Raw genomic sequence first — 57,671 nt, 5'->3', positions numbered from 1 at the left:
ACGCCTCGCCGGCGTCCCGGAGATCGAGGCCTGCCACAGCGTCGCGGGCGACGAGAACTACATCCTGAAGGTCCGCGTCGCCACCCCGCTCGAACTGGAGGACCTGCTCAGCCGCGTCCGCTCCCTCGCCGGGGTGTCCACCCGTACGACCGTGGTCCTCTCCACGCCGTACGAGGCACGGCCGCCGCGTATCTGAGGAGGGGGCTCGGCGGAGCCGCGCTCTCAGGGGCGCGGGGCCGTGACATGTGCGGCTTCGCCGCGGGGCGCGCCCAGCCACAGCGGACCGGCAGGCGAGACACGGCCCGGGGGTCCGGAGGTGAAGCCCCGAGGCTGTCCGCGGACCTTGACCCGCACCCCCTGCGCCCGCCCCCGCGAGGCAAGCGCGAGACTGGACCCCATGAGTGAGCGCACCACCCCCTCCACGGCCGCCGACGACGACGGCCACCGCACCGTTCTGCTGCGCGGCGGCGACATCCACAGCCCCGCCGACCCCTTCGCCACCGCGATGGTCGTCGAGCGCGGCCACATCGCCTGGGTCGGCTCCGAAGGCGCCGCCGACGCCTTCGCGAACGGCGTCCAGGAAGTCGTCGACCTCGAAGGCGCCCTGGTCACCCCGGCGTTCACCGACGCCCACGTGCACACCACCGCGACCGGCCTCGCGCTGACCGGACTCGACCTCTCCGGCGCCCGCGGCCTCGACGAGGCCCTCACCCTCGTCCACGCCCACGCCGCCGCCCACCCCGACGACCCGGTCCTGCTGGGCCACGGCTGGGACGCGGCGCGCTGGTCCGAGCGCCGCCCGCCGTCCCGCGCCGAACTCGACGCGGCCACCGGCGGACGCCCGCTCTACCTCTCCCGGATCGACGTCCACTCCGCCGTGGTCACCACCGCGCTCCTCGACCTCGTCCCCGGCGTCACCGAACGCCCCGGGTACGAGCCCGACGCCCCGCTCACCCAGGACGCCCACCACGCCGTACGCGCCGCCGCCCAGGCCGCCATCGGGGACGAGCAGCGCACCGCCGCCCAGAGCGCCGCCCTGCGGCACGCCGCGTCCCTCGGCATCGGCACCCTGCACGAGTGCGCGGGCCCCACCATCTCCTCCGAGAGCGACTTCATCGGGCTCCTCGGCCTCGCCGCCGCCGAACCCGGCCCGCGGGTCTTCGGCTACTGGGCCGAGCAGGTCGCCTCGCCCGCCGACGCCGACCGGATCCGGGCACTCGGCGCGATCGGCGCGGCCGGCGACCTCTTCGTCGACGGCGCCCTCGGCTCGCACACCGCCTGCCTGCACGAGCCGTACGCCGACGCCCCGCACACCGGCGCCGCCTACCTCGACGCGGCCGCGGTCGCCGCCCACGTCACGGCCTGCACCGAGGCGGGAATCCAGGCCGGCTTCCACGCCATCGGCGACGCCGCCCTCACCGCCGTGGTCGACGGCATGCGCGCCGCCGCCGAGAAGTTCGGCGTGGAACGGGTACGCGCCGCCCGGCACCGCGTCGAGCACGCCGAGATGCTCACCCCCGAAACCGTCGCCGCCTTCGCCGAGTTCGGCCTCACCGCCTCCGTACAGCCGGGCTTCGACGCGCTCTGGGGCGGCGAGCACGGCATGTACGCGGACCGCCTCGGCGCCGACCGGGCCCGCACCCTCAACCCGTATGCGGCGCTGCTGCGTTCGGGCGTGCCGCTCGCCTTCGGCTCCGACGCGCCCGTCACCCCGCTCGACCCGTGGGGCACCGTGCGCGCCGCCGCCTTCCACCGGACCCCCGAGCACCGGGTCTCCGTACGCGCCGCCTTCACCGCCCACACGCGCGGCGGTTGGCGTGCCATGGGCCGGGACGACGCGGGCGTGCTCGTGCCCGGCGCGCCCGCGGACTACGCGGTGTGGCGCGCCGCCGACCTGGTGGTCCAGGCCCCCGACGACCGCGTCGCCCGCTGGTCCACCGACCCCCGCTCCGGCACGCCGGGACTGCCCGATCTGAGCCCCGGAGCCGAACTCCCGCTCTGCCTGCGGACGGTGGTCGGCGGGCGGACCGTGTTCGTACGGCCGGGCGGGTGATGTCCCGGAGCGGCACGGCGCCGCACGGGGCCCTCCGGGCGGTCGCGCGACCTGCGTATCCTCCGCACTGAACAGGGGACTTGGGCGAACGGTGCAGGTCAGGCGGCTATTGACAGACGGCGGACCGAGGCGGGTAGGTTCGGCCGGGTCCACCACTGGACGTTCGACCGGGATACCTCCGCGCAGTCGTCGACGCCGCTGGGCCATGGGGTGGTGTGCCGCACCGGAACACCACCACTGGGAGCCAGGTCCAGCGCCCGCGCCTCGGGGGCGCAGGCAGGTCCCGTCCGGTCGGCAGGTGTGACCCGGGTGGGGCCCGGTCGCTCAGTAGACAACGGCTTTCGGTCGATCCGCAGCCAGCGGGTCCCAGGTCGGCCCGAAGGGCGCCGGGCCCCGATCCGCAGCCGCCGTGGTGGCTCTCCGCCGACACCCGCCCCCTGTGCCTACGGCCGAGTAGGGCCCGCCCACTATGGTGGAGCATCTGCGTACGGACTTAAGGGGCAACAGTGAAGGACGGCGGTCAGCGGCAGTACGGCCCGCTCGGCACAGCGTTGGTGATCATTCCGACGTTCAACGAGGCCGAGAACATCAAGCCGATCGTGAGCCGGGTGCGAGCCGCTGTGCCCGAGGCCCATGTGCTCGTCGCCGACGACAACAGCCCCGACGGCACCGGGAAGTTCGCCGACGAGCTCTCCGCCGAGGACGACCAGGTCCACGTCCTGCACCGCAAGGGAAAGGAAGGCCTCGGCGCCGCGTATCTCGCCGGCTTCCGCTGGGGCATCGAGAACGGCTACGGCGTACTGGTCGAGATGGACGCCGACGGCTCGCACAAGCCGGAGGAGCTGCCGCGCCTGCTCACCGCGCTCAAGGGCGCCGACCTGGTGCTCGGCTCGCGCTGGGTGCCGGGCGGACGCATCGTCAACTGGCCCAAGTCGCGCGAGTTCATCTCCCGCGGCGGCAGCCTGTACTCGCGGCTCCTCCTGGACGTGCCGCTGCGCGACGTCACCGGCGGCTACCGGGCCTTCCGCAAGGAGACCCTGGAGGGCCTCGGGCTCGACGAGGTCGCCTCGCAGGGCTACTGCTTCCAGATCGACCTGGCCCGCCGCGCCCTCAAGGCGGGCTACCACGTCATCGAAGTGCCCATCACCTTCGTGGAGCGCGAGTACGGCGACTCCAAGATGAGCCGGGACATCGCCCTGGAGGCGCTGTGGCGGGTCGCCGCGTGGGGCGTGGAGGAGCGGGCGGGCAAGATCGGCAGAATCCTCGGCCGGAAGTCCTGAAGCTCGGCATCAGAGACATTCGGAGACATTCGGAGACACCAGGGGGCGCCGAAATGGGCGCCCCCACTTATGTGCCTCGCACAGCGCATTCGGCACACTGGGACCATGACGACCGGCACTCCGTCTCCGCCCCTCCGACCGGCCCCGCGTTCCAAGCTGCGCAGGTACGTGCCTCTCGGCATCGCCGCCTGGATGGTGCTGGAGATCTGGCTGCTCACCCAGGTGTCCGCCGCGTGGGGCGGGCTCACTGTCTTTCTGCTGCTCCTGGCCGGGCTCGTGCTCGGCGGAGTGGTGATCAAGCGCGCGGGCCGCCGTGCCTTCAAGGGCTGGTCCGAACAGCTCCAGCAGGTGCAGCGCGGCGAGATGCCGGAGCGCAACCCCCGCGCGGGCGGCAACGCCCTGACGATGGTCGCCGGTCTGCTCCTGATGATGCCGGGCCTGGTGTCGGACGGCGTGGGCCTGGTGCTCCTGCTGCCGCCGGTGCGCAGCGTCCTGACCAAGCGCGTCGAGCGCAGCATGGAGCGCCGGATGAGCAAGGCCGGCCCGGGCACGTTCGAGAACGCCTTCCAGCAGGCCCGTATGCACCGCCCCGGCGGCAAGGTCGTCCAGGGCGAGGTCGTCCGCGACGACGCACCCTCGGCGCCCTCCGCTTCCGACGAGGCGCGCGACCAGGGCCCGCGCCCGCCGCTGACCGGCTGAGCCGAGCCGCGTCACCCGTACGCACGACGGCCCGGAGGGGCGCGGACTGACCGCGTCCCTCCGGGCCGTCGGCTGTCGCGCGTCCGGCGCCGGGTACGTCAAAGAGCGGTGGGCGCGGGCACATTCCTGTGCTCGCGCCCACCGCTCTGTGCAGTAGTCGCTTTACGTACGCGGAGTTACGCGGACTTGCGGCTGCTGTCGCGCGGATGCACCGCGATGTTCATGGCGCCGGAGCGCAGGACGGCCAGGCGCTCGGCCAGGACCTCCTCCAGCTCCTCGCGGGTGCGGCGCTCCATGAGCATGTCCCAGTGCGTACGCGCGGGCTTGCCCTTCTTCTCCTCGGGACCGTCGCCGTCCACCAGAAGTGCTTGGGCCCCACAGACCTTGCACTCCCACTCCGGCGGGATCTCCGCCTCCACCGAGAACGGCATCTCAAAGCGATGGCCGTTGTCGCATGCGTACTCCACGGCCTGGCGCGGGGCCAGGTCGATGCCGCGGTCGGTCTCGTAGCTGGTCACCACGAGGCGCGTGCCGCGAAGAGCTCGCTCACTCATGAATCGTGCCTCCCGGGCTTGTCGCCCACAGGACAGGTGTCGCTGTCGTCGTCATCCGGTCAACGTCCGGTCGGCGGTAAAGATTCCCGTTCCGGGTCATGCGTCGCCGTCGTAGCCGCCCCTTGTTGTACCCACCAGCGCCCGGTTTGTCACATCTGCAAGGAGATGTCACCCAGCGTTGTTCCTTCTTTACCGCGCAGGAACGGTCCGTCCGGCAGGCCAAAGGCGTACACTACCGGCCTTTGGCCTCCGGGGCTAAATCCGGTCCGGTACGGGATTCCCCGCGGCCGCCACCGCGCGCCGCACCGGCACCCGTGCGAGCAGCACGAAGCCGAGTGCGAAGAAGGCCACGAGCGAGACGATCGCGTCCCGGTAGCTGCCCGTGAGCTGGTAGGTCAGACCGAAGACCAGCGGCCCGAGCCAGCTCATCCCGCGGTCGCTCATCTCGTACGCGGAGAAGTACTCGGCCTCCTTGCCGGGCGGCACCAGGTGCGAGAAGAGCGAGCGGGAGAGGGCCTGGGTGCCGCCGAGGACCAGGCCGATGCCGGCGGCGAGCACGAAGAACCAGACCGGCGCCTCGGCGGGCAGGAAGTACCCGGCGCCGATCGTCACCGTCCAGGCCACGAGCGAGCCGAGGATGGTCCGCTTGGCGCCGTGGACCCGGGCGAGGCGGCCCATGCCGAGGGCTCCGGCGACGGCGAGCAGCTGGACCAGGAGGACGGCCACGATGAGCGTCGTCTGGTCCAGGCCCAGCTCCTTGGAGCCGTAGATCGAGGCCTGCGAGATCACTGTCTGGACGCCGTCGTTGTAGACGAGGTACGCGAGCAGGAAGGCGAGGGTGAGCGGGTGGCGGCGCATGTCCCGCAGCGTCGACATCAGCTGGCGCCAGCCGCCGAGCCCCTCGGCCGTACCCGCACCGGCGGTCCTGCGGTCGCGCAGGCGGCGCAGCGGGACGAGCGTGAAGGCGCCCCACCAGAGCCCCGCCGAGGCGAGGCAGATCCGCACCGCCGCCCCCTCCGTCAGGCCGAAGGAGTCGTGCGCGCTGTAGAGGACCAGGTTCAGGATCAGGACGAGGGCGCCCGAGGCGTAGCCGAAGGCCCAGCCGCGTGAGGAGACCGCGTCGCGTTCGTCGGGCTCTGCGATCTGCGGCAGGTAGGCGTTGTAGAGCGCCATGGACACGGCGAGCGAGGCGTTCGCGACGACCAGGAGCAGGCCGCCGAGCAGGTAGCGGTCGCCGTCGAGGAAGAACATCCCGGCCGTCGCCGCCGCGCCCAGGTAGGCGGAGACCGCGAGGAGGGGCTTCTTGCGGCCGGTGCGGTCCGCGGCCGCGCCCGCAAGCGGCATCACGAGGACGGCCACGATGATCGACAGGGAGACCGAGTACGCGAAGAACGAGCCGGCCCTGACCGGGATGCCGAGCGGGTGCACGAACCCGTCCGCGTCCGCCGCCGACTCGGCGACCGAGGTCAGATAAGGGCCGAGGAACACGGTCAGGACGCTCGTCGAGTAGACCGAGCAGGCCCAGTCGTAGAAGTACCAGCCGCGCTGCTCGCGCCGCCGTTCCGCGTCGTCGCCGGTGTCCTTCGGCCGCACGGTGTCCGCGCCCACCCGAGTCCCCTCGCCGTCCCCGTAGACCGTCGCGGGTCCCCCGGACTGTCACTCCCAGGCGCCGCGCTCCTTCAGGACCTCCACCAGCGTCCCGAGATGATCGGTCATGATGCCATCGACCCCGAGATCCAGGAGCGCCGCCATCCGTTCCCGGTCGTTGACGGTCCACACGTGCACCTGGAGTCCGAGCGCGTGCGCGGTCCGTACGAAGCGGTGGTCCACCACGCGTACGCCGGACTGCGCCTCCGGCACCTGCGCGCACACCGCCGACCGGCGCAGCGCGGCCCGGATCCCGTACGAGCGCAGGCGCAGGGCCGCCACGCCGCGGGTGCCGAGGGAGGTCGCGAGGCGCGGTCCCGCGAGGCGCTGGGCACGGGCCACGCGGGACTCGGAGAAGGAGCCGACGCAGACCCGGTCCCACGCGCGCGTGCGGCGGATCAGGTCGACCAGGGGGAGCAGCGCGGGCTCCGCCTTGATGTCGACGTTCCACCGGGCCTCGGGGAACTCCTCGAGCAGGTCCTCGAAGAGGGGGACGGGCTCCTTGCCCGCCACGCGCGCGTGCTGCACGTCCGCCCACTTGTAGGCGCTTATTCGGCCGCCGCTGTCGGTGACCCGGTCCAGGGTCGCGTCGTGGAAGGCGACGAGTCTCCCGTCGGCCGTCGCGTGGACGTCGGTCTCCAGATAGCGGTAGCCGGAGTCGATCGCGCGGCGGAAGGCGGCCGCGGTGTTCTCCAGGCCGTCCGCCGTACCGCCGCGGTGGGCGAAGGCGATCGGGGCCGGGGCGTCGAGGTAGGGGTGCCGGGGGCGCTGCGGGACGGTGCTCACCGTCGCAGTATCGCGCCCTTCGGTTGCGCGCCGGCGACCACCGTGCTGCCGCCGTCCGCCGCGGGGATGGCGAAGACCCGCAGGAACAGCTGGGCGAGGGGGCCGATGCTCAGGGCGTACAGGACAGTGCCGATGCCGACCGTGCCGCCGAGCAGGAAGCCGACGGCCACCACGGCGACCTCGACCGCGGTCCGCATCAGCCTGATCGAGCGGCCCGTGACCTGGTGAAGCCCGGTCATCAGGCCGTCGCGCGGCCCTGGCCCGAAGCGCGCCGAGATGTAGAGCCCGGTGGCCGCCCCGTTCAGGACGATGCCGCCCACGAGGAGGGGGATGCGTACGGCCAGGGCGTGCGCGTCCGGGACCAGGGCAAGCGTGCCGTCCATGGCGAGGCCGACCACGAACACGTTGGAGACCGTGCCGAGGCCGGGCCGCTGCCGGAGCGGGATCCACATCAGGAGCACCGCGGCTCCCACGACGATCGAGACGACACCGATGGTCAGGCCGGTCAGCTCGGCCAGGCCCTGATGGAGGACGTTCCAGGGTTCGAGCCCGAGGCCGGCGCGCACGAGCAGCGCGGAGCTCGCGCCGTACAGCGCGAGCCCTACGTACAACTGCACGATGCGGCGCGGCAGTCGGCCGCTGCGTGCGCTCGGTTTCTCGGACAAGGTCTGCTCCTGTGGGGCTCTTCGCCGGGTTGCTGTGGTGCCAGTTGCCTGACCCATGACACTCTGTGGCCTGTACGGCAGAGCCAACCATGGCCAATTCGAGGAAGGTGGACTGGTCGAGATGGCGCAGTGGACTTCGGCGGTGGGCTCCGGGCAGCTGGCCCGGCTGATCGCCTCGCAGCAGGACCGCCCGTCGGGCACGGGCCGCAGGCCGGCCGCCTACCGCGCGCTCGCCGACGGCATCAGACTGCTCGTCCTGGAGGGCCGCGTTCCGGTCGCCGCCCGGCTGCCCGCCGAACGCGAGCTGGCCCTCGCCCTGAACGTCAGCCGCACCACCGTCGCCGCCGCCTACGAGGCGCTGCGCAGCGAGGGCTTCCTGGAGTCGCGCCGGGGTGCCGGCAGCTGGACCGCCGTACCGGCCGGAAATCCGCTGCCCGCGCGGGGCCTGGAACCGCTGCCGCCCGAGGCGCTCGGCTCCATGATCGACCTGGGCTGCGCAGCCCTGCCCGCCCCCGAACCGTGGCTCACGCGCGCGGTGCAGGGCGCCCTGGAGGAACTGCCCCCGTACGCGCACACCCACGGCGACTACCCGGCCGGGCTGCCCGCCCTTCGCGAGATGATCGCCGACCGGTACACCGCGCGCGGTATCCCGACCATGCCCGAGCAGATCATGGTCACCACCGGCGCGATGGGCGCGATCGACGCGATCTGCCATCTGTTCGCCGGCCGCGGCGAGCGCATCGCCGTCGAGTCGCCGTCGTACGCGAACATCCTGCAGCTGATGCGGGAGGCGGGCGCGCGGCTCGTGCCCGTCGCCATGGCCGAGGGGCTGAGCGGCTGGGACATGGACCGCTGGCGGCAGGTCCTTCGCGACTCCGCGCCCCGGCTCGCGTACGTCGTCGCCGACTTCCACAACCCAACCGGCGCGCTGCCCGACGACACCCAGCGGCGTTCCCTTGTCGAGGCGGCCCGCTCGGCGGGCACGGTGCTCGTCGCCGACGAGACGATGTCCGAGCTCTGGCTCGACGACGACCTCGAACTCCCGCGCCCCGTCTGCTCCTTCGACCCGGGCGGCGCCACCGTCATCACCGTCGGCTCGGCCAGCAAGGCGTTCTGGGCGGGCATGCGGATCGGCTGGGTGCGGGCCGCCCCCGACGTCATCCGCAGCCTGGTCTCGGCCCGCGCGTACGCCGACCTCGGCACCCCCGTCCTGGAGCAGCTCGCCGTCAACTGGCTGATGAGCACGGGCGGTTGGCAGGAGGCGGTGGGCATCCGACGCGGGCAGGCCCGGGAGAACCGGGACGCCCTGGTCGCCGCCGTCCGCCGCGAGCTGCCCGACTGGGAGTTCGAGGTGCCGAGCGGCGGCCTCACGCTGTGGGTCAGGGCCGGCGGCCTCTCCGGCTCACGCCTGGCCGAGCTGGGCGAACGGGTCGGCGTCCGGGTCCCCTCGGGGCCGCGCTTCGGCGTCGACGGCGCCTTCGAGGGGTACGTACGGCTGCCGTTCACCGTCGGCGGAGCCGTGGCCGACGAAGCCGCGGCACGCCTGGCGGCCGCGGCCCGCCTGGTGGCCTCGGGAGCGGGCACGGGAGCGGAGGCGCCGCGGACGTTCGTGGCGTGAGCCTTCTGAAAATCAGCCCCTCCGGCGTTTGAGGAGCGGGGGTCCGGGGGCTGGCCCCCGTGACGGCGCCACCGTGCTTTCGGGAAAGGGTGCGGAGGGGTTACCCCTCAGCCACCACCACCGGCTCCGGCTCATTCGCCGTCGACCGCTCCGGCAACAACTCAAGTACCGCCCTGCGATGCCCCTCGCTCGTCGCGTCGTCGTACGGGTCCGGCGTGGCCGGGACCTGGAGGCGGTGCACCGGGCCCGAGCCGAGGCGGGCGTAGCCGCGGCCCGGCGGGACGTCGGGGGTGGGTGTGGTGCCCGGCTCGGCGCCGAGCACCTCGGTCAGTTGGGCGGGCGTCGCCGGGCCGAGGGCGACACGGGCGCGGGTGTGCTGGCGCACCGGGTCGATGAGGGCGTCCAGGCTGTCGAACTGCTCGGCCACGACGACCGTGACGGCCGCCGCGCGCCCGTGCCGCAGCGGCACCTGGAGCAGCGTCTGCGGGTCGCGGACCCCGTCCGCCGCGGCGAGGTGGCCGAGCGCGCTGGGCCGGTCGAGGAGGATCCACAGCGGGCGCTTGCTGTCCTCGGGCGTGGGGAGGCCGGACTGCCGCGCGTGGTTGGCGGCGATCAGCCGGCGCTCGGTCTCGTTCGCGGCCCACTCCAGCGTGGCGAGCGCCTGGGAGAGGCCGCACTCCACGGCGAGCACGCCGTCCCGGCCGACCAGGCACGCGTACTCGCCGGTGCCGCTGCCCTCCACGATCACCACGTCGCCGTGGAGCAGCGCCTGCACGGCGATCGAGCGGAGCAGGGAGGTGGTGCCGCTGCCGGGCTGGCCGACGGCGAGCAGGTGCGGCTCGGTGGAGCGGATGCCGGTGCGCCACACCACGGGCGGCACGTCGCGCTGCTTGTCGGCCGCGTCCGTCACAGGCAGCGTGCGCTGGACGGAGGTGCCGTCGGTGAAGCCGAGGACGGTCTCGCCGGGCGAGGTGACGAAGCGCTGCGCGGCGACGTCGGTGGGCAGCGGGTCGAGGACGGTCAGGGTGAGCTGGTTGCCCTCCTCTTCCCAGCCGAAGTGGTATTCGCGGCCGCGGCCGGACTTGGCGTGCAGCAGGTGCTCGATCCGGGCGCGGGCATCGGCCTCACCGTCGGTGAAGTAGGCCGGGTAGCGCAGGACGAGCCGGGTGATCCGGTTGTCGTCGTCGAAGTCGTACGAGCCGAAGGCCTTCTCCCACTCGCCGCCGTGTGCGTACAGCGGGCTCGGGTCCTCGGCCACGGAGAAGTACGGGACGAGCGCCTCGTACAGCGAGCGCAGCCGTTCGACGTGGGCCTCGTCGGGGCCGGTCCGGACGGGGGTGCGGTCGCGGCCCTGCCACGCGGAGGCCGCCATCAGCGTGACCAGGGCGAGCAGCGGCCCGTACGGGATGAGGGCCACCACGAGGATCACCGAGGCCACGAGGAACAGCAGCGGTCCGCGGCGGTCCTTGGGGGTCTCGGTCCATTTGCGCCGCCCGGCCGCAGCGAGGCGGCGCAGTCCCCTGGTGATCGTGATCAGGGGGTGGAGGACGTCGGTGGCGCTGTCGGCGGCCGTCCTGGCGAGCTCTCTGCTCCGGGCGAGGGAAGCTGTGCCGCTGGTGAGGATGCGGGGGAGTGGTCGCCTGGCCACGTCGGTCTCCTGGAGTTGTCGCGCGGGTCGGTGAGGGTCAGAACTTGATCCCGCCGAGCAGGCTGGCCAGGCTCTGGCCGCCGGCCTTGATGCTCGGGGCGATGGCGGTGCCCGCGAGGTAGAAGCCGAACAGGGCGCAGACCATGGCGTGGGACGCCTTGAGTCCGTCCTTGCGGAAGAACAGGAAGACGATGATGCCGAGCAGCACGACGCCTGAGATGGACAGGATCATGACGGTTTCTCCTGGTTGATGGGGACAGTCACCATGAGTTGTTCCAGGCTCACAGCATGTATCCATACGACAAAAGGTGCAAGCGAGTGAAATTCCGCAGAATTCGCTGATTTGGCCCCTGCTCGAGGCTGCCCGGGCGCCCGCGTTCCTGTACCGACAGGGGCAGTACGCTGGCGATTCACTCGTACGGCCCACTCGCTGGCCCGCACGCCGGCCCACTCACTGCGAAAGGCGGTCCTGCCGATGACTGATGCCCCCGATCCGGAGGTCGTGGAGCTCGCCACGAAGATCTTCGATCTGGCGCGGCAGGGCGAGACGGAGGCGCTCGCCGCCTACGTCGACGCCGGCGTCCCGGTGAACCTCACCAACGACCGCGGCGACTCCCTCGTGATGCTCGCCGCCTACCACGGGCACGCCGACGCCGTGCGCGCCCTCCTCGCCCGCGGCGCCGACGCCGGCCGGGTCAACGACCGCGGCCAGACCCCGCTCGCCGGGGCGGTCTTCAAGGGCGAGAACGACGTGATCAAGGCCCTCCTCGAAGGCGGCGCCGACCCGGCCGCCGGGACCCCGTCCGCCGTGGACACGGCGCGGATGTTCGGCAAGACGGAGCTGCTGGAGCTGTTCGACGCGCAGTGACGGAGCGCTTCACCGCGAGGTGACCCGGGGCGGTCCGCGGGCAGCCGGAAATCTGGTCGCGGCCGCCGAAGCCGCTGGTCCATCATGACGTCGTGGTTCACGGACACGACTGCTGGGCAGACGCTGCAGCACGCGGGCCGTGACGGCCCGTTCCGGGCCACGACGAGAGGCAGAGGAAAATGGTCTACGACAAGCACAGGACGACGGGCGGCCACACGTGTTGTTGCGCCGGCAGGTAGTGCGCGAACCCCTGTTGCGTCGACAGCTTGATGTGAGGCTTTTTCCATGTTCGACACGGTCATAGCGCCCAGCGGCACGCTGCTCGGCCTGCTTCAGCGGGGCCGCGGCGACGGCACCCTGCACGCGCTCACGGCACCCCGTTCCGAGGCCATCGAGGCCCTCGACCAGTGCGTCCTGAGCGACCCCCGGCACGACTGGCAGGTCGAGAACCGCTCCCTCTACTACGCCCGCCTCTACCTCGACCTGCACGGCGAGCTGGACGGCATCGAGCGGCACCTCTTCTGCGCGGCGGACGTCCTCGACACCGACGAGAGCCGCACGGGCCTCGCCCTCGCGGTCCTCGGCCACCTCGCCTCGTACGGCAGGCGGGACGCGCTGCTGCTCCTGCGGCGGTACGCGGCCTCCGGCAGCAACTGGACCTGGGCCCTGGACGAGCTGGCCGTGCGCGACGACGACGACGCGCTGCGCGACCTCGCCGAGCCGGTGCTCGCCCGCTTCCCGCGCACCCCCGAGGGCGGCGCCGAACTCGCCGCCGCCGTGCGCGACGCCTTCGAGCCCCGGCCGTGGCGCCTGTGGACCGAGGACGGCGTGCGCGCCGACCTCGCCGAACGGGTGCGTGCCGCCCGCGAACAGGGCTCCTTCGACCAGTGGCAACGGCAGCTCGACTCCTCGGGCCCACGGCCCGGCTGGAGCGTAAGTGCCGTCTTCGACTGGGCCGACGAGGCCATCGGCCGCGGCGCCGGACTGCACGTGTCCGCCGCCCGCTGCCTCACCGCCGTCGCCGGACCCGAGGACCGGGACGAGATCCTGCTCGCCGCCCGGGCCGGAAGCGACGGCGCCCGCAGTACCTCCCTGCGCTATCTCGCCGACGCCCAGGACCCCCGCGTACTCGACCTGATCGCCGCCGCCGTGGGCGACGGCTCGCGGACCGTCGTGGAAGCCGCCGTCGACGCCTTCGAGCGGATGCGCGGGGACGACGCCCTGCGCCAGGCCCGCGCCTGGGCCGGAAGGGCCGACGAACTCGGCGCCGCCGCGGGCCGCGTGCTCGCCTGCAGAGGCGGCACCGAGGACGCCGAGCTCGTGCTCGGCGCGCTCCGCGATGCCGTGCGCTCCGAGGGGCCCGACGCCTGCACGCTCTGGACCCTCGTCGACGGCGCCGGACGGCTCGGCATCGCCTGCGCCGCGCCCGTCCTTCGCCATGTCTACCGCGAGACCGCCTCCTCCCATCTGCGCGGCCGCGCCGCCCGCGCCCTCGCCGCCACCGACCCCTCGTTCGCCGCCGGGTTCGCCGTCGAGTGCCTCTGGGACTGCGAGGAGTCCACCCGCGAGGTCGCCGCCCGCAACGCCGAGACCGGTGACTCCCGCGTCGTCGACCAGCTCCGCAGACTCGCCGCCGACCCGGCCGAGGAGGACGAGGTCCAGACGGCCGTACGCAGCCGGATCGGGCCCGACGCCTCCGCCGTCTAACCGGAGTTCAGGGACCGGACCCCCGGGCGACGACTGCCGGGCCCTGTGAGGGCCCGGAACGCTCATGGGACGTTCCGCGGGCGGAAAGATCGACGTTGACGTGACCACGCCGCCGACGGCGACAACACCCGTATGCGTGTCGTCATCGTCACCGAATCCTTCCCGCCCGACGTCAACGGCGTGTCCCACTGCGCCACGCAGACCGTCGACCACCTGCTACGACGCGGCCACGAGCCGCTCGTCGTCGCCCCCGCCGCACCCGGCGCACCGCCCGGCTCGCCCTTCGGCGCCGACGCGCCCTGCCCGGTGCTCCGCATCCGCTCGCTCCCGCTGCCCGGCTACCCGCAGGTGCGGGTGGCGCTGCCGAGCCGCCGGGTGGCCGCCGCGCTCAGCGCGTACGGGGCCGAACTCGTCCATCTGGCCAGCCCGTTCGTGCTCGGCGCGCGCGGCATGGCGGCCGCCGCCCGGCTCGGCATCCCCGCCGTCGCCGTCTACCAGACCGACCTCGCCGGCTACGCCCGGATGTACGTCGGCGCCGGCGAGGCCACGGCCTGGCGGCGCATCCGTACGGTCCACTCCGCCGCCGACCGCACCCTCGCCCCGTCCACCGCGGCCCGCGAGGAGCTGACCCGGAACGGCGTCCCGCGCGTGCACCTGTGGCCGCGCGGCGTGGACACCGTGCGCTTCCGGCCCGAGCACACCGACCCCGCCCTGCGCCGCCGGCTCGCCCCGAACGGTGAACTCCTCGTCGGCTACGTGGGGCGGCTCGCGCCCGAGAAGCGGGTGGACCTGCTCGCGGGGGTCTGCGGCCTCGACGGAGTCCGCGTGGTCGTCGTCGGCGACGGGCCCAGCGAGCCCTCACTGCGGGCGGCGCTGCCCGGCGCCGTGTTCCTCGGGCGCCGCACCGGCGCCGAACTCGCCCGCGTTTTCGCCTCGTTGGACCTCTTCGTGCACACCGGTCCGTACGAAACGTTCTGCCAGACCGTCCAGGAAGCCATGGCCAGCGGCGTGCCCGTGGTGGCTCCGGCAGCGGGCGGGCCGCTCGACCTGGTGCGGCACGGCCGCACCGGCCTTCTCGTACCACCGGACGGCGCGGCCGCCGTGCGCGACGCCGTCTGGGCCCTGATATCCGACCCGGCCCTGCGGCAGGCGTACGGAAGGGCCGGGCGCGCCGCTGTCGAGGGGCGCACCTGGGCGGCGGTCGGCGACCAGCTCATCGAGCACTACGGCGCCGTGCTCGACGGGCGTACGGCGGTGGCGGCATGAGCGTCGACATCGGGTCCCGGCGCGGTGTTTCCGTCCGGCGCGGTGTTTCCGTCCGGCGAGGAGAAGGGGGCGCGGCATGAGTCTGCGCATGGTGCGGCTTGCGAACTTCGTGACGCCCGGATCCGGTGGACTGCGCACCGCGCTGCGGGAGTTGGGCGCGGGGTATCTCGGGACGGGGCACGAGCCCGTGCTCGTCGTGCCGGGGGAGCGGCACGAGGACCGGAAGACTCCGCAGGGGCGGGTCGTCACCCTGCCGGGGCCGGTCCTCCCGGGCAGCGGCGGCTATCGGGTCCTCGCCGACCGGGCCCGGCTCAGGCGGCTCCTGGAGGACCTCGCGCCGGACCGCCTGGAGGTCTCCGACCGGACCACACTGCGCTGGACCGGCGAGTGGGCGCGGCGGGCGCGGGTGCCCGCCGTGATGGTCTCCCACGAGACCGCCGACGGCGTCCTGCGCACCTGGGGCGTGCCCGCGGCACCGGCACGGCACCTCGCCGACGCCCTCAACTCCCGTACGGCGCACGCCTACGCGCGCGTGGTGTGCACGACCGCGTGGGCCGAGCGGGAGTTCCGGCGCATCGGCGCGCGCAACGTGGTCCGCGCGCCGCTCGGCGTCGACCTCGCGCGGTGCCGTCCGCAGCTGTGGGACGCGGACGTACGGGAGCGGCACACGCGCGTGCAGGAGGTTCTGCTGGTGCTGTGCTCGCGGCTCTCGGTCGAGAAGCGGCCCGGCGTCGCACTCGACTGCCTGGAGGCGCTGGCGGAGCGCGGTGTACGGGCACGGCTCGTGGTGGCCGGGGACGGGCCGCTGCGCGGGCGCCTCGAACGCCGGGCACGCGCGCGTGCCTTGCCCGTCACCTTCCTCGGGCATGTCGCCGACCGCGCGGAGCTGGCCGCGTTGCAGGCGACAGCCGACGTGTGCCTCGCGCCCGGGCCCGCGGAAACCTTTGGTCTGGCGGCACTTGAGGCGCTGGCGTGCGGGACGCCGGTGGTGGTGAGCGCGGCGTCGGCGCTGCCGGAGATCGTCGGGGTGGACGGTGCGGGCGGGGCGCCGACTTCCGCTGCGGGCGGGGCCGGGGCCGCGGCGCTCGGGGGTGCCGGTTTCGCGGAGGCCGTCCAGGCGCTGCTCGACCGGCCCGAGCGGGAGCGCCGTCGGGCCGCACGCGCGCGTGCGGAGCGTTTTGGCTGGGAGCGTTCGGTCGCGGCGTTCCTCGCGGCGCACGACGCTCCTTCCGCGGACGGTGTGCGGGGCGGTCCGGAGCGGTCGGCGTCGGCCGAGGCGTTCGCGGACGTCCCGGTCGGAGCGAGGGGTGCGGTGTGAGCGCGCGGAGGGAGATACGGTTCGCGGCGCTCGGGGACTCACTCACCGAAGGTGTGGGGGATCCGGTCGCGGCCGGTCAGTGCTGGAGAGGCTGGGCGGCGCTGCTCGCGGAGGGGCTCGCACCGCCCGAAGTGCCCGTGGAATTCCGCAACTTCGCGGTCAGCGGGGCCCAGACCCGGGACGTGTGGGAGCGGCAGACCCCGCAGGCGCTCGCCTTCGGCGCCGATGTCGTCTCCGTCATAGTGGGCGTCAACGACACCCTGCGGTGCACCTTCGACATCCATCGCGTCGCCGGCCGCCTCGACCAGGTCTACGGGGCGATCGCGGAGCGTGGCGCCGTCCTGCTCACCGCCTGCCTGCCGGACCCGGGCGCGCTGCTCGGCCTGCCCGGCGCCCTGGCCCGCCCACTCGCCCGCCGGCAGCGCGCCGTCAACACCGTCGTACACGCCCTGTCCGAGCGGTACGGCGCGGTCCATCTGCACGCGGCCGACGGGGCGTGGGTCGCGGACCGGTCGATGTGGAGCGCCGACCGGCTGCACCCCGGCGAGGCCGGCCACCGCGCGCTCGCCGTACGCTTCCACGCCCGACTGCGGGCCTCGGGGCGGTTGGTTGGGCCCGCCCCGTCGGCGGAGGCGGAACGGCCGCCACCGTCGCGTACGGCCTCCCTGACGTGGCTGGCCACGGCCGGTACGGGCTGGTTCCTGCGCCGCTGCACCGACCTGCTCCCGCAACTGGCCGCCCTCGCCGCCGAGGAGGTACGGCACGGGCTGCGCGGCACGGCGGCACGGCTGGACGTGCGGGCCACGGCGACGGCTGCGGCTGCGCTGGCCGCCGTGGGGGTGGGCGCGGCCGAATGCGCCTCGGTGGTGCGGTCGGGGGCGGTGAGTTCGGCGGTCGGGGGCGCGGCTTCTCCGGGGTGTGAGCCGGCGTCCCCCAAGGGTGCGGACGGGGACGTATCGGGGCAGTCCCCGATGCGGGTCCGGGGCCGGGGCGGAACGCTTGAAGCATGCTGATGCCCACACTCTCCGTGACCCTGATCGGCCTGCTCGTCGCCGTGGTCCTCACGTGGGGCGGGTGGCCCGGTGCGCGGCCCCTGCTCGGTGCCCTCGTCGGCGCCTGGGCCGGGTTCGCCCTCGGTGCGCTCGCCGGCCTTGCCGTGGATGTGATCAGCGGCCAGGGCTTCTTCCTCGCACTGGCCGGCCACGCGGCCGCGCTCCCGGGTGCGATACTCGGCCTCCACCGCGCCGTCCCCACCGCGAGAGCCTGAACTCCGGCCGCAGCGGCCCCACTTGAGCGCCGGGCTGCCGGAGCGGGCCACCTACGCCCGCGGGCCGTCCAGCTCGACCGGGGCGCGTCCGACGGCCCTCACTACCGCACGAACCACCGACCGGGGGCGCGCGCCGGACAGGCCCTCGCTGCCGCACGGACCACGGGCCGGGGGCGCGCGCCGGACAGGCCCTCGCTGCCGCACGGACCACGGGCCGGGGGCGCGCGCCGGACAGGCCCTCGCTGCCGCACGGACCACGGGCCGGGGGCGTGCCTGACAGGCCAGCCTTACCGCACGAACCGCAGCGGCGTCCCAGGTACCGCCTGCGCGGCCGCCCACAGGTCCGCCTCCCGGACGACGGCCACGACCGGGTAGCCGCCGGTCGTCGGGTGGTCCGCGAGGAACACCACGGGGCGGCCGTCCGGCGGGACCTGGACGGCGCCCAGGACCAGGCCCTCGCTGGGGAGTTCACCGGTGATCGCCCGCTCCAGGGCGGGTCCCTCGGTGCGCAGGCCGATCCGGTTGCTCGCGGGGGAGACCCGGTACGCGCGCGTGGTGAGGGTTTTCAGAGAGCGCGGGGTGCACCAGTCGGCGCGCGGGCCGAGGGTGACTCTCAGGACGAGTTCCGTGGGCGGCGCCGGCTGCGGGGCCGAGTCCACGCGCGCGTGCGGAGGGTGTTCCTGGCCGAGCGGCAGCACCGCACCGTCGGTGAGGTGGGCGGGGCCGAGCCCGGACAGCAGGTCGGTCGAGCGGCTGCCGAGCACGGGGTCCACCGCCACGCCCCCGCCGAGCGCGACGTACGACCGCACGCCCGCGACCGCCGCCCCCACGTCGAGCAGCGCGCCCGCGGGGACCCGCACCGGCCCTCCCCAGGCGACCGGCCGTCCGTCGACCGTGACGGGACAGGGCGCGCCCGTCACCGCCGCCGTCACGGTGCGGCGCGGGCGCAGGGCGCAGCCGCTCAGGGTGGTCTCCAGCACGGCCGCCGCATCGGCGTTGCCGACAAGGCGGTTGGCGAGCCGGGCGGCCGGTTCGTCGAGGGCGCCGGAGCGGGGCACGCCGAGGTGCGCGTGACCGGCGCGGCCCAGGTCCTGCACGGTGGTCAGGGCACCGGCGCGGACCACGGCGAACGCGCTGTCCGTCATGCGCGCACCGCCCGACCGGCCGGTACGAACCGCACGCGCGTGCCGGGGGACAGCAGAGCGGCGGGCACGCGCGCGTGGTCCCACAGAACCGCGTCCGTCGTGCCGATCAACTGCCAGCCGCCCGGCGACGACCGGGGGTACACCCCGGTGTACGGGCCCGCGAGCGCGACCGCCCCCGCTGGCACCGCCGTACGGGGCGTGGTCCGGCGGGGCACCGCGTACCGCTCGGGAAGGCCCGTCAGGTAGCCGAAGCCGGGCGCGAACCCGCAGAAGGCGACGCGGAATTCGGTCGCGGCGTGGATCTCGGCCACCTCGTCCGGCGGGACGTCCCACAGCGCGGCCACCTCGGCCAGGTCGGGCCCGTCGTAGCGCACGGGGAGCTCGACGGTCTCCGGCGCGCTCGGGGGCAGCGCGGGCACGTCCCAGGCGGGAAGGGCGGCGGCGAGGGCGCGCGGGTCGTCGACGCCGTCCAGGAGCACCGTGCGGGCGGCGGGCACGATCTCCCGTACGGGAGGCAGATCGCCGCTCTCGCGGCGCCGCAGGAGCACCGCGTGCAGCGCCTCGACGGCCGCCCCGGTGTCGAGTTCGACGAGGAGGGCGTGCTCGCCGACCAGCCGGACCGTCACCCCTGAAGTCCCCTGTCCGGTGGCGGAGTTCGTATCGGGCACCGCGCGTGTGCGGCTCATACGAAGGCTCGTACGTCGACGCCGTCGGCCTCCAGGCGGGCGCGGACCTCGCGGGCGAGGGCGACCGCTCCCGGGGTGTCGCCGTGCAGGCACAGTGAGCGGGCGCCCACGTCCACCCGCCGCCCGGTGACGGAGGCGACCGATCCGCTCCTGGCCAGGTCGAGGGAGCGGGCGACGACCTCGTCCGGCTCGGTGATCACGGCACCCGCACGCGCGCGTGGGACCAGGGTTCCCTCGTCCGTGTAGGCGCGGTCGGCGAACGCCTCGGTCACCGTGGGCAGTCCGGCCTTTCCCGCCACGTCGAGGAGGCGTGAGCCGGGCAGTCCGAGCAGGGGCAGACCTCCGCCCGCGAGCAGGACCCCGTCGACGACGGCACCGGCCTGCTCCTCGTCGCGCACGACGCGGTTGTAGAGCGCGCCGTGCGGTTTCACGTACGCCACGCGCGTGCCGGCCGCCCGCGCGAACACCTCCAAGGCGCCGATCTGGTAGGCGACTTCGGCGCTCAGCTCGTCGGCAGGCACGTCCATGGCACGCCGTCCGAAGCCCGCCAGGTCGCGGTACGACACCTGGGCGCCGACGCGTACGTCCCGCTCCGCGGCGAGTTCGCACACCTTGCGCATGGTGGCCGCGTCCCCGGCGTGGAAGCCGCAGGCCACGTTGGCGCTGGTCACCACCGACAGCAGCTGCTCGTCGTCGGTCAGCCGCCAGCGCCCGAAGCCCTCGCCGAGGTCGGCGTTGAGGTCGATGACTACCTGGCTCATGTGCGTCCGTACGTCCTTACTCGAAGAGGTGGGGGTTTCCGCAGCGGCGGAAGGGGATGTCAGAGCACCCGGTAGTGCTCTTCCCGGGCGTCCGTGATCAGCATCTGCCCCGGTGCGTGGGTGATCGCGAACGGTGGCGCGGAGGCCATGACCGCGGCCTGCGGGGTCACGCCGCAGGCCCAGAACACCGGGATCTCGTCCGGCCGTACGTCGACGGGGTCGCCGAAGTCCGGCCGGTCCAGGTCGGCGATGCCGAGCGCCGCGGGGTCGCCGCAGTGCACCGGGCTGCCGTGGAACGACGGGAAGAGCGCGGTCTCCCTGATCGCCGTCGAGAGGCGCTCGGGCGGGACCGGCCGCATCGAGACCACCAGGCGGCCGTGCAGCCGCCCTGCGGGCCGACAGGGCCTGTCTGTGACGTACATGGGCACGTTCCGCCCCAGCTCGATGTGGCGCACCGGCACGTCCGCGGCGAGCAGGGCCGCCTCGAACGTGAAGCTGCAGCCGAGCAGGAACGTCACCAGGTCCGCGCGCCAGTGCCCGGTCACCTCGCCCGGTTCCGCGACGAGTTGGCCGTTTTCCCACACGCGGTAGCCCGGCAGGTCTGTGCGCAGGTCGGCGCCGGGTGCGAGCTGGGTGGACCAGGCTCCGGCGTCGGTGACGTCGAGCACCGGGCAGGGCTTCGGATTGCGCTGGCAGAACAGCAGCATGTCGTAGGCCCAGTCGGCGGGGACCGCGATCAGGTTGGCCTGGGTGTGGCCCGGGGCGAGGCCCGCCGTGGGGCCGCCCTCGCCGGCCCGGAAACGGGCACGTACCGCGCGTGGCCGCTGCCCTGCCTCGGTGCGGCTCACGCCAGCTCCTTGCCGCGGGTCTCGGGCAGGCCGAGCAGGGCGAGGACGGCGATGCCGTAGGCGAGGGCGCCGAAGACCAGGGCACCGCCCACGCCCCAGCTGTTCGCGAGAAAGCCCACCAGGGTGGGGAAGATCGCGCCTATACCGCGGCCCGCGTTGTAGGTGAAACCCTGCCCTGTCCCGCGTACCGCCGTCGGATAGAGCTCGCTGAGGAACGAGCCGAAGCCGCTGAAAATGGCCGACATACAGAAGCCGAGCGGGAAACTCACCACCAGCAGAACGCCGTTGGCGCCTTCCGGGATGGCGGAGAAGGACAGGATGCACAGGGCGGAGAGGAACGCGAAGAGCGCGATGTTCTTCTTCCGGCCGAGCAGGTCCGTGAGGTAACCGCCGGTCAGATAGCCGATGAAGGCACCCGTGATGAGCACGGCGAGATAACCGCCGGTGCCGACGACGGAGAGGCCGCGCTCGGTCTTCAGATAGGTCGGGATCCAGGTGGACAGCGTGTAGTAGCCGCCCTGCACGCCGGTCGAGAGCAGGACCGCGAAGAGCGTGGTGCGCAGCATGCCGGGTTGGAAGATGGCCGCGAAGGAGCCCTTCTCACGGCTCTGCTTGCGCGCCTCGGCGGCCTCGGGGGCGTCGCTGACGTTGCGCCGTACGTAGATCACGAGCAGGGCGGGCAGGGCGCCGGTGAAGAACATCACGCGCCAGGCGAGGCCCTCGTCGAGGAACTGGAAGACCAGCGTGTAGACGACCACCGCGAGTCCCCAGCCGACCGCCCAGGCGCTCTGGATGGCACCGAGGGTGCGGCCGCGGTGCTTGGCCGTCGCGTACTCGGCGACCAGGATCGCGCCGACCGCCCACTCACCGCCGAAACCCAGCCCTTGAAGGGCGCGGAACAGCAGCAGCGTCTCGTAGTTGGGGGCGAATCCGCACGCCACGGTGAACACGGCGTACGTGATCACCGTCAGCATCAGGGCCTTGACCCGGCCCACCCGGTCGGCGAGCACCCCGGCTAGCGCGCCGCCGACGGCCGAGACGACGAGCGTGACAGTCGTGAACAGGCCCGTCTGACCGCTGTCCAGGGCGAAGTAGGCGGAGATCGCCACCATGCTCAGGGGCAGTGTGAAGTAGTCGTACGAGTCGAGCGCATAGCCGCCGAACGCGCCTCCGAAGGCGCGCCTTCCGCGCGGGCCGAGGGCGCGCAGCCAGGCGAACGCGCCGCTGTCGTCGGCGGGTCCGCCGGGCGGAGGGGCGACTCCGGCCGTGGTTGTGGGGTGGGGCTGAGGGGTCGTACTCATCCGGCACCTCGCTGGGAGTGGGAGGAGGGTGCTTGGGCGCTGCCGCAGGAGCTCGCGTTCCGAGCACCGTAGGGGATTGTTCAACAATCCCTCAATACCCGTGTTGTTTCGTTCTGGTATCTGCGCTTGAATTCCGCCATGAGCGGCCTGGTGGACGAGCGATGAGCGGACTCGTGGACGACCGTGCGCTATTGGGGCGTACGAGCACGGCGGAACGGGTGGCGGACATCCTGCGCGGCCGGATCGCCGACGGGTACTTCCCGCCCGGTGAACGGCTCTCGGAGGAGAGCATCGGCGCTGCGCTCAAGGTCTCGCGCAACACTCTGAGGGAGGCGTTCCGGCTCCTGACGCACGAGCGGCTGCTCACGCACGAGCTCAACAGGGGCGTGTTCGTACGGGTGTTGACCGTCGAGGACGTCGAGGACATCTTCCGCACCCGGCGCCTCGTCGAGTGCGCCGTGGTGCGCGGCCTCGGCCGGCCGCCCTACGTGCTCGACGGCCTGGCGGCCGCCGTCACCGAGGCTCAGCGGGCGGCGCGCGCCAAGGACTGGAAGGGTGTCGGCACCGCCAACATCCGCTTCCACGGCGAGCTCGTGGCGCTCGCCGGGAGTGCGCGCATGGACGAGCTGATGCGCAGCGTCTTCGCCGAACTGCGCCTGGTCTTCCATGTGGTGGACGACCCGCGTCGCCTGCATGAGCCCTATCTGTCCCGTAATCGGGAGATTCTGGAGACCCTGCAATCCGGCGACCGTCCGGGCGCGGAGCGGCTGCTCGCCCGCTATCTCGACGACTCGCGGCTCGGCATGGTCGAGGCGTACGAGGCGGGGCTCGGGGAGTCGGGCGAGGGGTGACGCGCCAGGGGCAGCGAGGCCGGAGGGTGGCGGGATCACGGCCCGTGATGGCCCGTGATGGCCCGTGACGGTTCGGTGACGGCCCGCGATGGTTCGGTGAAGCCAACTCCCCGTACAAACAAGGCAAATCGGGCGCCGTGTGAGCTCGGATCCCGTCTCATCTGCGTCGTTTCGGCCGTTGTCAGTGGGACCGCCTAATCTTTGCGACGTGACTGCACCTGCCCCGGCCAACGCCGTACCTTCCCCGGCTCCGGGCCCGGCCGCCGACGAGGGCCTGGCCCGGCGCCTGCGCGCCCTCGCCTGCACGGCCCCGCTGCACGACCTCGACACCCGCAAGGCCAACCTCGCGGGCGAGTACTCGGTGTACGCGATGGCGGAAGTGGCCCTCGCCGCGATCGACCTGGTCACGCTGAACATGGACTTCGACACGGGCGCGGACCACGACCAGATCGTGGCCAGGCTCGTCCCCCGCATCGCCGCCCAGGCGCCCGGCCGCCCGGCCGCCGAGCACGAGCGGGTCGCCCGCTGGGTCCTGGAGAACCTGATCAACGTCGGCAGCGTGGACCGCGGCTTCCGCGCGGTGTACGGCACGTTCGGCCCGGACGGCACATATGTGCGCCGTGACTACGACTTCAAGCTCATCGAAGAGGTCCCCGGCTACGGCGGGGGTGTCTACCTCCGCACCACCGACGAGGCGGTCAACGTCCTGGTGGGCGCCCTCGACACCGACGTCACCAGCGCCCAGATCGCCGCCGAGGTGAAGCTCGAGGTGCTGATCAGCCGCGGCCGCCTCGCCGACGCCCAGCTCGCCGCCGAGCAGGCCCGCTACCGCACCGTGCAGTACAGCGAGACGCTCCGCCGCGCCCTCGACGCCACCCGGCGCAACGTCCGCGCGGTCGACTGGCTGGAAACGGTCCCCGACATGATCGCCGAGGCCCTCGACCACGTCGCCGACCGGTACCGCCACGAGAACGCCATCCTGACCAACATCCGCAAGGCCCGTGACGAGGCCGAGGCCGGATCCGACGCGAAAACGGGTGAGCACAAGCGCCGCGCCGCCGAACTCGTCGACATCGTCAAGGACTGCATCCGCCGCCACACCCAACTGCAGTCCCGACTCCTCGAAGCGGGCCCGCTGTTCCGCGCGGAGCAGGACCGCCAGGCCTTCGCCCCGCCCGCCGCCCGCGCGGGACTCGACCTCTACGGCCAGTTGGTCGCCCCTGTCCTGCCGCTCCCCGTCGAGCGGGCGCTGCGCGTCACGGACGCGTTCTTCGCGCGCGGCGTCGGGCTGCGCACCCCGTCCGCGGTGCGCGTCGGCGACCTGGTGGACCTGCTGCTCACCCCGCCCGTCGAACGCGAGCACCTGGGCGCGGAGATGCCCGAGCCGGACCTCGTCGCGACCCCTGACGACAGCCGGTTCAGCGAGGAGCAGCTGGCCGCCGCCATGGAACTGCTCGACCTGGAGCACGACGCCCCGCGGCGGCTGTCCGGTCTCCTCGCCGACGCCCGCCGGATCGACCCCGAACTGCCCTATCTCCTGGCCCTGTTGGCGGTCCACGCGGCCAGCCCACCGGTCGGCACGGCCTACCGCCAGGGCGAACCCAAGCTGCTGTTCGCCGTGGACGACGGCACCGAGCTCGACGACCCGGAGTTCGGCGGCGCCGACCTGATCGTGGGCACGGCCCTGCTCGACGCGGCCGGAATGGCGGCGGCCCGGACGGAGGCAGCATGAGAACCCCCGCCCAGCCTCCCGGCCCTTTCCGTACGTACGAGGAGCAGTACCCGTGACCGACCACCACCCGGACGCCGTCCCGTGGAGCGAGCCCGACGCCCGCCCCGCGCCCGCGGCCGTCACCCCGGCCGACGCCGCCGACGCCGCGCGGCTCGTCTCCTTCGGGCTTCAGCCGAAGCTGCAGCCCGCGCGGGACGCCGAGTACACCGAACTGCTGCGCAGGTACCGCGAGGACGCGCCCTTCGCGCGGCTCGCCGACGCCGTCGCGACCGGCCTCGGCCTGGTCGTCCTGGAGGTCTCCCCGCGCGCGGGGATGGCCGTCACGGCCGCCGAGGACTCCGTCTTCGCCGTCCGCATGGGCGACTACGCCCGCCGTGCCTCTTCCGACGCCGGTGACCGCTTCCTGCACGGCCTCGCTCATCTCGCCGTCGCCGCCATGGCGTTCCCGCGCCCGGAGGACCTCGCCGACGACGCGTACATCGGCCGCGTCACCGTCAACGGCGTGGACGCCTTCGTCCGCCAGGCCTGCGGCCGCCTGGAGGAACGCGCCGAGGAGCAGGGCGAGAACACCGACCCGGCCAGCGACGCACCCGGCCTGGAGGCGGGCTGGCGGATCTGGGCGCGGCGCAGCTCCACCGGTGCCACCAAGGACGCCCGCCGCCTCGCCGGGTCCACCACCGGCATCGTCGCCAAGGCCGTCGCGTTCCTCACCGACTCCGGGTTCCTCCAGCGCACCGGGGACGACTCCGGCGGGACGTACCGCACGACCGCCCGCTACCAGCTCCAGGTGCGGGACATGGCGGGCGGCGCCGCGATGGCCGAGCTTCTCGAACTCGGGATCGTGCCCGTCACGGACGGCTCCGCCAGCCTGCTGCCCGCCGAGGCCGAGGGCGACCTCGAACTGGCCGCGGGCGCCGGACTGCCCTTCCACGCCGCCGAGCGGCCCTAGACCGTGTCCGTGGAGACCCTCCCCCACCCTTCGGGCGGGAGGTGCCCCCAGCCCGGCGGCGCCTGGCACGCACTTGCGTCCGTCCGGACTTCAGGGAAACGGCCCAGACCGGGCACGCCAACACCCCCGCACCACACACGACTTCAGACTGACGACGAGAGTCCGCCGCCATGTACGAGCTGTCCCGGGTCCGCCTCTACTCCATCGGACCAGCCGGTGCGCGCTACGCCGACACCGTCCTCGACCTGCGTGGAGTCGGCGCCGCCGTGCCCGACCCCGCGCCCACGCAGGCGGAGTTCTTCGAGGACGAGCCCGCGGGCCCGCCGCGCCGCCCCGCGCCCGCGGGCGTGCTCTTCCTGGAGAACGGCGGCGGCAAGTCCGTCCTCCTGAAGCTGATCTTCTCCGTGATGCTGCCCGGCCACCGCAACACCCTGGGCGGCGCCAGCTCCGGCGTGCTGCGCAAGTTCCTGCTCGCCGACGACTGCGGGCACGTCGCCCTGGAGTGGCAGCACACCCTCACCGGTGAGTGCGTCGTCGTCGGCAAGGTCAGCGAGTGGCGCGGACGCCAGGTCTCCAACGACCCGCGCAAGTTCGCCGAGGCCTGGTACTCCTTCCGGCCGGGCCCCGGCCTCAGCCTGGACAACCTGCCGGTGGCCGAGGCGACCTCGATGCGGGCGGCGGCGGAAGGCGCCTCCGGCGCGCAGGGCCGCCGCCGCACCATGAAGGGCTTCCGGGACGCCCTCACCGAGGCGGGCAAGGCCTACCCGTACCTGGAGGTGCACTGGGAGGAGATCCACGACCGCTGGAACGAACACCTCGGCGACCTCGGCCTCGACCCCGAACTCTTCCGCTACCAGCGGGAGATGAACGCCGACGAGGGCGAGGCCGCAGGCCTCTTCGCCGTCAAGAAGGACTCCGACTTCACCGACCTGCTGCTCCGCGCTGTCACCGACACCCGGGACACCGACGGCCTCGCGGACCTGGTCAGCGGCTTCGGCAACAAGCTCGGCCGGCGCGCCGAACTCATCGCCGAGCGGGACTTCACGGCCGGCTCCGTCGACCTGCTCGGCCGGATCGTCGAGGCCACCGAGGTACGGGCACGCGCGCGTGACGTGCACTCCGGTGCCGAACGCCGCACCCGCACCCTCGCCCGCAGGCTCTCCGCGCGCGCCGCCGACGAGCGGGGCCGCGCCGCCGACCTCGCGGAGCGCGTCACCGCCGCCGCCCACACCGTCACCGAGGCCGAGCAGAAGCGCGCCCGCAGCGCCGCCGTCGCGGCCGAACTCGCCTACCGCCACGCCTCGCTGGCGCTCACCGCCGCCGAGAAGGCCGCCGCGGCCCAGAAGCGGGAGTTGGCCGACGCGCGCACGCTGCACTCCGCCTGGCAGGCCGCGGAGGCCGTACTCCGCCACCGCGCGGCCGCCGACCGCTCCGCGCGCGTGGCCGCCGCGATCCGCGAGGCCGAGAGGGACGCGGCGCCCGCGCTCGCCGCCCGCGCCAAGGCCGCCTCCGAGCTGGTCCGCGCCCTGCACGCGGCCGCCGAGGACGGCGAGCGGCACGCCAACGAGGAGGAGGAGCGCTCCGGTGCGCTCCAGGAGGCGGGCGAGACCGCGCACCGCGACGCGACCGCCGCCGCCACCGAAGCCCAGCGCGCCCGCAGCGAGGCCGGCCATCTGCGCCAGCGCCTCGCCGAGGTCGAGCAGGAGACCGCCGAGGCCGTCCGCGCGGGCTGGATCGACGACGCGGCGCCCGATGCGGACCCGGCCCGCGCCGCGCTCGCCGCCAGCGACGCCGAGAAGACCGCGGTCGCCGCCTGGGACACGGCACGGGACGCCGCGCGCGGCGCCGCCGACCGCGCCAAGGAGGCCGCCTCCGCGGAGGCCCGCGCCGAGCTCACCGCCGCCCGCGCCGCCGATGCCGCCGAGGCCTCGGCCCACGCCTGGGACGCCGAGCTCGCCGCCGCCGAGTCCCTGGCCGCCGAGGAACGCCTCGCCGAACTCCTCGGCCTGCCCGGCACCGGCCGCGCCGCCCGCCGCCCGGTGCCCCAGCAGCGCGCCGCCACCGCTGCGGACGGCGAGCCGGTCCCCGCGTACGACACGGCCGCCGAGACCGCGGGTGCCGCGGCCACGGACGAGGAGGGCGCGCCCGAAACCGCCCTCAGCTTCGCCGAGTTGGACCGCTTCGCGGACGAGCTGAAGGACCTCCTGGAGCAGGGCGTCGGCAGCGCCGAGCGGCAGCTCTTCGACCTGCGCACCGCCGCCGCCGACGACGCCCGCATCCTCGGCGCCCTGGGCGACGGCGGCCTGCTCCCGCCGGGCCCCGACGTCCTGGCCACCGTCGAGTACCTGGGCGAGCACGGCATCCCCGCCCTGCCCGGCTGGCGCTACCTCGCCCAGACCGTCGACCCGGCGGATCACGCGCGCGTGCTCGCCGCCCGCCCCGAACTGGTCGACGGCGTGGTCATCACCGACCCGGACACGCACGCACGCGCGCGTGAAGTGCTCGACGGCGCCGCCCTGTTGCCCCGGTCCGCCGTGGCTGTCGGCACGGCCGCCGCGCTCATCGCGCCGACCCCGGCCCCGGAGCCGGGCGCCACCGTGCGGGACGTCTTCCTCGTACCGCCGAACCCGGCCATGCACGACGAGCACGCCGCCGACGAGGAGCGGCAGGCGCTGCGCACCCGGGCCGCCGAGCGGGACGAGAAGATCCGGCAGCTCGCCGCGCGCCTCGGCAAGGACCGCGAGCTGGCCGCCCGGCTCTCCTCCTGGCGCACCGGCTGCCCGGCCGGGCGCCTGAGCGAGCTGGCGGAGGCGGCGCGCGCCGCCCGTGCGTTCGCCGAGGAGGCCGAGGCCGAGCTGGCCGAGGCCCGCACCACCCGCGCGGAGACGGACGAGGTCGCGGCCGACGCCGCGCGGGTGCGGGACGAGCGGCAGGACGCCGCGCAGCGCGCCCGGCGCGCGGCCGACGCCCTCGCGGGGCTCGCGTTCCGGCTCCGCGAGCGCGCCGCCTGGCAGGCCAAGCTGCGTGAACTCGCCGACGACGCCGTGGAGTCCGAGGCCCGCGCCCAGTCCTGCCTGGAGCGGGCGCGCGCCGCCGACGAGGACCGCAGGGCCGCCCAGCGCGCCGCCGACGACGCCCGCCGCACCGCACGCGCGCTGCGCGCCGAGCGCGCCGAGATCGCGGGTGCCCCCGAGGACGAGTCGCTGGACGCGGAGCCGCCGAAGGCCCCGCTCGCCGCGCTCCGCGAGGCGTACCGCGCGGCGTCCCAGCTCTACGAGAAGGTCGGCGTCGGCGCCGACCTGCGTGCCGAACAGGCCCGCGCGGAGGGCGACGAGAGCGCGGCCCTCGCCGAACTCGACCGGCTCAGCAACAAGGTCCGCACCCGCGCCGCCCAGCTCCTGGAGGGCACCGACGGCGCCGACGGCCCGTCCCGGCAGGCCGCGGCGGCCCGTGCCGAGTCGCTCGTGCAGATGCTGGAGACCCGGATGTCGGCGGCGAGCGAGCAACTCGGCCGACTGCGCGGCGAGGCCGAGCGGCACGCCCCCGAGGACGGCGAGGCGCACACCGAGCTGCCCGACGGCCTCGTCCCGTCCGACGCCGAGCACGCCCAGACCCTGCTGCGTACCGCATCCGCCGAACTCGCCGCCTGCACCGAGGCGTTGGGCCAGGCCAAGGAGGCGCACGCCGATCTGCTGCACGCCCACCGCACCGCCGAGGACGGCGCGGGCGGCTTCGACGAGACGGCGGCGCTCCTGCGGGACCTGCTGCGCGATCACCACGAAGAAGCCGCCGCGGACGGCACGGAGCGGCCCGAGCCGTACCCCGGGCCGCTGGAGGAGGCCCGGCAGTCCGCCGCCGAGGCCCGCCGCTCGCTGCGCGGCTGCGCCGCCGACCTGTCGGCCGCCGAGGCCGCGGTCCGCGAGGCCAGTGACGTGCTCGTACGCCACGCCAACTCCACGCGCTACGAGCAGGTCCGCACCCCGGCCCGGCAGCAGATCCGGGAGCTGCCCGCGTCCGCCCTGCCCGAGCACGCCGCGAAGTGGGCCGATGCCTTCGCGCCCCGACTGCGGGTCCTCACCGACGAGTTGGAGCAGCTGGAGCGCAACCGCGACTCGATCGTGGACCGGCTGCGCGGTCTCGTCGACTCCGCGCTCACCACGCTCCGCTCCGCCCAGCGCCTGTCCCGGCTACCGGAGGGGCTCGGCGAGTGGTCCGGCCAGGAGTTCCTGCGGATCCGCTTCGACGAGCCGGACCAGGCCACGCTCAGCGAGCGCCTCGGCGAGGTCGTGGACGAGGCGACACGCGCGGCCGTGAAGAAGAACTCCGACCTGCGGCGGGACGGAATGTCCCTGCTCCTGCGGGGAGTTCAGGCCGCGATCGAGCCGCGCGGCGTGGCCGTCGAGATCCTCAAGCCGGACGCCGTGCTGCGCGCCGAGCGCGTCCCCGTCGGACAGATGGGCGACGTGTTCTCCGGAGGCCAGCTGCTCACCGCGGCCATCGCGCTCTACTGCACGATGGCGGCGCTGCGCTCCAACGACCGGGGCCGCGACAAGCACCGGCACGCGGGCACGCTGTTCCTGGACAACCCGATCGGCCGCGCCAACGCCACGTATCTGCTCGAACTGCAGCGCGCCGTGGCCGATGCGCTGGGTGTCCAGCTCCTCTACACCACCGGCCTGTTCGACACGACGGCGCTCGCCGAGTTTCCGCTGGTGATCCGGTTGCGGAACGACGCGGACCTGCGGGCCGGGCTGAAGTACATCAGCGTGGAGGAGCACCTCCGTCCGGGCCTGCCGCAGCAGGACCCGGAGGGCGAGACGGTGCACGGCGAGATCACGGCGACGCGGATGTTCAAGCGCCCGGCGGAGACCGCGGGGGATTAGCGGGCGGGACGGGAATCCCGTTGCCGCAGGGACCAGCGAGCGGTACGGCGAGTTCCGCGCGTTCGGCAAAGCAGGGCCGGGAACGCCCGGCCGCGCCGGGGTACGGCGAGTTCCTCGCGTACGACGACGCGGGGCCGGGAATGTCCCGGCCCCGCGTCGAGTCGTCAAGCAGGGCCCTCAGGATCCGCAGCCCGCCAGAAGCAGCCGCCCCGGTCCGCAGCAGCCGCGCGCCCCGCAGCAGCCTCTCAGAAGCCGTACCCCATCCGCCGGGACAGGTCGCCGGCGACGACGACGGCCCGTTTGGCCAGCTCGGCGAGGCGGTCCTCCGTCAGCCGGTAGACGGGCCCGGACACGCTGAGCGCACCGATCACCTTGCCGTCATGCGCGCGCACCGGGGCCGCGACCGCCGTGAGGCCGATCTCCAGCTCCTCCAGGGCGCGCGCGTACCCCTGCTCGACCACGGCCTCCAGCTCCGCGCGCAGCTGCACCGTGCCGGTCACGGTGTGCTCGGTGAAGCGGGGCAGGGTGCGGGCGAGGAGGCCCTCGCGCAGGGCCTGCGGCAGGTGCGCGAGCAGCACCTTTCCGCTGGACGTGGCGTGCAGCGGGGTGCGTCTGCCGAGCCAGTTCTGCGCGGTCACGGCGGCCGAGCCGCGGGCCTGCATGATGTTGACCGCGGCGTCGTCGTCGAGGACCGCGATGTTGACGGTCTCGCCCAGTTCGTCGGCCAGCTCGCGGCAGACGGGGGCGCCCTCCTGGGAGATGTCGAGCCGGACGGCGGCGGCGCCCGCGAGGCGCAGCACGCCGGCCCCCAGGTAGTACTTGCCGCGGTCCGCCGACTGGGACACGAGCCCTCTGTTCTCCAGGGCGCCGAGCAGCCGGAAGGCAGTCGACCGGTGCACGTCCAGCTCGTCCGCGATCTCCGAGACGCCCGCCTCGCCGTGCTTGGCGAGGATCTCCAGAACGCTCACCGCGCGGTCCACGGACTGGACGGCGCTAGCGGTGCCGCGGCTCGGCCGCTCCTGCTTGTCCTGGCCGTGCTTGTCCTGGCGGCCGTGCTTCTCCTGGTCTTCGTCCTCGATGGTCGCAGCCCTCTTCTGTTTTCCGGTCATCGGTCTGTACTCACCACCTGGCGGCTTCGTCCGCGCCGCATCTGCGGGAAGCGCTTGACGCGGCTGGCTTCCCGGCCGGATTCTGTTGCGTATCGCGCTCGCGTGAGCGGTATACGCAACATGTTACCGAACGGTCGCAAGAGGCCCCTCGAACGGCCGCGAGACGCCCCGCGTGATCGCCCCTGACCGCCGGAAACGCGCCCCCTGACCGCGGGAAACCCGCCCCGCCTCAAGCCCGCGAGAGCCGGCCGCCGCCGGCCGGGTCGGCTGGCCGGGCGCGGGCCGCCGAGCGCGCCGCGCGGCGCGCGCGGCGCGCGCGGCGGCGCTCCTTGCGGAGGCGGCGTGCGGTGCTCGCGGGGGAGGAGACCACGCCGTACCGCTGGTTCCAGACCTGTCTCGTCACCCAGACGTCCAGGACCGACCAGGTGGCCACGACCGTACTCGCCACGCTGCTCAGGACCATCGGGAAGGCCAGCCAGGAACCCGCGAGGGTGCACAGCACCGCGACCGTGCCCTGCGTCAGCGTCACCGCCACGATGATCACCGCGCGCACCGCCGACGTCCGCACCGGCTCCGGCATGCTGGGCCGCCCCACCGGGTCGTCCACCCACAACTGCCGCTGCCGTCCGTCCTCTTCGTCCCGCCGCGGACCCCCGTGTGCCGCCGTGCCCATCGTTCACTCCCCACGCTGTGCAGCCGTTCGTCCCGCTGCGTTCGCCCGACCCCTCATGGGCTGCCCGTGTTGCACCGAATTACGCCACCCTGCCGGGTGCTTCACCCCCCCCGGAAGCGGCCGCGCGGCGCTCCTCGGCATCCCCAACTCCCGTACGCACGCGCGGAAACACCCGTACCGGGATCCGTACACGAGCTCGTACGGACAAAACGCGTGCACCGCCCGGAACGTTCCCCGTGGTGGGGGTGCGGAACGAATCCGGCCAACTGGCCGAGGCGGGTGGCGTGATGCGGACGCGAGAAGCGCGTCGCGTGGGGTGGCCATCTCCCGGTAAGAGCGGACAACTCGTGACGGGATACGCGCGCTTCGGCAGGAAAGCGATCGACTGTGACCGCATGTGCCTTCGAGTTGGTCATCCGACAGTAGTAGGCTCGCGCCGTTTATTGCCGCACGTACCCCCGGTCACCGGGGTTGAGCTGGGGGAGGCCATGCGCTTTCGCGGGAAGTCCATCCGCCGGAAGATCGTGGCGTTGCTGGTGGTGCCGCTCGTGACCCTGACGGTGATCTGGGGAGTCACCACCGTCGTCACCGGACGCGCCGCCGACCGGCTGCTGAGCGCCTCCACCGTCGTCGAAGAGGTCGGCTTCCCCATCGAGGAGGCCGTCCGCGTCCTCCAGGAAGAGCGCCGCGCGACCCTCGTCTACCTCGCCGACCCGCGCGCCTCCGAAGCCCCCGCCCGTCTCCACGAGCACCGCGACGCCACCAACGCCAAGGTCGCCGAGGTCCGCGCCAACGCCGAGAACCCGGACGTACGCGAGGAGATGTCCGGCGAGACCGCGCACCGGCTCGACTCCCTGATCGAGGCCTTCGACGGCATCGACACGCTGCGCCGCACCGTCGAGGACGGCTCCATATCCGCCGGCCAGGCCCTCACGCTCTACAACCGCCTGATCGACCCCTGCCACACCTTCCTCTCCGGCCTCGACACGGTGAACGACGTGCCGCTCGACAAGGAGGGCCAGGCCCTGGTCGACCTCGCCCGCACCCGTGAACTCCTCGCGCGCCAGGACGCGTTGGTCTCCGCCGTCCTGGTGCGCGGCCGCGTCGACGCGGGGCAGCAGCGGCAGATGGCCGACTACCGCGCCCGGCGCGAGCTGCGCAGCGAGGTCAGCCTGGAGCTGCTGCCCGCCTCCGAACGTGAACGTTTCGAGCGCTACTGGAGCAGCCCCGCGGCCACCCCGCTCCTGGAGCTGGAGAAGAACGTGGTCGAGGGCCGCGCCGGCACCCCGCGCGGCATCACCTCCGCCACCTGGGACAAGGCCGCCAAGACCGTCCTGGACGACCTCGCCGAGCTCAACTCCGAGGCGGGCGACCGCTATCAGGAGCGGGTCCAGCCCGAGGCCCTCGGCGTCCTGCTGCGGGCCGGGGCCGCCGGTGTCCTAGGACTCTTCGCGGTGCTCTTCTCGATCGTGCTCTCCGTACGCATCGGCCGCGAGCTGATCCGCGACCTGTCCCGGCTGCGCAAGGACGCCCACGAGGTCTCCGGCGTCCGCCTGCCCAGCGTGATGCGCCGCCTCGCCGCCGGTGAACGGGTCGACGTCGAGACCGAAGCCCCGCGCCTGCAGTACGAGAAGGACGAGATGGGCCAGGTCGGCCAGGCCCTCAACACCCTGCAGCGCGCCGCCGTCGAGGCAGCCGTCAAGCAGGCCGACATGCGCCGCGGCGTCTCGGAGGTGTTCGTCAACCTCGCCCGCCGCAGCCAGGTCCTGCTGCACAAGCAGCTCACCCTGCTCGACGCCATGGAGCGCAGGACCGAGGACACCGAGGAACTCGCCGACCTGTTCCGCCTCGACCACCTCACCACGCGTATGCGCCGGCACGCCGAGGGCCTCGTGATCCTCTCCGGTGCCGCGCCCTCCCGCCAGTGGCGCAAACCCGTACCGCTGATGGACGTGGTGCGCGCGGCCGTCGCCGAGGTCGAGGACTACGAGCGCATCGAGGTGCGCAGGCTCGCCCGGATCGCCGTCACCGGCCCGGCGGTCGCCGACCTCACCCACCTCGTCGCCGAACTCCTGGAGAACGCCACGGTGTTCTCGCCCCCGCACACCGCCGTCCAGGTGCACGGCGAGCGCGTCGCCAACGGCTTCACCCTGGAGATCCACGACCGCGGCCTCGGCATGACCCCGGACGCCCTGCTCGACGCCAACCTGCGGCTCGCGGAGACCCCCGAGTTCGAGCTGTCCGACACCGACCGGCTCGGCCTCTACGTGGTCAGCCGGCTCGCTCAGCGCCAGAACGTGCGCGTCTCGCTGCAGCCGTCGCCGTACGGCGGGACCACCGCCGTCGTCTTCGTACCCGACGTGCTGCTCACCGCGGCGCCCGACGGGGACACCAGCGGCGGCATCCGGCTCGACCGCGCGGCGGCGGGGCTCGGTGACGAGGCCGCCGGCGAGCGCGGCCCACGGCTGACCAAGGTGCCCGCGCAGCTGCCCGGACTGCCCAAGTCGGTCCTGGAGTCGGCGGTCCTCGACGGTCCCGTGGAACTGGAGGCGCCGGTGGACGCGGCCGAGCGCGTACGCGCACTCGATCTCGCGGACCTGGGAGACCTGGGAGGTCTGGGCGACATCGAGGACACCGACAGCGAGCGGGGCGGGCTCTTCCGGCCGCGCCGCAAGTCCGGGAGCAGAGAGCGCGGCCGCGGCCGGGACCGGGCCGAGCACCAGCAGGCGGGCGACGCCGCGGAGGCGGGCGACCCTGCTCGCCAGGACGCGGCCGTTCCCGTTCCGCTGCCGCGCCGCAGGGCCCCCAAGCTGGTCAGCTCGCACGGCCGCCCGGTCGGCGAGGAGTCCGCGCCCGCCGACCGACCTGCCGATCGGCCCGCCGAGCGCCCCGACGAGCGTGTCCTCACGCCGCGCGAGGAGCTCCGCGGCGGCCTGCCCGCCCGTCTCGACGCCCGTGCCCAGTCCCACGCGGACGACGGCGACGCGGCGGCGGAACGCGGAACTCCGCCCCCGGCCCCGGCAGTTGAGCCGGTACGGGACCAGGCGCCCGAGCCGGTACGGGACCAGGCGCCCGAGCCGGTACGGGACCAGGCGCCCGACGCGGGCCGAGGCGGCGACGCGTCGGCAGCCCCCGGAACCCCCGCCTCCGAAGGCGGTCAGGACCGCCCGAAGCCCGCCCCGTACGAGGACATCCCGACCGCCGCCCTGCCCCGCCGCGTGCGCCAGGCGAACCTCGCCCCGCAGCTCAAGGGCGAGCCGCAGCGAGGGCCCGTGCGCGACGAGGCGCCGGCGGACCGCGACGCCGAGGAGGTGCGCAGCCGCATGGCCGCACTCCAGCGGGGCTGGCAGCGCGGGCGCCGGGACAACGGCGAGCTGGAGAACGGCGAACGGCCCGCTCCGGAACCGCCCGCCCCGGAACGGCCCACTCCGGAACCGCCCGTACGAGAAGAACCCCGTCCCGGCACCGCCGAGGACGGCACAGCACACCGCACCACGGAGGGGGACGGTCGATGACCGCACCGAAGACAGCCGCACACATCGGCGAGCTGAACTGGCTGCTCGACGACCTCGTCGCGCGCGTGGCGACGATCCGCAAGGCCGTCGTCCTGTCGTCGGACGGCCTGGCCACCGGCGTCTCGGCCGACCTGACCCGTGAGGACAGCGAGCACCTGGCCGCCGTCGCCTCCGGCTTCCACAGCCTCGCCAAGGGCGTGGGCCGGCACTTCGAGGCGGGCCAGGTCCGGCAGACCGTGGTCGAGCTGGACGACGCGTTCCTCTTCGTGACCGCGGCGGGCGACGGCAGCTGCCTCGCCCTGCTCGCGGACTCGGACACCGACGTCGGCCTGGTCGCCTACGAGATGACGCTCCTCGTGAAGCGGGTCGGCGTACATCTGGGGACCGCGCCGCGCACCGATGTGCCCGCGGGCGGGTAGTGGAATGGCATGACCATCGACGGTAATGCGGGTCACGGGGCGCCCCACTGGTTCGACGACGACGCGGGACCAGTGGTGCGTCCGTACGCCATGACGCGGGGCCGCACCACGAGCGAGGGGCAGCACCGCCTCGACCTGATCGCGGTCGTCGTCGCCGAGGCCGCGGTGGACGACCGGGAGGCCGACCACACCCTGGCCCCCGAGCACGTCGACATCGTCGAACTCTGCCGAGAGGCCCCGCAGTCGGTGGCCGAGCTGGCCTCCGAGCTCGACCTGCCGATCGGCGTGGTCCGGGTCCTCGTCGGCGACCTCGTGGCCGAGGAGCTCGTGCACGTGACCCGGCCCGTCCCCCCGGCCGAACTCCCGGACGAGAGTATTCTGCGCGACGTGATCAACGGTCTGCGCGCGCTCTGAGACCGCCGGTCGGGTCGGCCTCCGGCAGTGGTCCACGCGGCGCCCGAGCGGGAGGTGTCCGTGACAGGAACAGGCGGCGCGGAGGCGGGTCCGGGCAGCGGCGGTACGAACACGGGCTGGCAGTTCTGGATCGACCGCGGCGGCACGTTCACCGACGTCGTGGCACGCCGCCCGGACGGCCGGCTGCTCACCCACAAGCTGCTCTCCGAGAACCCCGCCCGCTACCGTGACTCCGCGGTGGCGGGCATCCGTGCCTTGCTGGACGTCCCCCTGGAGGACGCCCGGATCGACGCCGTCCGGATGGGCACCACTGTCGCCACCAACGCCCTCCTGGAGCGCAAGGGCGAGCCCACCGCGCTCGTCGTCACACGCGGCTTCCGGGACGCGCTGCGCATCGCCTACCAGAACCGTCCGCGGATCTTCGCCCGCGAGATCGTGCTGCCCGAACTCCTGCACACGCGCGTGGTCGAGTTCGACGAACGCGTCGCCGCCGACGGCACCGTCCTCACCCCGCCCGACCTGGACGCCCTGGAGGCGGACCTGCGGAGCGTGTACGACGACGGCATCAGATCCCTCGCCGTGGTCTGCGTGCACAGCCATCTGCACCCCGCGCACGAACAGGCCGCAGGCCGCCTCGCCGCCCGTATCGGCTTCCCGCAGGTCTCCCTGTCCAGCGAGGTCAGCCCGCTGATGAAACTGGTGCCGCGCGGCGACACGGCCGTCGTGGACGCCTATCTCTCCCCGGTCCTGCGGCGGTACGTCGACCAGGTCGCGGACCAACTCGGGGGCGTACGGCTGATGTTCATGCAGTCCAACGGCGGCCTGGCCGAGGCCCACCAGTTCCGCGGCAAGGACGCCATCCTCTCCGGGCCCGCAGGCGGCATCGTCGGCATGGCCCGGATGTCACGCCGCGCGGGCTTCGAGAACGTCATCGGCTTCGACATGGGCGGCACCTCCACGGACGTCTCGCACTACGCGGGCGCGTACGAGCGGGTCTTCACCACCCAGATCGCCGGGGTCCGGCTGCGCGCCCCCATGCTGGACATCCACACCGTGGCCGCGGGCGGCGGCTCGGTCCTGCACTTCGACGGCAGCCGCTACCGGGTCGGCCCCGACTCGGCCGGGGCCGCCCCCGGACCCGCCTGCTACCGGGCCGGCGGCCCGCTCACCGTCACCGACGCCAACGTGATGCTCGGCCGCATCCAACCCGACCACTTCCCCAGGGTGTTCGGCCCCGACGGCGACCAGCCGATCGACACCGAACTCGTCCGTGAGCGGTTCGCCGCGCTCGCCGCCGAGATCCGCGAGGCCACCGGGGACGACCGCACGCCCGAGCAGGTCGCCGAGGGCTTCCTGCAGATCGCCGTCGCCAACATCGCGGGCGCCGTCAAGCGGATCTCCGTGCAGAAGGGCCACGACGTCACCCGGTACGCCCTCACGACGTTCGGCGGGGCGGGCGGCCAGCACGCGTGCGCGGTGGCCGATTCGCTCGGCATCCGCACCGTTCTCGTACCGCCCATGGCCGGAGTCCTCTCCGCGCTCGGCATCGGGCTCGCCGACACGACGGCCATGCGTGAGCAGTCCGTCGAGGCGTCTCTGGAGGACGAGTCGATGCCGCGCGTGGCGGAGACCGCGGCCGCCCTGGAGGAGGCCGCCCGCGCCGAGCTGCGCGCCGAGGACGTGCCGGAGGAGCGCATCCGCGTCGCCCGCCGCGCCCAGCTCCGCTACGACGGCACCGACACCGCCCTCACCGTCGCCCTCGACACCGCCGAACCCGACGCCATGCGGAGCGAGTTCGAGGACCGGCACCGCGCCACCTACTCGTTCACCCTGGACCGGCCGATCGTCGTCGAGGCACTCTCCGTCGAGGCCACCGGCGTCACCGAACCGCCGGACCTCTCCACGCTCACGGCACCACGCGCGCGTACGCCCGAAAACCGGCACCGCGCGGAGCCGGATTCCGAAAACCGGCACAGCAACGACGAAAACGGCCACCACGCGCGCGTGCACCTGGGCGGCGCCCACCGCCAAGTCCCCCTGCACCGCCGCGAGGAACTCGCCCCCGGCGAGCAGGTCGAGGGGCCCGCGATCATCACCGAGGCCAACGCCACCACCGTCGTCGACGAGGGCTGGCGGGCGCGGACCGACGACGAGGGCCACCTCGTGATGGAGCGGGTCGCGCGGGCCGAGGGGACCGAGGTGGGCACCGAGGCCGACCCCGTGCTCCTGGAGGTGTTCAACAACCTCTTCATGTCGATCGCCGAACAGATGGGCGCCCGCCTGGAGTCCACCGCCCAGTCCGTGAACATCAAGGAGCGCCTGGACTTCTCCTGCGCCCTCTTCGACCCGGACGGCAACCTCGTCGCCAACGCCCCGCACATCCCGGTGCACCTGGGCTCGATGGGCACGAGCGTCAAGGAGGTCGTCCGCCGCCGCCCGGAGATGCGCCCCGGCGAGGCCTACGCCGTCAACGACCCGTACCACGGCGGCACGCACCTGCCCGACGTCACCGTCATCACCCCCGTCTTCGACCGGGCGGGCGAGCGGATCCTCTTCTACGTCGCCTCGCGCGGCCACCACGCCGAGATCGGCGGCATCGCCCCCGGCTCCATGCCCGCCGACAGCCGCCGCATCGAGGAGGAGGGAGTCCTCTTCGACAACTGGCTGCTCGCCGAGAACGGTCGCTTCCGCGAGCAGGAGACAGAGCGGCACCTCACGAGCGCCCCGTACCCGTCCCGCAACCCGGCCACCAACCTCGCCGACCTCCGCGCCCAGATCGCCGCCAACGCCAAGGGCGTCGAGGAGGTCGGCAAGATGATCGAACACTTCGGACTCGACGTCGTCCAGGCCTATATGAAGCACGTCCAGGACAACGCCGAGGCCGCCGTACGCCGCGTCGTCGACGCCCTCGACGACGGTTCGTACGCGTACGAGACCGACTCCGGCGCGGTCATCAGGGTCCGCGTCACCGTCGACCGCGATGCCCGCTCCGCGACCGTCGACTTCACCGGCACCTCCGCGCAGCTGCCCGGCAACTTCAACGCCCCGTACGCCGTGGTCAACGCCGCGGTCCTGTATGTCTTCCGCACGCTCGTCGCCGACGACATCCCGCTCAACGACGGCTGCCTGCGCCCCCTGAAGATCGTCGTCCCGCCCGGTTCGATGCTCGCGCCCGAGCCGCCCGCCGCGGTCGTCGCCGGGAACGTGGAGACCTCGCAGGCCATCACCGGCGCCCTGTACGCGGCACTCGGCGTGCAGGCCGAGGGCTCCGGCACGATGAACAACGTCACGTTCGGCAATGACCGCCACCAGTACTACGAGACGGTCGCGTCCGGCTCCGGCGCGGGCGACGGATTCGACGGGGCGCCCGTGGTGCAGACCCATATGACCAACTCGCGCCTCACCGACCCCGAGGTCCTGGAGTGGCGGCTGCCCGTGCTCCTGGAGGAGTTCGCGGTCCGCGCGGGAAGCGGCGGAAACGGGCGCACGCGCGGCGGCGACGGGGCGGTGCGCCGGATCCGCTTCCGCGAGCCGATGACGGTCTCCACGCTCTCCGGCCACCGCCGCGTGCCCCCGTACGGCATGGCGGGCGGTGAGCCGGGCGCCCTCGGGGCCAACCGCGTCGAGCGGGCCGACGGCACGACCCTGGAGCTGTCCGGCGCGGACTCGGCGGAGCTCGCACCCGGCGACGTCCTGGTCGTGGAGACACCGGGCGGCGGGGGATACGGAACTCCCTGACGGAGCGGGCCCGTTCAGGTCGACCCGTACCAGAAGGCCACCGACGGGAACAGGACGTACCCACTACCTGCCGGTCCGGCAGAACGGCGCGAAGGCCGTGAAGTCGACCGGACACCCGGCATCGTTCCGGCCACGATCGCCCTCCGGCGATGAAGCGGAATCAGGTCGGGGCTAGAGTCTGCTGCGGAACTCGCCCATGTGTGCGGGGAGTTCACCCCGTAGGCACAGCTGGAGTGGAGACCAATGGCGATCCTCGGGCGCTCGCAGCGGCGCAAGGCCACCGTCGAACCGGTGACCCTGAAGATCCTCGTGGCCGGCGGCTTCGGCGTGGGCAAGACCACCCTCGTCGGCACGGTCAGCGAGATCAAACCGCTGCGCACCGAGGAGGCCCTGACCGAGGCAGGACGCCCCGTGGACGACACCGCGGGCGTGGAGACGAAGAGCACCACCACCGTCGCCATGGACTTCGGCCGCATCACGCTCCGCGAGGACCTCGTCCTGTACCTCTTCGGCACCCCCGGGCAGGATCGTTTCTGGTTCCTCTGGGACGAGCTGGCGCAGGGCTCGCTCGGCGCCGTCGTCCTCGCCGACACCCGCCGCCTGGAGGACTGCTTCGCCGCCGTCGACTACTTCGAGCGGCGCGGCATCCCCTTCGCCGTCGGCGTCAACTGCTTCGACGGCGCCGCCCGTTACCCGGAGGACATGGTCCGCCAGGCCCTCGACCTCGACGAGCAGGTGCCCGTCGTCCTGTGCGACGCCCGCGACCGCGAGTCCGTCAAGGCCGTCCTCGTCACCGTCGTACGCCACGCCATGGCCCGCGCGACGGCCGCCCGCGAACGGGCCACCAGCTGACCCCGGACGGCACCACGGCCCGTACCCCCGCCGACCGGGGTACGAGCCGCAGCCTCCCGCGCGGAGGGGATCAGCCCCTCTCGATCAGCCCTCCTCGCCGTCCTCCAGCCAGCCGAAGCTGCGCTCCACCGCGCGGCGCCAGTTGCGGTACTCGCGGTCCCGCACCTCCTGCGCCATCCGCGGCTGCCACTCGGCGTCCTTCTGCCAGTGCGCCTTGAGCTCGTCCAGGTCGTTCCACACGCCCGTGGCGAGTCCGGCCGCGTACGCCGCGCCCAGGCAGGTCGTCTCGGACACCTTCGGCCGGACCACCGGAACGTCGAGCACATCCGCCTGATGCTGCATGAGCAGGTTGTTCTTCGTCATGCCCCCGTCGACCTTCAGGGTCGTGATCTGTACGCCCGAGTCCTGGTACATGGCGTCCACGACCTCACGCGTCTGCCAGCTCGTCGCCTCCAGGACCGCGCGGGCCAGGTGCGCCTTCGTCACGTACCGCGTCAGACCGGTGATCACGCCGCGCGCGTCCGAGCGCCAGTACGGGGCGAACAGGCCGGAGAACGCGGGCACGATGTACGCCCCGCCGTTGTCGTCGACGCTCGCCGCGAGCGGCTCGATCTCGTCGGCACCGGCGATGATGCCGAGCTGGTCGCGGAGCCACTGCACCAGGGCGCCGGTGATCGCGATCGAGCCCTCCAGGCAGTAGACGGGCGCCTCGCCGCCGATCTGGTAGCCCATCGTCGTGAGCAGCCCGTTCTTCGACGGAACGGGCCGGTTGCCGGTGTTGAGCAGCAGGAAACTGCCCGTGCCGTACGTGTTCTTGGCGGTGCCCGTGTCGTAGCAGGCCTGCCCGAAGATCGCCGCCTGCTGGTCGCCGAGCGCGGACGCCACCGGCACACCGGCGAGCTGGCCGACGGCCGTCCCGTACACCTCGGCGGACGACCGGATCTCGGGCAGCATCGCCTCGGGCACGTTCATCGCGGACAGGATCTGGCCGTCCCACTGGAGGGTCTCCAGGTTCATCAGCATGGTCCGGCCCGCGTTGGTCACGTCCGTGACGTGCACGCCGCCGTCGGTGCCGCCGGTGAGGTTCCAGATCAGCCAGGAGTCGATCGTGCCGAACGCGATCTCGCCGCGCTCGGCACGTGTCCTCAGGCCCGGCACGTTGTCGAGCAGCCAGGCCGCCTTGGGTCCGGAGAAGTAGCTGGCGAGCGGCAGCCCGGTGGCGTCCCGGAACCGGTCCTGCCCGTCGCTGCCGCCGAGTTCGGTGCAGAGCGCGGACGTACGGGTGTCCTGCCAGACGATCGCGTTGTGCACGGGCTTGCCGGTGGCGCGGTCCCACAGCACCGTGGTCTCGCGCTGATTGGTGATGCCGAGGGCGCTCAGCTGATCGGCCCGCAGGCCCGCCTTGGCGAGCGCGCCCGCGACGACGGCCTGCACCTTCGACCAGATCTCCGTCGCGTCGTGCTCCACCCAGCCGGGCTTGGGGAAGATCTGGCGGTGCTCACGCTGGTCGACGGCGACGATCGCGCCGTCCTGGTTGAAGATGATGCAGCGGCTCGACGTGGTGCCCTGGTCGATCGCGGCGACGAACTTGTCCGTCATGAAGTCCCCTTGTCCCCAGTAGTCCCCGGTTGTCCCCAGTTGTCCCCGGCGGCGAATGTCAGAACGCGACGTTGAAGATGAGCCCGGACAGCGCCCCGCCGATCAGCGGACCCGCGACCGGGATCCAGGAGTAACTCCAGTCGGACGATCCCTTGTTGGGGATCGGCAGCACGGCGTGCGCGATGCGCGGGCCGAGGTCGCGGGCCGGGTTGATGGCGTACCCGGTCGGCCCGCCGAGCGAGAGGCCGATGCCGACGACCAGGAACGCGACGATCAGCGTGGCCGTGCCGGACTCGCCGAGCCCCTTGGTCAGACCGAACGCGAGGATCGGCAGGACGAGCCCGATGGTCGCGATGACCTCGGTGACGAGGTTGGCCGGAGTGTTGCGGATCTCGGGCGCCGTCGAGAAGATCCCGAGCGTCGGCAGGGCCTTGCTCTGCTCGGCGTTGGCCTGGAACTGCGCGTAGTACGCCGCCCAGCAGAGCACCGCGCCGAGGATGGCGCCGATCATCTGCCCGAGGACGTACAGCGGGACCTGGTCCCACTTCCCGGTGTCGATGGCGATGCCGAGCGTGACGGCCGGGTTGAGGTGCCCGCCGGACAGCGGCCCCGCCGTGTACGCACCGGCCAGGACGCCGAAGCCCCAGCCGAACGCGATGACGACCCAGCCGGCCGACTTGGCCTTCGAGTGGTTGAGCGTGACGGCGGCGCAGACGCCGGCGCCGAACAGAATCAGGATCGCGGTGCCGATGATCTCACCGACGAGAACGTCCCCATTCGCGTACATGGCGGCTCCTTGGCCCATGCCCGGGGCCTTGCGCCCCGGTCCTCCGTGCAGGGTGCGTGCGTGGCTACGTCGGCCGAAGGCAGGAGAGCCCAAAGAGGTTCCCCGGCCCCGCCCGGCGTCCGTGACGAGCGTGCCGTCGCAGCCGAATCGCCCGTGAGGAGTGGCCTGTTGCCGCCTGCGAGACGCGGCTGTGACCTCGCGCGGCGCCATGCCGAAGTGCGGCGATGCCGACTGACACCCGGAAGTGTTCACCGGCGCTGTGGGGGCGTCAAGGTCACGGACGACAACGGTTCTTGTAGGCCTGGAGGGGCTGGAGATTCAGCCCCTCCGGCGATTGAGGAGGCCCGTCCGGCAGGACTTTCGGGAAGGGGCGGGGCGGGGCGGGGCGGGGAAGAGGGAACGCCCCCTCACGCAGAAGCCCGCCCCCGAACCTGCGGCACGACCGCCGTACCCGCCCGAGCCGAGGCCCCGCCACGCCGCACGCGATACCCCTCCGTCCCCGCGCGGCCGACGACCCAACTCGCCCCGCGCAGCGCCTTCGCCGCCTGCTTGAGCGGCGCGAGCCACGCCGCGGCCTGACGGTGGTCGGCGACCGTGCCGGGCGGGCAGTCCACCGTCGCGACCGACAGCGTCACCTCGCGCCCGCCCGCCGACCACGACGCGTCGAGTACGGCCGCCGCCACCGGTTCGAGGGCCTCGGGCGCGGCCAGGAGCAGGAAGTCGTCGCCCCCGATGTGCCCCACCCGCACCTGCACGGGCAGGCCCGCGCGTGCCGTGTCCGCGGCGACCGCCTTGAGCGCCGCGCCGATCTCCCGGATCAGCGTGTCGCCCGCCGCGAACCCGGCCCCGTCGTTGACCTGCTTGAAGTCGTCCACGTCCAGCCAGCTCAGCGCGAACGGCCGCCCGTGCGCGATCCACCGGTCGACCTCGGCCGTCACGGCGTCCGAACCGGGCAGCCGGGTCAGCGGGTTGAGCCCCGCGGCCTCCTCGACCCGGCTCTCGGCCAGGGTCCGCACCAGGTCGGCCAGGCGCACGACCCCCACGCACCGCCCCTCGCCGTCCACCACCGCGACGTCGTCGCCGGTACGGTTGCGCTCCCCGTCGGCGAGCAGGTCCAGGACCTCCCACGCCGTGGCGTCGACGCCGACCGTGAGCGGCTCGTCGGCCAGGCGCGCCGCGGGCCGGTCCGCGTACAGGGCGTGCCCGTACCGCCCGGACAGGGACAGCAGGAACCGGTCCCGGTCCACCGCCCGCACCGGCACACCGCGCGCGTTCACGAGGAGCACGCCGGAGACGTCGGGCGCGTCGGTGAGCAGCGTGCGCACCTGACCCGCCGACGCGGTCGCGGGCAGCAGCGCCGCCGGACGCACGAACTGGCGCACGGAAGGCCCGACTTGGGGCGTGTCCGGCGCGGGCGCGGCCTCCACCTCCGGTACGTACACGTCGACGGCGGGCCGCCGCATGGGGGGCGCGAACAGCTGGCCCTGGCCCAGCTGCGCCCCGGCCGCGAGCGCCGCCGCGCACTGCCGCTCGGTCTCCACGCCCTCGACGGCGAGCAGCGCGCCGAGCTCCTCGCACAGCGCCCGCATCGCGCGCACCCCGGCCGTCCGGTCGAGCAACGAGGCGTCCAGCTTGACGAGTTCGGGCGCGAGATCGACGAGCAGCCGCAGCGGTACGTCGCCGTCCCCGACCCCGTCCGCGCAGATCCGGAAGCCGTCGTCGCGCAGCCGGGCCACGCCCTCCAGGAGCGCGGGCTGCGGCACGTGCGTGAACGGCGGCCCGAGGTCGACGGTGACCTCCCAGGGCAGCCGACCGGCTTCCGTCACGGCGTCCCGCAGCGCCGCGAGCCCGCCCAGGTCGGCGACGGTGCCCGCGAACACGTTCACGTGCAGCGGAAGGAGGGCCTCCTGGCGGGCGGCGGCGCGCACCGCGAACGCCGCGAGCCGGCCGTCGAGTTCGGGATCGCGCCGTGCCTCGGCGAGGACGTCGCCGGACTCCGGGCGGGCCAGTATCTCCAGTGCGGCGATGGCTCCGGTCGACAGATTGACGACGGGCTGGAAGGCGAAGCGGAGTGAGTCCGACCAGACAGGCACAGCAAGAATGATGGCCTGCCCGGACACCCCACGGGCCCCAGTTCACGCGCTGTTCACGCAGCTTTCCCGAGTCGTCACTCTCCGTACGCGGGGTCGGGTCTGCGGGGCCTGCGGGAGCCTGCGGGGGCTGCGAGGGGAGGGGTGCGAGTCCGGCGGGTGGCGCGCTCACCGCACCGCGCTCACCGCACCGCGATCACCGACGACCCGTGCCCGAAGAGCCCCTGGTTCGCGGTGATGCCGACCCGCGCGCCCGGCACCTGACGCGCGCCCGCCGTGCCGCGCAACTGCCAGGTCAGCTCGCAGACCTGGGCGATGGCCTGCGCGGGTACGGCCTCCCCGAAGGACGCGAGCCCGCCGCTCGCGTTGACCGGGACGCGCCCGCCGAGCGCCGTCGCCCCGTCCCTCAGCAGCTTCGCGGCCTCGCCCTCGCCGCACAGCGCGAGGTCCTCGTACCACTGCAGTTCGAGGGCCGTCGACAGGTCGTACACCTCCGCCAGGGACAGTTCGTCGGGGCCGATCCCCGCCTCCTCGTACGCGGCGTGCGCGATCGCGGCGCGGAACGGTCGCGCGGGCGGGGCGGCGACGGCCGCCGAGTCGGTGGCGATGTCCGGCAGGTCGAGCACGGTCTGCGGATACTCCGGCGTCACCGTGGACACGGCCCGGATCCGCACCGGGTCCGGCGCGCCGTGCCGCCGCGCGAAGTCGACGCTGGACAGCACGAGCGCGGCCGCCCCGTCCGAGGTCGCGCAGATGTCGAGCAGTCGCAGCGGATCGGCGACGACCGCTGAAGCCGCCACTTCCTCTGTAGTGACGGTTTTGCGGTAGCGGGCGTAGGGGTTGAGCGCGCCCATCGCCGCGTTCTTCACCTTGACCTGCGCGAAGTCCGCGAGCGTGTCCCCGTGCACCGCCATCCGGCGCCGCGCGTAGAGCCCGAAGTACGCCGGGTTGGTCGCGCCGAGCACCCGGAACCGCAGCCAGTCCGGGTCGTCCGGCCGGTCCCCTCCGGCGGGCCGGAAGAACCCTTTCGGCGCGGCGTCCGCCCCCACCACGAGCACCACGTCCGCGAGCCCCGCGAGGATCTGTGTGCGCGCCGTCTGCACGGCCTGCGCGCCCGAGGCGCACGCCGCGTACACGCTGGTCACGCGCGCCCCCTGCCAACCGAGCGCCTTGGCGAAGGTCGCGCCGGACACATAGCCGGGATAGCCGCCGCGCACCGTGTCCGCGCCGACGATCGAGCCCACGTCCCGCCAGTCCACACCGGCGTCCGCGAGCGCGTCCCGCGCGGCCTTCACGCCGTACTCGACGAACCCGCGGCCCCACTTCCCCCAGGGGTGCATCGCGGCGCCGAGCACCGCCACATCGCGCGCGCTCATCGCCCGTTCACCGGCTTCCAGTGCCAGGTCGTCCACGTGGTGTCCGCGTCCTCGTTCAGCACTCCCGGCACGACCTCCACCTCCGTCCCGACGGCGAGCTGCCCCGGCGTCACCCCCGGCACGGCCTGCCCGAGCACGACCATCCGCTCCGCCTCCAACTCCACGGCGACCAGCGTGTACGGCTCCCACTCCTGCTCCGGATCGGAGGCGTACGGGGCGGGCGGACGGTAACGCCCGTCGGTGTACGACCAGACGCGCCCGCGCTTCGACAGCGGCACCTCGGCCAGCTCCCCGCCCGCGCACCCGGGGTTGCGGCAGTACGAGTCCTCGCGTGGGAAGAAGACCGATCCGCAGGCCGAGCAACGGGTGCCGAGCAACCGGAAGTTCTCGCCCTCCCCGCTGAACCAGTCGGCCACGACAGGTGTGCGCTGACGCGTCATGGTCCCTCCCCGGCGCTTCATCTGACGGGACGTCAGAAGTGGTTGAGGTTCGCAGTGTGCCACGCCCCGCCGCACACCGACAGAGGCGGAAACAGCCTCACGCGCGGTGGCCGCTCAACGACCTCCGCGACACCGGAAAATCGAAGTACGTGTCCGGGAACAGCTCCGGCTTGTACGTGAAGTGCCACCACTCCTCCGGCAGGTTGACGAACCCCCGCCCGGCGAGCACCCCCCGCAACAGGTCCCGGTTGGCCCGCTGCGCGCCCGTGACCCTCGGGTCGTCCGTGTGCGACAGGGTGTCGAAGCAGTCGAAACCGGTGCCCATGTCCACGGAGTTGTCGGGGAAACGCTCGTCCTGCGGCGCGTAGCAGGCAACCAGGGGCTCACCGGGCACGTAGGGGCGCGTGGGCAGGGCCGGGAGCCGCACGACGGTCAGGTCTACGGTCGAGCCGCGGCTGTGCCCCGACTTCTCCGCGATGTAACCGTCCGCGAACAGCCTCGACTTGTCGACCCGCGGATAGAACTCCGGCTTCATCCGCTCGTCGTCCAGATCCTTCGCCCAGCGTACGAAGTGGTCGACGGCCCGCTGCGGCCGGTAGCAGTCGTACACCTTCAGGGAGTACCCCCGGCGCAGCAGCTCCCGCTGCGCCTCGTGCAGGGCCTCGGCGGCCGGCTCGGTGAGGATGCACATCGGCTTCCGGTAACCGTCGATCGGCTCGCCCACGAAGTTGTGGGGCGTGGTGTACCTGATCTCTTGCAGGATCGTCGGATCCACGTCCCGCAGGGCCACGAACTCGTCGGGAGCTTTGGGATCGGGCTTCGCGTGCGCGGGCGGGAGCGCGGGCGCGCTGGTGAGCGCGAGCGCGGTGACGGCGGCGACGGTGAAGGCACGGATGAGCGAGGTCGGTTTCATGGTTTTCATCTATCAGGTGCGCGGGCGACAATCAGCCCGTCCGGCGTTTGAGGACGAGCCCGAAGGGCGATCCGGGGTCCGGGGCGGAGACCCGAAGCGCCGCAGGCTTTCGGGAAGGGGCGGGTAGGGGAAAAACCCACCCCCGGCACGACAGCCCCCCATGCCTCGGATACCCGGCCCCCACGCCTCGGATACCCTCCGCCCGTGCCCACCCCGCAGCCCCAACTCCCCAACACCCGCCCGGAAAAAGCCTCGCACTGCACCACCTGCGGCGCCCCCTACACCCCCGGCGCCCCCTGGCCCCGCCGCTGCGACGCCTGCGGCGACACCGCCTACCGCAACCCGCTGCCGGTCGCGGTCGCCCTTCTCCCGGTCCGGGACGGGGAGGCCACCGGCCTGGTCGTCGTCACCCGCTCCATCGAACCCGCCCGCGGCACACTGGCCCTGCCCGGCGGCTTCATCGACCACCGCGAGGACTGGCGCGACGCCGTCGTCCGCGAACTCGCCGAGGAAACCGGCATCCAGGCAGCCGCCGACGAGGTGCGGCCGGCCGACGCCCTCAGCTCCCCGGACGGCCACCTGCTCCTCTTCGGCCTCCTCCCGCCCCGCCCGGCCACCGCCCTGCCCGAACCCGCTCCGACGGACGAGACGGACGGCTGGGAGATCCTGCCGGACGCACGCGAACTCGGCTTCCCACTGCACACGATCGCGGCCCAGCGATGGTTCTCGGGGCAGTACGCGTGCGTGGGGGAGTGACCGCTCGCGCGCGTGGGGGAGTGACAGCACGCGCTTGGGGGAGTGCCACGAGAGAGCCCGATGGGCCCGGAGGCATCACGTCCCGGCGTCGAGGCCCCGCACCCGCACCCCCTCGGTAACCTCCCGCAACTCACCCTCCCCGCAGTCCCGTTCGACCACCACCCGGCCCCGCCCCGCGCGCCGCGTCACGTACCGCTCCACCTCCGGGACCTGCCAGCCGTCGCCCCCGTCCCGTACGACGAGACCCGAGCCCGTACGACCCCGCGCAGGCGCCCACACCTCCAGCTCCAGGCCGCCGTCCGCGCCCCGCACCGGCAGTACGGAACCGGCCCGCGCGAGCACCGGCACCCGCGACAGCGGCGCGTCGAGCAGCACCTGCCCGGGGCCCTCGTACGCCCGTCCCGTCGCCGTGTCGTACCAGTGCCCGCGCGGCAGCCGCACCGCACGCCGCGTCACACCCGGCTCCAGGACCGGCGCCACCAACAGAGCGTCCCCGAGCAGAAACGCGTCCTCGCAGTCACGCAGCGAATGCTCCTCCGGAGCCGACCACCACAACGGCCGCACATAGGGAGCCCCGGTCCGCTGCGCCAGATGCGAAAGCGTCACCCAATAGGGGAGGAGCCGCTGCCGCTCATCCAGCACCACGCGCGCGTGCCGCAGGACCTCCGGCCCGAACTCCCACGGCTCCCTCCGCCCCGCCCGCAGCGCCGCATGCGTACGGAACAGCGGGAGAAACGCGCCCAGTTGGAGCCAGCGCAGATACATCTCGGGCGACGGATCCCCGTCGAACCCGCCCACATCCGGACCGGAGTACGGCACCCCGCACAGCCCGAGACCGAGCACAAGGGACAGCGAGGCCCGCAGACCCGGCCAGCCCGTCGCCACGTTCCCCGACCACGAACCGCCGTACCGCTGCAGACCCACCCAGCCCGAGCGGGAGAACAGGAACGGTCGCTCGTCCGGACGCAGCCGGCACAGCCCCTCGTGGGCCGCCTGCGCCATGCACAGGCCGTACACGTTGTGCGCCTCGCGATGGTCACCGCCGCGCCCCTCCAGCGCGTGCCGGGCCGACCGCGGCAGCGTCGGATCACCGAACGCCCCGAACGACACCGGCTCGTTCATGCCGTGCCAGAACCCGGCGAAGCCCTGCGCGAGCCGCTCCTCGTACAGCCCGCCCCACCAGCGCCGCACCTCGGGCGACGTGAAGTCCGGATACACCGACTCACCCGGCCACGCCAGCCCCTCGACGACCCGGCCCTGCGCGTCCCGCACAAAGGCGTCGACGGAACGCCCCGACGCGTACACCTCGTCCGCGGGATCCGCCTTCACCCCCGGATCCACGATCGACACGAGCCGCACCCCGTCCTCGGCCAGGTCCTTGGCGAGCACCGGCAGATCCGGAAAGCGCTCCTGGTCCACCGTGAAAACCCGATGAGAGTCGTGGTGATCGATGTCCAAGTGCAGGGCGCTCAGCGGAATTTCATGTTCCCGACAGCCCGCGACGACGCGACGCACCTCCCCCTCACCACCGAAACCCCACCGCGCGTGCTGATACCCGAGCGCCCACGAAGGCGGCACAGCGGGAGATCCGGTCAGCGAGGCGAAAACCTGCACCACGCGCGCGGGGGCACCGACCACCACCCAGCACCGCAACGGCCCCCCGTCCATCCGCAACTCACTGCACCCACGCCGGTCGTGCCCCGACCCCGCACCCTCCTCGCCCTCCCGCAGCGTCACCGAGCCGTCCCACGTGTTGTCGTGGAACACCAGATGCGTGCCCACGTCGGCCACCACCATCTGCACCGGCATCGTCAACGACAACGGATCGTCCAGCGGCCCGAACGCCCCCTCCGGATCGGTGTTCCACAGCCGGTACGACCCGTCCCGGAGCCGCGGCCCACCCGCCCGGCCGCCGAGCCCGAAGAACCGCGCGTCCGCCGCCACCTCGGACCGCTGCAGCCACCGCGCGGGCCCTCCGCCCACCGGCTCCCACCAGCGCGGCTGCAGATCCCGGCGCAACACCACACCACCCGGCGTCCGCACCTCCACAGCGCCGTGCCGGGACACCACGACCGTCACCCGCTCCGAGACGACCCGCCAGCCGCCCTCCTTGTCCGGCTCCAGAACGGCCCGGGAATCCAGGTCAGGGCCCGCACCGACCACCGCGTACGACGGCTCAGGACCCGCACCGTCCCAGCCCCAGAACACCGCCCCGCCGGCCGTCACCCGCACCCGCAGCTCCGACCGCGCGAACCGGATCACCCCGCCGCCCGGCCCCGGCTCCACACCCGTCACGGCCCCCGGCACCCGTGCCCGCTCCGCGCCCCCGCGCGGCAACCCCACCGCATCCGCCCGGCTGCGCCGCCACGCCGACCGCACCGCCCGCCACCCCCGCGCCGGGCCCTCCACCGAGACCGCCTTCACCGACCGCACCAGGTCTTGACCGTTCATGCAGCTCAGACTGCCAGCACGCGCGCGTGCGGCGTAGCGCGTTCATCCGCCGTTCACCCGTGGCCGGACCACACCTTCACGCCACGGACTATGGGGGAGCCACCCTGGTGCAGGAGTCGCTCCCATGGCATCGTCCTGGAAGCCGCGTCACGCGCACACCCCCGCACGTGCGCGTGCCGGACGCACACACCGCGTACAGCTTGGGAGCCGCCCGATGTCCACCGCCGAACCGCAGCCGCAGCCCCTCTGGCAGCCCGGCCCGGCCCGTGTCGAAGCCGCCGCGATCACCCGCTTCCAGACCTGGGCCGCCGAACGCCACGGCGCCCCCGCGGAAGGCGGCTACGAGACCCTGCACCGCTGGTCGGTGGAGCACCTGGAGACCTTCTGGGAAGCCGTCGTCCAGTGGTTCGACATCCGCTTCTCCACCCCCTACGCGCGCGTGCTCGGCGACCGCACCATGCCCGGCGCCCAGTGGTTCCCCGGCGCCACCCTCAACTACGCCGAGCACGCCCTGCGCACCGCCGCCGACCGCCCCGACGCACCCGCGCTCCTCGCCGTCGACGAGACCCACGAGACCCACACCGTCACCTGGGCCGAACTCCGCCGCCAGGTCGGCTCCCTCGCCGCCGAACTCCGCGCACTCGGCGTCCGCCCCGGCGACCGCGTCTCCGGCTACCTGCCGAACATCCCGCAGGCCGCCGTCGCCCTCCTCGCCACCGCCGCCGTCGGCGCCGTCTGGACCTCATGCGCCCCCGACTTCGGCGCCCGCAGCGTCCTCGACCGCTTCCAACAGGTCGAACCCGTCGTCCTGTTCACCGTCGACGGCTACCGCTACGGCGGCAAGGAGCACGACCGCCGCGACACCGTCGCCGAACTCCGCAGCGAACTCCCCACCCTCCGCGCCGTCGTGCACATCCCGCTGCTCGGCACCGACGCCCCCCAAGGCGCCCTCGAATGGTCCGCACTCACCGAAGGTGACACGGAACCCGTCTACGAACAGGTCCCCTTCGACCACCCCCTGTGGGTCCTCTACTCCTCCGGCACCACCGGCCTCCCCAAGGCCATCGTCCAGTCCCAGGGCGGCATCCTCGTCGAGCACTACAAACAGCTCGGCCTGCACTGCGACCTCGGCCCCGACGACCGCTTCTTCTGGTACACCTCCACCGGCTGGATGATGTGGAACTTCCTCATCTCCGGCCTCCTCACCGGCACCACCGTCGTCCTCTACGACGGCAGCCCCGGCTACCCCGAGACCGGCGCCCAGTGGGCCATCGCCGAACGCACCGGCGCCACCCTCTTCGGCACCTCCGCCGCCTACGTCATGGCCTGCCGCAAGGCCGACGTCCACCCCGCCCGCGACCACGACCTGTCCAAGGTCAAGTGCGTCGCCACCACCGGCTCACCACTCCCGCCCGACGGCTTCCGCTGGCTCCACGACGAGTTCGCCGACAGCGGGGCCGACCTCTGGATCGCCTCCGTCAGCGGCGGCACCGACGTCTGCTCCTGCTTCGCCGGCGCCGTACCCACCCTCCCCGTACACATCGGCGAACTCCAGGCCCCCTGCCTCGGCACCGACCTCCAGGCCTGGGACCCCCAGGGCAAACCCCTCACCGACGAAGTCGGCGAACTCGTCGTCACCAACCCCATGCCGTCCATGCCCATCCACTTCTGGAACGACCCCGACGGCAGCCGCTACCACGACAGCTACTTCGACACCTACCCCGGCGTCTGGCGCCACGGCGACTGGATCACCCTCACCTCACGCGGCTCCGTCATCATCCACGGCCGCTCCGACTCCACCCTCAACCGCCAGGGCGTACGCATGGGTTCGGCCGACATCTACGAAGTCGTCGAACGCCTCCCGGAGATCCGCGAAACCCTCGTCATCGGCGCCGAACAGCCCGACGGCGGCTACTGGATGCCCCTCTTCGTCCACCTCGCCCCCGGCGCCACCCTCGACGACACTCTCCGCACCAAGATCAAGCAGACCATCCGCGCAGAACTCTCCCCCCGCCACGTCCCCGACGAGATCATCGAGGTCCCCGGCATCCCGCACACCCTCACCGGCAAGCGCATCGAGGTTCCGGTAAAGCGCCTCCTCCAGGGCACACCCCTGGAAAAGGCCGTCAACCCCGGCTCGGTCGACAACCTCGACCTCCTCCGCTTCTACGCGGACCTGGCCCGCACCCGCAGCTGACCCACCCCGCCCCCAACCCCGTTGTCAGTGCCGCTCGTTACGGTGAGTGAGCATCGTTCGACACTGTCCACGGGGGACCCATGGCACACGCCCAGCACGACACCATGCGCCGCGCCCTGCGCCGCGAAGTCGCCGGCACCATCGGCCTGTTGGCCGACGCCGAGGACTTCGCGGCCATGCGCCGCTATCGATCCTTCACGTTCCACGACCACACCACGTACCTCCGCGAGGTCGAGCACCTGCTCCGCACCCTCGCCGCCGAGGGCAAACACACCACACTCGCCCTCTTCGACCCCGAGGAGTACGAGGAGTTCTGCGCCGAATCCGGCCTCGACCCCGACACCTCCGACGGCCGCACCCGCTTCACCGCCGAACTGGCCGCAGCGGGCCCCACGGTCACCTACGACGGACGCCCACTCAGCGACATCGTCCCCGACCTGATCGACGAGACCCTCCGCCGCTCCACCGTGGAGTACGCGGAACACCTCCTGTCCGACACCGGCCGCTGCGCCCACTGCGGCGAGGACATCGGCGTCGCCTCCTTCACCCGCGCGGCCGTCCTGCTGAGCCGCATCCTCGACACCGGCTCACCCGGCACCCAGCACATCGTCTGCAGCGTCACCCTCGACACCACACCCCTCCTCGGCTCCCTGCACGCCGAGCGCACCCCGGACGGCCTGCTGGACCTGGACGAGACCGAGGCCCTGGAAGTCACCACAGTCCTCGCCGTGGGCATCGCCACGAAAAGCCCGGGCGGCCTCGTCCAACGCACCACGACCCCGGACCAACCCGACCGCGTCCACGGCTGGCGCCTCAGCGGCGAACACCTCGAACCCCTCACAGAAGCCCAGGTCTTCGACGCCTACTGCACCGACGCCCACACCGGCGAACCCGTCCCACCGGAACCCGGCCTGGACTACGCCGCGGCCCCCGACCTCGGCCCGTACGACGACCCGCACACGCACTGAAGCACCCTGACAACGCGTGAGGGTGCCCCACCGCAGTGGGACACCCTCACGCACACACCGACCGGCACGGAGCCGGCCGCCCGCTCACTCCCCGGACAGCACCGCCTGCGCCGCAGCCCGCGCCTCGTCCGCGGAGTCGGCGGCACGCGCGGCAGCCGCGGCCCGCTCACACTGCGCCAGCGTGTACTTGGCCAGCGTCGCCCGCACGTACGGAATGGAGGCGGCACCCATGGAGAGGGAGGTGACACCCAGACCGGTCAGCACACACGCGAGCACCGGGTCGGACGCGGCCTCACCACAGACACCGCAGCTCTTCCCCTCGGCCCGGGCCGCCTCGGCGGACAGCGACACCAGGTCGAGCAGCGCCGGCTGCCACGGGTCCTGCAGCCGCGACACCGCACCGACCTGCCGGTCCGCCGCAAAGGTGTACTGCGCAAGGTCGTTGGTCCCCAGCGAAAGGAACTCGACCTCCTGCAGAATCGACCGAGCCCGCAGCGCGGCCGACGGAATCTCCACCATCGCACCGAACTTCGCCCGCAGCCCGGCCGCCCGACAGGCGTCGGCGAACGCCTTGGCGTCCAGCCGGTCCGCCACCATCGGCGCCATGACCTCGAGATACACCGGCAGCCCCTCGGCCGCCTTGGCGAGCGCGGTCAGCTGCGTACGCAGCACCTCGGGGTGGTCGAGCAGCGTCCGCAGACCACGCACACCCAGAGCCGGGTTCGGCTCATCGGCGGGCGTCAGGAAGTCCAGCGGCTTGTCGGCACCCGCGTCCAGCACACGCACGACGACGCGCCCCTCGGGGAACGCCTCGAGCACCTGCCGGTACGCCTCGACCTGCTTCTCCTCGGACGGCGCCTTCTGGCTGTCGTCCAGGAACAGAAACTCGGTGCGGAACAGACCCACACCCTCGGCACCGGCTTCGACAGCGGCGGGCACGTCTGCAGGACCACCCACGTTGGCGAGCAGCGGCACCTTGTGCCCGTCGGACGTCGCACCAGGACCGGTCGAAGCGGCCAGCGCCGCCTTGCGCTCCTCGGCCTGCTTCTCCAACTCGGCCTGCTTCTCGGCGCTCGGGCTCACGAAGATCTCACCCGTGCTGCCGTCCACAGCGATCACCGTGCCCTCGGCCAGCTCACCGGCACCGGGCAGCGCCACCACCGCAGGCACACCGAGCGCCCGCGCGAGAATCGCGCTGTGACTGGTCGGCCCGCCCTCCTCGGTCACGAACCCGAGCACGAGCGTCGGGTCGAGCAGAGCGGTGTCGGCCGGCGCGAGATCCCGCGCGATCAGCACGTACGGCTCGTCGCTGTCCGGCACACCCGGCATGGGCACACCGAGCAGCCGCGCCACGATCCGATTCCGCACGTCGTCCAGGTCGGCCACACGACCCGCCATGTACTCACCCGCACCCGCGAGCAGCTCGCGGTAGTGCGAGAAGGCGTCGTAGATGCCGCGCTCGGCGGTGCTCCCGACGGCGATCCGCCGATCCACGTCGGCGATGAGCTCCGGGTCCTGCGCGATCATGGCCTGTGCCTCGAGCACGGCCTGCGCCTCACCACCGGCCAGATTGCCGCGCGCGATCAGATCGGCAGCGACCGCTTCGACCGCCTGACGGGCGCGCCCCTGTTCGCGCTCCGCCTCCTCGGCCGGAATCTGCTTCGCCGGCGGCTCGAGGACCGCGGTCCCCATGTGCCGTACTTCGCCGATCGCCACACCGTGGCTCACGCCGACGCCTCGCAGCGTTGTCTCCATTTCACCCGTCTCCGATAGATGCGGCGGTGCACCCGCCACGATGGATGTCGTACCTGCGGCCCAGTTACGGGCAGACGTCACTGCCAGCCGAAAAGCTCGTCGCCGGCCTTCATGTCGCCGTCCTCTACGACATTGGAGAGGGAATCGGCCGTGGCCTCGAGGGCCACGATGGGGCACACCGGGGACTTACCGGCGGCTTCGACGCCGGCCGGGTCCCAACGCACGATCGCCTGACCGCGCTGCACGGTGTCCCCCTTGTTCACGAGGAGCTCGAAGCCCTCGCCGTTGAGCTGCACGGTGTCGATGCCCAGATGCGTCAGCACACCGTGCCCCTCGTCGTCCACTACGACGAAGGCGTGCGGGTGAAGCGATACGACGATGCCGGCGACCGGGGCAACGGCCTCCGAAGGCTCGCGCACGGGATCAATGGCGGTACCGGGTCCCACCATCGCGCCGGAGAACACCGGGTCGGGCACTGCGCTCAGCCCGATTGCGCGTCCAGCAAGAGGGGACGTCACGGTCGTCATGGGGAGCCTCCCAGGGGTGGAGAGTCATTAGCGCCGTCACTACCTGTCCACGACAGCGCACTGTTCAGAAGCGTAAGTCATATGAAGTCCCGGTTCCGCACAACTGGTCCCAGTTGGCAGGCGTACGACGTACCGCAATCGATTTGCGTCCACTACCAGTGACATGTACTGTCGGACTCCTGCCTGAGGCCGCACAGCGCGCCAAGCACTCAAAGCCTCGGCGGCATCCTCATCAAGCTCGATCCTATCTATGGATCCGGTTCTGCATGCCCGCAGTGACCGTGGTCAGGGAGACGGAAAAAGCCTGATAGAGTTTGGAAACACCGAAGGGAAGCGCCCGGAGGAAAGCCCCAGTAAATGTCACTGCGGGTGAGTACGAAGGAAGCGTCCGTTCCTTGAGAACTCAACAGCGTGCCAAAAGTCAACGCCAGATATGTTGATACCCCGTCTCCGGCCGCCATGGCTGGGACGAGGTTCCTTTGAAAAAGTCCCGCCGGACATGGTTTCGGTGGGCAACACAGCGAGGACGCTGTGAACGGTCGGGACTATTCCTCCCGACT

The 57,671-nt window shown here is 73.1% G+C and carries 44 protein-coding genes and 1 pseudogene (1 of these 45 running past the window's edge); 23 read left to right on the top strand and 22 right to left on the bottom strand.

The window, feature by feature from the left end; genetic code table 11:
• The 4 genes from QIT00_RS32440 to fxsA form a co-directional block, all read left to right on the top strand.
• Nucleotides 1-196, top strand: the end of a protein-coding gene (locus QIT00_RS32440; RefSeq protein ID WP_282539040.1) for an Lrp/AsnC family transcriptional regulator. The gene continues 245 nt to the left of window position 1, outside the view; the window shows 196 of its 441 coding nt (coding positions 246-441); the start codon falls outside the window, past its left edge; it ends in the stop codon at nucleotides 194-196.
• A gap of 201 nt (nucleotides 197-397) precedes the next feature.
• Nucleotides 398-2,053 carry an amidohydrolase gene (locus QIT00_RS32435; RefSeq protein ID WP_282539039.1) on the top strand — a complete coding sequence of 552 codons (1,656 nt, stop codon included), beginning with the start codon at nucleotides 398-400 and terminating at the stop codon, nucleotides 2,051-2,053.
• A gap of 506 nt (nucleotides 2,054-2,559) precedes the next feature.
• Nucleotides 2,560-3,333, top strand: a complete 774-nt coding sequence (locus QIT00_RS32430; RefSeq protein ID WP_282539038.1) for a polyprenol monophosphomannose synthase — start codon at nucleotides 2,560-2,562, stop codon at nucleotides 3,331-3,333.
• 105 nt (nucleotides 3,334-3,438) lie between these two features.
• A complete protein-coding gene (gene fxsA / locus QIT00_RS32425) occupies nucleotides 3,439-4,032 on the top strand; it encodes an FxsA family membrane protein (RefSeq protein ID WP_282539037.1) in 594 nt (197 codons plus the stop codon).
• A gap of 176 nt (nucleotides 4,033-4,208) precedes the next feature.
• On the opposite strand, the gene QIT00_RS32420 is transcribed toward fxsA, so the two are convergent.
• From QIT00_RS32420 to yczE, 4 genes are all read right to left on the bottom strand, one after another.
• Nucleotides 4,209-4,586: an RNA polymerase-binding protein RbpA gene (locus QIT00_RS32420; protein ID WP_282512822.1), complete on the bottom strand. Its 378-nt coding sequence runs from the start codon at nucleotides 4,584-4,586 to the stop codon at nucleotides 4,209-4,211.
• Nucleotides 4,587-4,841: 255 nt separating this feature from the next.
• Entirely contained in the window at nucleotides 4,842-6,194 is a 1,353-nt protein-coding gene (locus QIT00_RS32415) for an MFS transporter (protein ID WP_282539036.1), read from the bottom strand.
• A gap of 48 nt (nucleotides 6,195-6,242) precedes the next feature.
• Nucleotides 6,243-7,019 carry a glycerophosphodiester phosphodiesterase gene (locus QIT00_RS32410; RefSeq protein ID WP_282539035.1) on the bottom strand — a complete coding sequence of 259 codons (777 nt, stop codon included), beginning with the start codon at nucleotides 7,017-7,019 and terminating at the stop codon, nucleotides 6,243-6,245.
• Nucleotides 7,016-7,684 (bottom strand): membrane protein YczE, encoded by a 669-nt coding sequence (yczE, locus tag QIT00_RS32405; protein ID WP_282539034.1) that lies wholly within the window; start codon nucleotides 7,682-7,684, stop codon nucleotides 7,016-7,018. The genes QIT00_RS32410 and yczE overlap by 4 nt, the downstream gene beginning before the upstream one ends.
• Nucleotides 7,685-7,805: 121 nt before the next feature.
• Here yczE and QIT00_RS32400 point away from each other — a divergent pair, with 121 nt between their 5' ends.
• Nucleotides 7,806-9,302 carry an SCO1417 family PLP biosynthesis transcription factor gene (locus tag QIT00_RS32400; RefSeq protein WP_282539033.1) on the top strand — a complete coding sequence of 499 codons (1,497 nt, stop codon included), beginning with the start codon at nucleotides 7,806-7,808 and terminating at the stop codon, nucleotides 9,300-9,302.
• Nucleotides 9,303-9,402: 100 nt separating this feature from the next.
• On the opposite strand, the gene QIT00_RS32395 is transcribed toward QIT00_RS32400, so the two are convergent.
• Nucleotides 9,403-10,950, bottom strand: coding sequence for a hypothetical protein (locus tag QIT00_RS32395; protein ID WP_282539032.1), 1,548 nt, complete (start codon nucleotides 10,948-10,950; stop codon nucleotides 9,403-9,405).
• Nucleotides 10,951-10,987: 37 nt separating this feature from the next.
• A complete protein-coding gene (locus tag QIT00_RS32390) occupies nucleotides 10,988-11,182 on the bottom strand; it encodes a hypothetical protein (protein WP_067155558.1) in 195 nt (64 codons plus the stop codon).
• 243 nt (nucleotides 11,183-11,425) lie between these two features.
• Here QIT00_RS32390 and QIT00_RS32385 point away from each other — a divergent pair, with 243 nt between their 5' ends.
• The 6 genes and pseudogenes from QIT00_RS32385 (at nucleotide 11,426) to QIT00_RS32360 (ending at nucleotide 17,376) form a co-directional block, all read left to right on the top strand.
• Nucleotides 11,426-11,818, top strand: a complete 393-nt coding sequence (locus QIT00_RS32385; protein ID WP_282539031.1) for an ankyrin repeat domain-containing protein — start codon at nucleotides 11,426-11,428, stop codon at nucleotides 11,816-11,818.
• A gap of 285 nt (nucleotides 11,819-12,103) precedes the next feature.
• A complete protein-coding gene (locus QIT00_RS32380) occupies nucleotides 12,104-13,525 on the top strand; it encodes a HEAT repeat domain-containing protein (protein WP_282539030.1) in 1,422 nt (473 codons plus the stop codon).
• A 132-nt stretch (nucleotides 13,526-13,657) separates the two neighbouring features.
• Complete coding sequence (locus tag QIT00_RS32375; protein WP_282539029.1) at nucleotides 13,658-14,791, top strand: glycosyltransferase family 4 protein; 1,134 nt, start codon at nucleotides 13,658-13,660, stop codon at nucleotides 14,789-14,791.
• Between the two features lie 76 nt (nucleotides 14,792-14,867).
• Nucleotides 14,868-16,109 carry a glycosyltransferase gene (locus tag QIT00_RS32370; protein WP_282539028.1) on the top strand — a complete coding sequence of 414 codons (1,242 nt, stop codon included), beginning with the start codon at nucleotides 14,868-14,870 and terminating at the stop codon, nucleotides 16,107-16,109.
• Nucleotides 16,106-16,951, top strand: a pseudogene (locus QIT00_RS32365) (SGNH/GDSL hydrolase family protein); the annotation flags it as partial. The gene QIT00_RS32370 and the pseudogene QIT00_RS32365, both read left to right, overlap by 4 nt.
• Before the next feature lie 164 nt (nucleotides 16,952-17,115).
• Nucleotides 17,116-17,376 carry a hypothetical protein gene (locus tag QIT00_RS32360; protein WP_282539027.1) on the top strand — a complete coding sequence of 87 codons (261 nt, stop codon included), beginning with the start codon at nucleotides 17,116-17,118 and terminating at the stop codon, nucleotides 17,374-17,376.
• A gap of 287 nt (nucleotides 17,377-17,663) precedes the next feature.
• On the opposite strand, the gene QIT00_RS32355 is transcribed toward QIT00_RS32360, so the two are convergent.
• The 5 genes from QIT00_RS32355 to QIT00_RS32335 are packed head-to-tail and all read right to left on the bottom strand — an operon-like array spanning nucleotide 17,664 to nucleotide 22,117.
• Nucleotides 17,664-18,521 (bottom strand): 5-oxoprolinase subunit C family protein, encoded by an 858-nt coding sequence (locus QIT00_RS32355; protein WP_282539026.1) that lies wholly within the window; start codon nucleotides 18,519-18,521, stop codon nucleotides 17,664-17,666.
• The gene (pxpB, locus tag QIT00_RS32350) at nucleotides 18,518-19,207 is read right to left on the bottom strand and encodes a 5-oxoprolinase subunit PxpB (RefSeq protein ID WP_282539025.1); all 690 of its coding nucleotides are present in this window, start codon (nucleotides 19,205-19,207) and stop codon (nucleotides 18,518-18,520) included. The genes QIT00_RS32355 and pxpB overlap by 4 nt, the downstream gene beginning before the upstream one ends.
• Nucleotides 19,204-19,968, bottom strand: a complete 765-nt coding sequence (locus QIT00_RS32345; RefSeq protein ID WP_282539024.1) for a LamB/YcsF family protein — start codon at nucleotides 19,966-19,968, stop codon at nucleotides 19,204-19,206. The genes pxpB and QIT00_RS32345 overlap by 4 nt, the downstream gene beginning before the upstream one ends.
• Nucleotides 19,969-20,027: 59 nt before the next feature.
• A complete protein-coding gene (locus QIT00_RS32340; RefSeq protein ID WP_282539023.1) occupies nucleotides 20,028-20,816 on the bottom strand; it encodes a putative hydro-lyase in 789 nt (262 codons plus the stop codon).
• Complete coding sequence (locus QIT00_RS32335) at nucleotides 20,813-22,117, bottom strand: MFS transporter (RefSeq protein WP_282539022.1); 1,305 nt, start codon at nucleotides 22,115-22,117, stop codon at nucleotides 20,813-20,815. Before QIT00_RS32335 ends, QIT00_RS32340 begins: the two co-directional genes overlap by 4 nt.
• 161 nt (nucleotides 22,118-22,278) lie before the next feature.
• On the opposite strand from QIT00_RS32335, the gene QIT00_RS32330 reads away from it, so the two are divergent.
• The 4 genes from QIT00_RS32330 (at nucleotide 22,279) to QIT00_RS32315 (ending at nucleotide 30,532) form a co-directional block, all read left to right on the top strand.
• Complete coding sequence (locus tag QIT00_RS32330; RefSeq protein WP_282539021.1) at nucleotides 22,279-22,968, top strand: GntR family transcriptional regulator; 690 nt, start codon at nucleotides 22,279-22,281, stop codon at nucleotides 22,966-22,968.
• 208 nt (nucleotides 22,969-23,176) lie between these two features.
• Nucleotides 23,177-24,700: a hypothetical protein gene (locus QIT00_RS32325; protein WP_282539020.1), complete on the top strand. Its 1,524-nt coding sequence runs from the start codon at nucleotides 23,177-23,179 to the stop codon at nucleotides 24,698-24,700.
• 52 nt (nucleotides 24,701-24,752) lie between these two features.
• A complete protein-coding gene (locus QIT00_RS32320; protein ID WP_282539019.1) occupies nucleotides 24,753-25,649 on the top strand; it encodes a hypothetical protein in 897 nt (298 codons plus the stop codon).
• A gap of 170 nt (nucleotides 25,650-25,819) precedes the next feature.
• Entirely contained in the window at nucleotides 25,820-30,532 is a 4,713-nt protein-coding gene (locus QIT00_RS32315; RefSeq protein ID WP_282539018.1) for a hypothetical protein, read from the top strand.
• A gap of 245 nt (nucleotides 30,533-30,777) precedes the next feature.
• Here the strand turns inward: QIT00_RS32315 and QIT00_RS32310 are convergent, their stop codons facing one another.
• Nucleotides 30,778-31,641, bottom strand: a complete 864-nt coding sequence (locus tag QIT00_RS32310) for an IclR family transcriptional regulator (RefSeq protein ID WP_282539017.1) — start codon at nucleotides 31,639-31,641, stop codon at nucleotides 30,778-30,780.
• Nucleotides 31,642-31,870: 229 nt separating this feature from the next.
• Complete coding sequence (locus QIT00_RS32305) at nucleotides 31,871-32,314, bottom strand: hypothetical protein (RefSeq protein WP_282539016.1); 444 nt, start codon at nucleotides 32,312-32,314, stop codon at nucleotides 31,871-31,873.
• Between the two features lie 488 nt (nucleotides 32,315-32,802).
• Between QIT00_RS32305 and QIT00_RS32300 the strand changes: the two genes are divergently transcribed.
• From QIT00_RS32300 to QIT00_RS32280, 5 genes are all read left to right on the top strand, one after another.
• Nucleotides 32,803-35,829, top strand: coding sequence for a sensor histidine kinase (locus tag QIT00_RS32300; RefSeq protein WP_282539015.1), 3,027 nt, complete (start codon nucleotides 32,803-32,805; stop codon nucleotides 35,827-35,829).
• Complete coding sequence (locus QIT00_RS32295) at nucleotides 35,826-36,248, top strand: roadblock/LC7 domain-containing protein (RefSeq protein WP_282539014.1); 423 nt, start codon at nucleotides 35,826-35,828, stop codon at nucleotides 36,246-36,248. The genes QIT00_RS32300 and QIT00_RS32295 overlap by 4 nt, the downstream gene beginning before the upstream one ends.
• A gap of 9 nt (nucleotides 36,249-36,257) precedes the next feature.
• Entirely contained in the window at nucleotides 36,258-36,662 is a 405-nt protein-coding gene (locus QIT00_RS32290) for a DUF742 domain-containing protein (protein ID WP_282539013.1), read from the top strand.
• Between the two features lie 60 nt (nucleotides 36,663-36,722).
• The gene (locus QIT00_RS32285; RefSeq protein ID WP_282539012.1) at nucleotides 36,723-40,400 is read left to right on the top strand and encodes a hydantoinase B/oxoprolinase family protein; all 3,678 of its coding nucleotides are present in this window, start codon (nucleotides 36,723-36,725) and stop codon (nucleotides 40,398-40,400) included.
• A gap of 243 nt (nucleotides 40,401-40,643) precedes the next feature.
• Nucleotides 40,644-41,252, top strand: a complete 609-nt coding sequence (locus QIT00_RS32280; protein WP_282539011.1) for a GTP-binding protein — start codon at nucleotides 40,644-40,646, stop codon at nucleotides 41,250-41,252.
• 84 nt (nucleotides 41,253-41,336) lie between these two features.
• Here the strand turns inward: QIT00_RS32280 and glpK are convergent, their stop codons facing one another.
• The 6 genes from glpK to QIT00_RS32250 form a co-directional block, all read right to left on the bottom strand.
• Nucleotides 41,337-42,851 carry a glycerol kinase GlpK gene (gene glpK / locus QIT00_RS32275; RefSeq protein WP_282539010.1) on the bottom strand — a complete coding sequence of 505 codons (1,515 nt, stop codon included), beginning with the start codon at nucleotides 42,849-42,851 and terminating at the stop codon, nucleotides 41,337-41,339.
• A gap of 58 nt (nucleotides 42,852-42,909) precedes the next feature.
• Nucleotides 42,910-43,638, bottom strand: a complete 729-nt coding sequence (locus tag QIT00_RS32270) for an MIP/aquaporin family protein (RefSeq protein WP_282539009.1) — start codon at nucleotides 43,636-43,638, stop codon at nucleotides 42,910-42,912.
• Nucleotides 43,639-44,045: 407 nt separating this feature from the next.
• Nucleotides 44,046-45,731 carry an EAL domain-containing protein gene (locus QIT00_RS32265; RefSeq protein WP_282539008.1) on the bottom strand — a complete coding sequence of 562 codons (1,686 nt, stop codon included), beginning with the start codon at nucleotides 45,729-45,731 and terminating at the stop codon, nucleotides 44,046-44,048.
• 179 nt (nucleotides 45,732-45,910) lie between these two features.
• Nucleotides 45,911-47,104 (bottom strand): lipid-transfer protein, encoded by a 1,194-nt coding sequence (locus QIT00_RS32260; RefSeq protein ID WP_282539045.1) that lies wholly within the window; start codon nucleotides 47,102-47,104, stop codon nucleotides 45,911-45,913.
• Entirely contained in the window at nucleotides 47,101-47,544 is a 444-nt protein-coding gene (locus tag QIT00_RS32255) for a Zn-ribbon domain-containing OB-fold protein (protein WP_282539007.1), read from the bottom strand. The genes QIT00_RS32260 and QIT00_RS32255 overlap by 4 nt, the downstream gene beginning before the upstream one ends.
• A gap of 97 nt (nucleotides 47,545-47,641) precedes the next feature.
• Complete coding sequence (locus QIT00_RS32250) at nucleotides 47,642-48,457, bottom strand: M15 family metallopeptidase (protein WP_282539006.1); 816 nt, start codon at nucleotides 48,455-48,457, stop codon at nucleotides 47,642-47,644.
• Between the two features lie 204 nt (nucleotides 48,458-48,661).
• Here QIT00_RS32250 and QIT00_RS32245 point away from each other — a divergent pair, with 204 nt between their 5' ends.
• On the top strand, nucleotides 48,662-49,213 hold the full coding sequence (locus QIT00_RS32245; protein WP_282539005.1) for an NUDIX domain-containing protein: 552 nt from the start codon (nucleotides 48,662-48,664) through the stop codon (nucleotides 49,211-49,213).
• Between the two features lie 75 nt (nucleotides 49,214-49,288).
• Here the strand turns inward: QIT00_RS32245 and QIT00_RS32240 are convergent, their stop codons facing one another.
• Complete coding sequence (locus tag QIT00_RS32240) at nucleotides 49,289-51,664, bottom strand: glycoside hydrolase family 31 protein (protein ID WP_282539004.1); 2,376 nt, start codon at nucleotides 51,662-51,664, stop codon at nucleotides 49,289-49,291.
• 214 nt (nucleotides 51,665-51,878) lie between these two features.
• Between QIT00_RS32240 and QIT00_RS32235 the strand changes: the two genes are divergently transcribed.
• Together QIT00_RS32235 and QIT00_RS32230 are read left to right on the top strand one after the other, a co-directional pair.
• Nucleotides 51,879-53,861 (top strand): acetoacetate--CoA ligase, encoded by a 1,983-nt coding sequence (locus QIT00_RS32235; protein WP_282539003.1) that lies wholly within the window; start codon nucleotides 51,879-51,881, stop codon nucleotides 53,859-53,861.
• 80 nt (nucleotides 53,862-53,941) lie between these two features.
• A complete protein-coding gene (locus tag QIT00_RS32230) occupies nucleotides 53,942-54,829 on the top strand; it encodes a hypothetical protein (protein ID WP_282539002.1) in 888 nt (295 codons plus the stop codon).
• Nucleotides 54,830-54,913: 84 nt separating this feature from the next.
• Here QIT00_RS32230 and ptsP read toward each other — a convergent pair whose 3' ends face one another.
• Nucleotides 54,914-56,584, bottom strand: coding sequence for a phosphoenolpyruvate--protein phosphotransferase (gene ptsP / locus QIT00_RS32225; RefSeq protein WP_282539001.1), 1,671 nt, complete (start codon nucleotides 56,582-56,584; stop codon nucleotides 54,914-54,916).
• 77 nt (nucleotides 56,585-56,661) lie between these two features.
• Nucleotides 56,662-57,111 carry a PTS sugar transporter subunit IIA gene (locus tag QIT00_RS32220; RefSeq protein WP_282539000.1) on the bottom strand — a complete coding sequence of 150 codons (450 nt, stop codon included), beginning with the start codon at nucleotides 57,109-57,111 and terminating at the stop codon, nucleotides 56,662-56,664.
• Between the last annotated feature and the right edge of the window lie 560 nt (nucleotides 57,112-57,671).

This window comes from Streptomyces luteolus, assembly GCF_029968015.1.
GTDB classification, from domain to species: domain Bacteria; phylum Actinomycetota; class Actinomycetes; order Streptomycetales; family Streptomycetaceae; genus Streptomyces; species Streptomyces luteolus.
This window is presented reverse-complemented; position numbering and strand designations above follow the sequence as displayed.

Bases quoted from the DNA above. Each gene is read 5' to 3' on its own strand.
- QIT00_RS32435 (WP_282539039.1), top strand. From the start codon at position 398: ATGAGTGAGCGCACCACCCCCTCCACGGCCGCCGACGACGACGGCCAC.
- fxsA (WP_282539037.1), top strand. From the start codon at position 3,439: ATGACGACCGGCACTCCGTCTCCGCCCCTCCGACCGGCCCCGCGTTCC.
- QIT00_RS32420 (WP_282512822.1), bottom strand. From the start codon at position 4,586: ATGAGTGAGCGAGCTCTTCGCGGCACGCGCCTCGTGGTGACCAGCTAC.
- QIT00_RS32400 (WP_282539033.1), top strand. From the start codon at position 7,806: ATGGCGCAGTGGACTTCGGCGGTGGGCTCCGGGCAGCTGGCCCGGCTG.
- QIT00_RS32390 (WP_067155558.1), bottom strand. From the start codon at position 11,182: ATGATCCTGTCCATCTCAGGCGTCGTGCTGCTCGGCATCATCGTCTTC.
- QIT00_RS32385 (WP_282539031.1), top strand. From the start codon at position 11,426: ATGACTGATGCCCCCGATCCGGAGGTCGTGGAGCTCGCCACGAAGATC.
- QIT00_RS32380 (WP_282539030.1), top strand. From the start codon at position 12,104: ATGTTCGACACGGTCATAGCGCCCAGCGGCACGCTGCTCGGCCTGCTT.
- QIT00_RS32375 (WP_282539029.1), top strand. From the start codon at position 13,658: ATGCGTGTCGTCATCGTCACCGAATCCTTCCCGCCCGACGTCAACGGC.
- QIT00_RS32370 (WP_282539028.1), top strand. From the start codon at position 14,868: ATGAGTCTGCGCATGGTGCGGCTTGCGAACTTCGTGACGCCCGGATCC.
- QIT00_RS32360 (WP_282539027.1), top strand. From the start codon at position 17,116: ATGCTGATGCCCACACTCTCCGTGACCCTGATCGGCCTGCTCGTCGCC.
- QIT00_RS32355 (WP_282539026.1), bottom strand. From the start codon at position 18,521: ATGACGGACAGCGCGTTCGCCGTGGTCCGCGCCGGTGCCCTGACCACC.
- pxpB (WP_282539025.1), bottom strand. From the start codon at position 19,207: ATGAGCCGCACACGCGCGGTGCCCGATACGAACTCCGCCACCGGACAG.
- QIT00_RS32345 (WP_282539024.1), bottom strand. From the start codon at position 19,968: ATGAGCCAGGTAGTCATCGACCTCAACGCCGACCTCGGCGAGGGCTTC.
- QIT00_RS32335 (WP_282539022.1), bottom strand. From the start codon at position 22,117: ATGAGTACGACCCCTCAGCCCCACCCCACAACCACGGCCGGAGTCGCC.
- QIT00_RS32330 (WP_282539021.1), top strand. From the start codon at position 22,279: ATGAGCGGACTCGTGGACGACCGTGCGCTATTGGGGCGTACGAGCACG.
- QIT00_RS32315 (WP_282539018.1), top strand. From the start codon at position 25,820: ATGTACGAGCTGTCCCGGGTCCGCCTCTACTCCATCGGACCAGCCGGT.
- QIT00_RS32310 (WP_282539017.1), bottom strand. From the start codon at position 31,641: ATGACCGGAAAACAGAAGAGGGCTGCGACCATCGAGGACGAAGACCAG.
- QIT00_RS32305 (WP_282539016.1), bottom strand. From the start codon at position 32,314: ATGGGCACGGCGGCACACGGGGGTCCGCGGCGGGACGAAGAGGACGGA.
- QIT00_RS32300 (WP_282539015.1), top strand. From the start codon at position 32,803: ATGCGCTTTCGCGGGAAGTCCATCCGCCGGAAGATCGTGGCGTTGCTG.
- QIT00_RS32295 (WP_282539014.1), top strand. From the start codon at position 35,826: ATGACCGCACCGAAGACAGCCGCACACATCGGCGAGCTGAACTGGCTG.
- QIT00_RS32290 (WP_282539013.1), top strand. From the start codon at position 36,258: ATGACCATCGACGGTAATGCGGGTCACGGGGCGCCCCACTGGTTCGAC.
- QIT00_RS32280 (WP_282539011.1), top strand. From the start codon at position 40,644: ATGGCGATCCTCGGGCGCTCGCAGCGGCGCAAGGCCACCGTCGAACCG.
- glpK (WP_282539010.1), bottom strand. From the start codon at position 42,851: ATGACGGACAAGTTCGTCGCCGCGATCGACCAGGGCACCACGTCGAGC.
- QIT00_RS32270 (WP_282539009.1), bottom strand. From the start codon at position 43,638: ATGTACGCGAATGGGGACGTTCTCGTCGGTGAGATCATCGGCACCGCG.
- QIT00_RS32260 (WP_282539045.1), bottom strand. From the start codon at position 47,104: ATGAGCGCGCGCGATGTGGCGGTGCTCGGCGCCGCGATGCACCCCTGG.
- QIT00_RS32255 (WP_282539007.1), bottom strand. From the start codon at position 47,544: ATGACGCGTCAGCGCACACCTGTCGTGGCCGACTGGTTCAGCGGGGAG.
- QIT00_RS32250 (WP_282539006.1), bottom strand. From the start codon at position 48,457: ATGAAACCGACCTCGCTCATCCGTGCCTTCACCGTCGCCGCCGTCACC.
- QIT00_RS32240 (WP_282539004.1), bottom strand. From the start codon at position 51,664: ATGAACGGTCAAGACCTGGTGCGGTCGGTGAAGGCGGTCTCGGTGGAG.
- QIT00_RS32235 (WP_282539003.1), top strand. From the start codon at position 51,879: ATGTCCACCGCCGAACCGCAGCCGCAGCCCCTCTGGCAGCCCGGCCCG.
- QIT00_RS32230 (WP_282539002.1), top strand. From the start codon at position 53,942: ATGGCACACGCCCAGCACGACACCATGCGCCGCGCCCTGCGCCGCGAA.
- ptsP (WP_282539001.1), bottom strand. From the start codon at position 56,584: ATGGAGACAACGCTGCGAGGCGTCGGCGTGAGCCACGGTGTGGCGATC.
- QIT00_RS32220 (WP_282539000.1), bottom strand. From the start codon at position 57,111: ATGACGACCGTGACGTCCCCTCTTGCTGGACGCGCAATCGGGCTGAGC.